Genomic DNA, 56,687 nt, shown 5'->3' with positions numbered 1-56,687 from the left:
ACGATGGTCGGGTTGTTCATCAACACGGTGCCGTTACGGGTGCGACTCGATCCCGCCGAGCGGGTCGGCGTGCAGTGCGTGGCCTTACAGCGCGACGCCGCCCTACTGCGCGACCACAGCTACCTCAGCCACGCTGAACTGCGGTCGCTGGCAGGCGTCGGGGAGATGTTCGACACCCTTCTGGTGTATGAGAACTTCCCGCCGGGCGGGCTTGTCGGCGGCGGCGAGTTCACCGCCAACGGCGCCACCTTTCGGCCCGCGGCGCTGGAAAGCCTGTCGCACTTCCCGGTGACCGTCGCCGCTCACCTCATCGATGGCCGGTTGGCCGTGCTGATCGAGGCGATCGACGGCGCGCTGGGCCTGATGACCCCGCAGTCGCTCGGCCGACGATTACTCACGACAATGCGGCGACTGATGCACGGCTGGGACGCCCCGCTCCGTGACATCAGCATCCTGCTCGACGATGACGACGGCGAAACAGCGGTCGCCGCGGCAGCGCCTGGCAGCGGCGGCGTGCACACGAGGTTCACCGAAATCGCGGCAACCAGACCAGCTTCCGTCGCGCTGACCTGGTCCGGCGGCCGGTACACCTACCGCGAATTGGACCAGGCCTCCGACCGGGTCGCTGCCGCGCTTGTCGCGCGCGGCGTCCGACCGGAGGCGCCGGTGGCGATCAACCTCACTCGTGGCCCCGAGTACGTCGCTGCGATGTTCGGCGTGTTGAAGGCCGGAGCCGTGATCGTTCCGCTCGACCCGGGGATGCCTGCCGAGCGCATCGCGGGCATCATCGCGCAGACCAACGCGACTGTCATCGACGACGGTTTCGGCACCGCGCAGCAAGCCCGGGATGTACCCGACTTCCGTGCCGCCACCGTCGATCCGGCACAGGCCGCCTACGTCGTCTTCACCTCCGGGACCACCGGAACGCCCAAAGGCGTGATCGGCACCCATCAGGCGCTGCTCGCCTACGCGGCCGATCATGCCCGAAATGTGTTGCGCCCCACTGCGGCACGGTTGTGCAGGCCGATTCGCGTCGCGCACGCATGGTCGTTCACCTTCGACGCCGCATGGCAACCGTTGGCCGCGCTGCTCGACGGGCACACCGTCCACATCGTCGACGACGACACCCTGCGCGACGCCGAGGCGTTGGTCGACACGATCGCGGGGGGCGGCATCGACATGATCGATACCACGCCGTCGATGTTCACCCAACTGCACGCGGTCGGCCTGTTGACCACTGTCCCGCTCGCCGTGCTGGCTCTCGGTGGTGAAGCCGTGGGAACTGCGGCGTGGAACCTCATCCACGACGAAACTGCGCGCACGGGCATGAAGGCGTACAACTGCTACGGCCCAACCGAATCCACCGTCGAGGCGACCGTCGCCGCGATCGCCGACCACGCGGCTCCCACGATCGGTGTACCGACAACGCCAAGCCGGGCGTATGTGCTCGACTCCTGGTTACGGCCGGTTCCTGTCGGCGTGCCCGGCGAGCTGTACCTCGCGGGCCGGCAATTGACCCGCGGCTACCTCGGGCGGCCCGCAGAGACGGCCTGCCGGTTCGTCGCAGATCCGTTCGTGGCAGGGGAGCGAATGTACCGGACGGGCGATGTGGTGCGCCGCCAACAGGATCGCGCACTGCAGTTCCTCGGCCGCTCCGACGCGCAGGTCAAGATCCGCGGGTTTCGCGTGGAGCCCGCCGAGATCTCGGCCGTGCTGCACGCGCATCCCGCGGTGCGGCACGCCCACGTCCTCGTGAAACGGCACGGCAACGCGGCACGGCTCACCGCGTACGTCGCTGCAGCACCGGCCCCGGACGTGGCCGAGCTCTGTGCGATGCTGTCAAAACGATTGCCGCGCTACATGGTTCCACACCACATCGTCGTCATCGACGAGATGCCGCTCACCCCGCACGGCAAGGTCGACGAGGCGGCGCTCGCGGCGTCGGCTGCGGCGGTCGACGTACCGACAGCGCGACCGGAAACGCCGACGGAGACCGCGCTGGCCGAGTTGACCGCCGAAATCCTGCAGACCGATCACATCGACGTCGCCGCGGACCTCGTCCGCCAAGGCCTCGACAGCATCGTCGCGCTCTCGGTGGTGCAGGCGGCGCGCCAGCGTGGAATCCCACTGCGGGCCCGGTTGCTGCTCGAGTGCGGCACCATCCGTGAACTCGCGGCGGCCGTCGACAGCGAGTCGGTGAGCGTGGGTCGCGTCGACGGCGGCGGCGGCCCGATCACCCTGCTGTCCAACGCGCGCTGGCTCTACGAGTTCGGCGATGCACGGCGGCTCGCGCAGACACACGCGATCCGGCTGCCCGACGGGATCACAGGGGGTCAGCTGAAGACGTTGCTGCAGAACGTCGTTGCCGGACATCGCGTGCTGCGGAGCCGACTGGACCGCGATTCCATTACCCTCGTCGAACACGACGTCACGGTCGCCATCACCGAGGTGGCGGCGGCGGGCGACCTGGTCGCGGCCGTCGCCGCCGAAACGAAGAAATCCGTCGACCGCATCGATCCCGAGAAAGGCGTGCTGATCGACGCGGTGTGGCTGCGGGAGGAGGGTGTGCTGGTGCTCACGGCGCACGTGTTGGCCATGGACCCGGCGTCGTGGCGGATCGTGCTCGGCGAACTCGACGCCGGGTGGCGGGCACTCGCCGACGGTCGCGCCCCCGCTGTGGCGCGCGAGCACACCAGCCATCGGCGCTGGTCGCAACTGCTCTGCGAGCGGGCCGGGCGCCTCGACAGCTGCGACTTCTGGGTGGCCCAACTCGAAGGTGACGACCCCGATCTCGGCGCGCGCCGGGTGCGCCCGGACACCGACCGTGTCGGTGACGTCACCGTCACGATGTGCGCCGCCGATCCGGAGGTGACCGCCCGCTTGTCGACCGCAGCGCAACCGATCACCCGTCTGTTGGTTTCGGCCGCGGCGCGCATGGTCGAGAACTGGCGGCGCCACCGCGGCCAGCAGCATGCAGTCCCGCTGCTGGCGATCGAGACGCACGGCAGAGCGGACGGCATCGCGGCCGATGCCGACACGTCGGACACGGTCGGCTTGCTGAGCGCGGTCTACCCGCTGCGCATACACGCCCCGACGGTGTTCGACGACATTCCCGGCGACGGGATCGACTACGGCCTGCTGCGCTACCTGCGGCCCGATACCGCCGAGCGGTTGCGTGCCCACCGCGAACCGCAACTGCTGCTGAACTTCCTGGGCCGGTTGAGTTTTGGTGTCGGTCGCGGCGGCATGCGGCTGGATCATGGCCTGCTCGCCGAGGTGTCGACGCTGCCAGAACCCCTGGTCGCGGTGCGCCATGAACTGACGATCATCGCCGCGATAGTCGGCGACGCCGACGCACCGGTGTTGGCGACGCAGTGGCGGACGCTGCCCGACATCCTGTCCGCCGACGACGTGGCCACGCTGCAGGCGATGTGGGAAGACGCATTGAGAGAGGTTGCGCAATGAGCACTCTCGGGATCGTCGGCGCCGGCGCCAAGGCGGTCGCCGTGGCCGCGAAGGCCGCCGAACTGCGCGGCATGGGCGTCGAGGCGCCCGATGTCATCGCCGTCGAACGCACCGGCGTCGCGGCCAACTGGCGGTCAGGCGGCGGATGGACCGACGGTGCGCACCGGTTGGGCACAAGTCCGGAGAAAGACGTCGGGTTTCCGTACCGCTCGTCGGTGGTGGCGCGCCGCAACGCCGAACTCGACGAGCGGATGACCCGGCACAGCTGGCAGTCGTACCTGATCAGCACCGGGCAGTTCGCCGAATGGGTGGACCGCGGCAGACCGGCGCCCAGTCACCGCACCTGGAGTCGGTACCTGCGCTGGGTCGCGGGCAACGTGGGAATGTCCGTCGTCAACGGCGACGTGCGCCGCATCGCGCTGGACGGCCGGCGCTGGGCGCTGCACACACCCGAGCGGACTGTGCACGCCGACGCCGTGATGATCACCGGACCGGGGCAGCCGCACCGCTCGATCCTGCCGGGCCATCCGCAGGTGCTGTCGATCGCACAGTTCTGGGAGCGGGCCGCCGCGCGCGAACTCCTCACCGCAGAGCGGGTGGCGGTGATCGGCGGCGGAGAGACCGCCGCCTCGATGCTCAATGAGCTTTTCCGGCACCGGGTTTCGGCAATCACCGTCATCTCGCCTCAGGTCACCCTGTTCACCCGAGGTGAGGGCTTCTTCGAGAACACGCTGTTCTCGGATCCGACGAACTGGTCGAGCCTGACCCTGGCGGAGCGGCGAGATGCGTTGGCGCGAACCGACCGGGGCGTCTTCTCTGCCCGGGTGCAGGACGCGCTGCTCGCCGACGACCGCATCCGCCATCTGCGCGGCCGCGTCGCACACGCTGTGGCCCAGGGCGAGCGAATTCGGTTGACGCTGAGCACGAATCGCGGTGCCGAAGCGTTGGATACCGTGCACGGGTTCGATCTGGTGATCGACGGGTCGGGCGCCGACGGGCTGTGGTTCGTGCCGCTGCTCGGCCAGGACGCGCTGGACCTGCTCGAGCTCGCGCTCGGCGGCCCGTTGACCGGCGACACGTTGCAGGCGGCCATCGGCCACGACCTCGCGGTCAGCGACGTCACGCCGAAGCTGTTCCTGCCGGGGCTGTCCGGGCTGACACAGGGCCCGGGATTCCCGAATCTCAGCTGCCTCGGGCTGCTGTCCGACCGGATCCTCGGTGCGGACTACCGCGTCCCGACCCCTTCGATCAGGAGAACTGATGAGCGTCAACCCATTCGATGACGACAATGGCGCCTTCTTCGTGTTGGTCAACGATGAGGACCAGCACAGCCTCTGGCCGACATTCGTCGACGTGCCCGCCGGCTGGCGGGTGGTGTTCGGTGCGGCCACCCGCGCCGACTGTCTGGCCTACGTCGAAGAGCGCTGGACCGACATCCGGCCGCGCAGTCTGCGCGAGGCGATGGCCGCCGACTAGTCACGCGCCGAGCGTGTATCCAGGCTGCCGAACTTCGGGTAACGGCATGCTGGAATACAGTTTCGGCGTGGTCACGAGCAACCGCGCGCAACTCATCCGGGTCGCCGCCGCCGTCTGGGTCGTCGCAGCCGTGGTGTATCTGGTGGTCGAGAAGATCGCCGCGGCCAACGTCAAAGGCCACTACAGCTATCTGCACCACTACATCAGCGTGCTCGGCGTCCCGGCTTGGGGACGGTTCGCGTGGCTGATGAACGGAGCCTTCTATCTGCAGGGCGCGCTGACGTTGGTCGGCGCAATTCTGGTGATACGCGCCTCCGGACGGCGCGGCGTGTTCTTCGGATTCTTCACCGCGGCCGCGTCCATCGGCTACTTCCTGGTCGCGACGGTGCACGGCGGGTCGCCGCTGGCTGAAGGCCAGGGAATGCAACTGCACATGATCGGCGCCCTGCTGGTGTTCATCGCGGGCAACCTCGCCATCGTGTTCGGGTCCAAGGTGGTCGCCCGCGCGGTCGACGCTCCCTGGTGGTACCGCGCCGTCTCACTGGTGTTCGCGGCGGCGGGCCTCATCGCGTGGCTGATGCTGGCCAACTACAACGTGTGGACCTACAGATATGCGCCCGTGGGCATCGTCGAGCGGGTGCCGGTCTACTCGATCCTGGCCTGGCAGCTGTTCAGCGCCGCGGTGCTGTCAGGTCTGCTGTGCAAGCGGCGTGTCCATGTCGAACACGCGGGCGTGTAGCACGGTTCTGTTCCGCAGCGCGGCCCGCACCGCGCGGTGCAGACCGTCCTCCAGGTAGACGATGCCCTTCCAGCGGACAGCGTGCGGAAACAGATCGCCGTAGAACGTCGAGTCCTCCGAGAGCAAGCGGTCCAGCGCCAGCACCGTGGTGGTCGTGACCAACTCGTCGAGGCGAAGTTGTCGCGGCGGAATCTGCGCCCATTGCCGTTGGGACAGACCGTGCTCGGGGTACGGCTTGCCCTCGCGCACTCCCTTGAAGATCATCGAAGTGATCCCTGAGCCGGCGGCCTCACATCGCAAAGGCTAGCCCGTCGGCAACGCGAACACCCGCTCGAGCGCTATCCGCCCAGTTGATGCCCGTAAAATGGGCGGTGACTCGTTGCGAAAGGGAGGTGACCAATTGGGCAGCGCCGAGGACCGCCGCTTCGAGGTGCTGCGCGCCATCGTCGCCGACTTCGTAGCCACCAAGGAGCCGATCGGGTCGAAAACGCTTGTCGAACGGCACAACCTGGGCGTCTCCAGCGCCACCGTCCGCAACGACATGGCCGTCCTCGAGGCCGAGGGCTACATCACCCAACCGCACACCAGCTCGGGCCGGGTGCCCACGGAGAAGGGCTACCGCGAGTTCGTCGACCGCCTCGACGATGTGAAGCCCCTGTCGACCTCCGAGCGGCGCGCGATCCTGACCTTCCTCGAATCGGGGGTCGACCTCGACGACGTGCTGCGCCGCGCCGTGCGGCTACTGTCGCAGCTCACCCGCCAGGTCGCGATCGTGCAGTACCCGACGTTGACCACGTCCAGCGTGCGGCGCCTCGAGGTGGTCGCGTTGACGCCAGCCAGGCTGCTGCTGGTGGTGATCACCGACTCCGGTCGCATCGACCAGCGCATCGTCGAACTCGGCGACGCCATCGACGACCACGAACTGTCCCAGCTGCGCGACCGGCTCGGCCAGGCCATGGAGGGCAAACCGTTGGCCGCCGCATCCATCGCGGTATCTGATCTGGCTTCACAGCTCAACGGCGGCCGGCTGGCCGATGCGGTCGGCAGGGCGGCGACCGTGCTGGTAGAGACGCTGGTCGAACACAGCGAGGAACGGCTGGTGCTCGGCGGCACCGCCAATCTGGCGCAGAACACCGCGGACTTCGGCGGCTCCCTGCGTTCGGTGATGGAGGCGCTGGAGGAGCAGGTCGTGGTGCTGCGGCTACTCGCGGCCCAGCAGGAAGCGGGCAAGGTCACCGTGCGGATCGGGCACGAGACCGAGGCCGAGCAGATGGCAGGCACGTCGGTGGTCTCCACCGCCTACGGCAGCTCGGGCAAGGTGTACGGCGGCATGGGCGTTCTCGGACCCACGCGGATGGACTATCCGGGAACTATCGCTAATGTCGCTGCGGTTGCTCTCTATATAGGCGAAGTCTTAGGTAGCCGATAACCCGGCATTGGAAAGGTCAGGCGTGGCACGCGATTACTACGGGCTGCTCGGGGTGAGCAGGGGGGCGAGCGATTCGGAGGTCAAGCGCGCCTATCGGAAGCTCGCCCGTGAACTGCATCCAGATGTCAATCCCGACGAAGAGGCCCAGGCACGCTTCAAGGAAATCAGCGTCGCCTACGAGGTGCTGAGCGATCCGGAGAAGCGGCGCATCGTCGATCTCGGCGGCGACCCGCTGGAGAACGCGGCCGCCGCGGGCAACGGTTTCGCCGGCTTCGGCGGCCTCGGCGATGTGTTCGAGGCGTTCTTCGGTGGCGGGACGACGTCGCGCGGCCCGATCGGCAGGGTGCGCCCGGGCTCGGACTCGCTGCTGCGGATGCGGCTCGACCTCGAGGAATGCGCGACCGGCGTGACAAAGCAGGTGACCGTCGACACCGCGGTCTTGTGCGACATGTGCCAGGGCAAGGGCACCAACGGCGACTCGAAGCCGGTCGCCTGCGACACGTGCGGAGGGCGCGGCGAGATCCAGACGGTGCAGCGCTCGCTGCTCGGTCAGGTGATGACATCGCGACCGTGCCCGGTGTGCGGCGGCGTCGGCGAGGTCATCCCCGATCCATGCCACCAGTGCGGCGGCGACGGCCGCGTGCGGGCGCGTCGCGAGATCAGCGTCAAGATTCCTGCGGGCGTTGGCGACGGGATGCGGGTACGTCTGGCCGCCCAGGGTGAGGTCGGCCCCGGCGGTGGACCCGCGGGCGACCTCTACGTCGAGGTGCACGAAAAGCCGCATGACGTCTTCGTTCGCGACGGCGACGACCTGCACTGCACGATTTCGGTGCCGATGGTCGACGCCGCACTGGGCACCACGGTCACCGTCGACGCGATCATCGACGGCCCGACCGAGCTCTCGATTGCGGCGGGCACGCAGCCCGGTTCGGTGACGACACTGCGCGGGCACGGCATGCCGCATCTGCGTTCAGGGGTGCGTGGCGACCTGCATGCCCACATCGAGGTGGTGGTGCCGTCCCGGCTCGACCACGAAGACATCGAACTGCTGCACAAACTCAAGGAGAAGCGCAGCCGCGACGTCGCCGAGGTGCGGTCAACGCAGAGCGAAGCGACGGGCGGCGGCTTCTTCAGCAGGCTGCGCGAAACCTTCACTGGCCGTTGATCATCCGTGCGCCCGCTGTTCTACGTCGACGCGCTGCCCTCAATCGGTGATCGCGCGGTCGTCGACGGCGACGAGGGCTTCCATGCCGCCAACGTCCGGCGGATCAGGCGCGGCGAGGAACTCGACCTCGGTGACGGCGCAGGCACCGTGGCGCATTGCGTCGTCGACGACGTCGGCAAGGGCCGACTGACGGCAAAAGTGCTCGACCGAACGACGGTTGACCCGGCGTCGCCGAGCGTGACCGTGGTCCAGGCGCTGCCCAAGTCGGACCGTTCCGAACTCGCGATCGAGTTGGCTACCGAGGCCGGTGCCGACGCCTTCGTCGCGTGGCAGGCGGCGCGATGCGTGGCGCGGTGGGAACCCGAGGCGAAGATCGACAAGGGGTTGCGCCGATGGCAGGCGGTGGCCAGGTCGGCGGCGCGGCAATCCCGGCGCCCATACATTCCGCCTGTCAGCGGCGTGGTGTCGACGGCGGAACTGGCGCAGCGAGTGGCTGACAGCGGTGTCACGGCGTTGGTGTTGCACGAGTCGGCTACCGCCAGACTCACCGATGTGCCGCTGGCACAGGAGGATTCGCTGCTACTGATGGTGGGGCCCGAGGGCGGTGTCTCCGACGAGGAGCTCGCTGTGCTTTCCGAAGCGGGTGCGACGGTGGTCCGACTGGGGCCGACGGTGCTGCGGACCTCGACCGCGGCGGCTGTGGCACTCGGGTCGCTGGGCGTGCTGACCACGCGGTGGCGGACGTGAAGTGGATCGTCGCGGCGGTCATCGCGGCGCTGCTGGGTGTCGTCGAATGGGCGACATGGATGGCCTCACGGGCGGTGCTGCCCGCGGGCGCCTCCGATGCCGGTCGCGTCGAGGTGGGCGAAACGATCCTGGTGTTGGGGTGCCCGCTTCGGCCACTGCATCGCTGGCGCGTTCGGATCGCAGTGCGCTCGACCGATCCCAGCGTCGCTCGGTTCGTGTTCTCCGGCGGTGCCGTGCGGACGAAGACGCCCGAGGCGCAGATGATGGCCGACTACGCGGTCCGTGTCCTGCACCTACCGCCCGGCAACGTGGTGGTGGAAGACGCCTCGACGACGACGGAAGAGAACATCGCGAACTCGGCGCCGTTCTTGGCCGACGCCCCCGCGATCAAGATCGCGTCGAACACCTTCCACGCCCTGCGCGCCCGGATCATCCTTCGGCAACAGTCGCCGGACCTAGCGAAGAAACTGGTGCGCGCGCGTGACTACCTGCCGTTCGAGTGGGGCCTGCTGCACGCGGTGCTGTTGGCCTACGACGGATACAGGTATGTCCGCGCCGGGTCTGCCCTGGTGAACCGTTGGGATGGGTCGGGGCCGGACGGTAAACTGGGTATTCGACAGCGAACCCCCAGGCCACAAACCAGAAAGCAGGCAGAAAACCCCACGTGACGCCCCGCGAGACGAACGCTGACTCGGACTCGCCCGTTCGTAGCAGCATCAATGTTCCGCCCGACCTCGTCGTGGGCCTGCTGGGTTCCGCTGACGAGAATCTGCGCGCCCTCGAGAACATCCTCGCCGCCGACATCCACGCGCGCGGCAACGCCCTGACCCTATCCGGCGAACCCGCCGACGTCGCGCTTGCCGAGCGGGTGATCTCCGAACTCGTCGCGATCGTGGCCAGCGGGCAACGGCTGACACCGGACGCGGTGAAACACTCTGTCGCGATGCTGACCGGCACCGGCGACGAATCGCCCGCCGAGGTGCTGACGCTCGACATTCTGTCGCGGCGCGGCAAGACCATCCGGCCCAAGACGTTGAACCAGAAGCGATACGTCGACGCCATCGACAACCACACCATCGTGTTCGGCATCGGGCCCGCGGGCACCGGCAAGACATATCTGGCAATGGCCAAGGCGGTCAATGCATTACAGACCAAACAGGTGAACAGGATCATCCTCACCCGCCCCGCGGTGGAGGCCGGTGAGCGGCTCGGCTTCCTGCCGGGCACGCTCAGCGAGAAGATCGACCCGTATCTGCGGCCGTTGTACGACGCCCTGTACGACATGATGGATCCCGAGTCGATCCCAAAGCTGATGAACGCCGGGATCATCGAGGTCGCCCCGCTGGCGTACATGCGCGGGAGGACGTTGAGCGATGCGTTCATCATCCTCGACGAGGCGCAGAACACCACCGGCGAGCAGATGAAGATGTTCCTGACCCGCCTCGGGTTCAACTCCAAAATCGTTGTGACAGGCGACATCACACAGGTTGACCTGCCGGGTGGCGCCGCCTCCGGGCTACGCGCGGCGATGCGGATTCTCGACGGTATCGACGACATCCACTTCGCCGAACTCACCAGCGCCGACGTCGTGCGACACCGACTGGTGTCCGACATCGTCGATGCCTACGCCAAGTCCGAAGAGCCCGCCCTGATGAACCGGGCGCAACGACGGGCTTCCGGAGCCGGACGACCGCGAAGGTGAGCGCGTGACCATCGAGGTGTCCAACGAGTCGGGCATCGACGTATCCGAAGACGAATTGATCAGCGTCGCACGGTTCGTCATCCGCAAGATGAAGGTGAACCCTGCCGCCGAGCTGTCGATGGTGCTGCTCGACACCGCGGCCATGGCCGACCTGCACATGCGCTGGATGGACCTGCCCGGACCCACCGACGTGATGAGCTTTCCGATGGACGAGCTCGAACCCGGCGGCAGACCTGACGCCCCAGAGCCGGGCCCGTCCATGCTCGGCGACATCGTGCTGTGCCCGGAGTTCGCGGCGCAGCAGGCCACGACGGCCGGTCACACGCTGGGCCAGGAGCTCGCGCTGTTGACCGTGCACGGCGTGCTGCACCTGCTCGGGTACGACCACGCCGAGCCGGACGAGGAAAAAGAGATGTTTGCGTTGCAGCGCCAACTGCTCGAGGAGTGGGTGGCCGACCAGGTCGAGGCTTACCACCAGGACCGCCAGTCCGAGAAGGACCGGCGACTGCTGGACAAGTCCCGATACTTCGACGATTTCATCCACGGCGACGAACCGTGACCGGCGTCGGCCCACTGATCGGCGCCATCGCGCTGATCGGTCTCGGCGGCCTGTTCGCGGCCATCGACGCCGCCGTCAGCACCGTGTCCGTGGCCCGGGTGGAGGAGCTGGTGCGCGACGAGCGACCCGGCGCCGTTCGGCTGGCCCGAGTCATGGTCGAACGACCGCGATACATCAACCTTGTTGTGCTGCTTCGTATCACATGCGAAGTGACGGCCACCGTATTGCTGGTCGCCTACCTGGACGGTCTGCTCGGAGTCGGCTGGGGATTGTTCACCGCCGCAGCCATCATGGTGGTGGTCAGCTTCGTGGTCATGGGGGTCGGCCCGCGAACCGTCGGGCGGCAGAACGCCTACAGCATCTCGCTGATGGCCGCGCTTCCGCTGCAGGCGATATCGGTGCTGCTCACCCCCATCAGCCGACTGCTGGTGTTGATCGGCAACGCGCTGACGCCCGGCCGAGGTCTTCGCAACGGCCCGTTCGCGTCGGAAATCGAACTGCGCGAGGTGGTCGACCTGGCCCAGCAGCGCGGCGTGGTGGCCGATGACGAACGGCGGATGATCCAGTCCGTCTTCGAACTCGGCGACACCCCCGCGCGCGAGGTGATGGTGCCTCGCACCGAGATGGTGTGGATCGAAAGCGACAAGACCGCGGGTCAGGCCACGTCGCTGGCGGTGCGCAGCGGCCACTCCCGGATACCGGTGATCGGCGAGAACGTCGACGACGTGGTCGGCGTGGTCTACCTCAAAGACCTCGTTCAGCGGACGTACTACTCGACCAACGGCGGCCGCGACACCAAGGTGTCCGACGTGATGCGGCCCGCGGTGTTCGTGCCCGATTCCAAGCCGCTCGACGCGCTACTCGACGAGATGCAGCGCGACCGCAACCACATGGCGTTACTGGTCGACGAGTACGGCGCGATCGCCGGTCTGGTCACCATCGAGGACGTGCTGGAGGAGATCGTCGGCGAGATCGCCGACGAGTACGACACCGATGAGGTGGCGCCCGTGGAAGATCTGGGCGACAACCACTTTCGAGTGTCGGCGCGGCTACCGATCGAAGACCTCGGCGAACTGTACGACATCGAGTTCGACGAGGACCTCGACGTCGACACCGTCGGCGGCCTTGTGGCGCTGGAACTGGGCCGCGTGCCGCTGCCCGGCGCGGAGGTGACGTGGGACGGGCTGCGGTTGCGCGCCGAAGGCGGCCCCGACCATCGCGGCAGGGTCAGGATCGGTACGGTCCTGGTCAGCCCGACCGAAACCGAGGAGGTGAGCGATGAGTGAGCTCGACGCCGAGGACGCCAAGCTGGTGACACTGGCCCGCGGCGCGATGGGCCGGGCCGAGGCGGCGAGCGGCGCGGCGGTCCGCGATGCCGACGGGCGCACCTATGCCGGCGCGCCTGTCGCACTCGGCGCTTTGCAGCTGACCGCGCTGCAGGCGGCCGTCGCCGCGGCGGTGTCCAGTGGCGCAACGGGTTTCGAGGCCGCTGTGTTGGTCGGCGGCTCGGCCGACGATGCCGGCGTGGCCGCGGTGCGCGAGCTCTCGACCGAGGCCACAGTCATCGTCACCGACCCCAGCGGGCGCCCAACGTGAAGCCACTGCGACAAATGGCCCGAATGCTCGCAGTGCATTCACACTCGGCGGAGGGGACGCCGCCGTGAGCGAGTTCCGGTCCGGCTTCGTCTGTTTCGTCGGCAGGCCGAACACCGGAAAGTCGACGCTGACCAACGCGCTGGTGGGCGCGAAAGTGGCGATCACGTCGAACCGGCCGCAGACCACCCGGCACACGATTCGCGGGATCGTCCATCGCGAGGATTTCCAGATCATTCTGGTCGACACTCCCGGGCTGCACCGGCCGCGCACGCTGCTGGGCCAGCGGCTCAACGATCTGGTGAAGGATACCTACTCGGAGGTCGACGTCATCGGGCTGTGTATCCCGGCCGACGAGAAGATCGGCCCGGGGGATCGATGGATCCTCGAGCAGATTCGCACGATCGCACCGAAAACCACGCTGGTGGCCGTCGTGACGAAGCTCGACAAGGTGGCCAAGGATCGGGTCGCCGCGCAGCTGATCGCGGTCAGCGAGCTCGTCGGGCCGACGGCAGAGATCGTCCCTGTGTCGGCGACGACGGGCGAGAACCTCGACGTGCTGACCGACGTGCTGGCCAACCAGCTGCCGCCCGGTCCGGCGTTCTACCCGGACGGCGAGCTGACCGACGAGCCCGAGGAGACGCTGATGGCCGAGCTGATCCGCGAGGCCGCGCTCGAAGGCGTCCGCGACGAGCTGCCGCACTCGCTGGCCGTCGTCATCGAAGAGGTCAGCCCGCGGGAAGGCCGCGACGACCTGATAGACGTGCATGCCAACCTGTTCGTCGAACGCGAGAGCCAGAAGGGCATCGTGATCGGCAAGGGTGGGGCGCGGCTGCGTGAGGTCGGCACCGCCGCGCGCACGCAGATCGAGAAGCTGCTGGGCACCAAGGTCTATCTCGACCTGCGCGTCAAGATCGCGAAGAACTGGCAGCGCGACCCCAAACAGCTTGGGCGACTCGGGTTTTAACCGCGAGGTTGCAGTTATCGTGCGGTCCACTCGCACTTCTTCGCAATGACTGCGATCTCGGTGCAGCGCGAGCCCAGACAGTGTCTTTGATGATGTGGCGATGCCGGTGCTATGGCCGAGATCGACATCCGGGTCGTTAATCTGGTCAGCAGCTGCATACCAACAGCCCTGGTGTCGAAATGGGCCATAGCAACTGTGACCGACTAAGCCGGCTGGCCGTACACCGCGACCACGACGGTGCGGTCCAGGCTGTTCACCGACCACACACCCATCTCAGAGTTGGCGCAGTTGGACATGATCGCCATGTAGTCGGGCCGGTAGTACCAGTTGTTGATGAGCTCGATGCCGCTGATCGCCAGTGCGGGGTTGATCGCGACGGTCTCCGCGACAGTTCCCACGTAGCCGGCATTGCGGGCGCGGTCCTGCGGTGTCGACCCGTCCGAACCGATGTCACCGTCCAACGCCCGGTTGTTCAGCACGTCATTGGCGTGCCACTCGGCGGCCAGCTGCAGCTTCAGGTTGATCTTCACGTCATTGGTGCAGCCGGCCTGATGCTGGATCGTGTAGACGTTGGCCACCACACCGTCGTTGAGCCGCTTGTTGTCGGCGTTCGCCGCAGGGACGGCTACAATCGCCGCCACCACCACCGCCGCCACGGGCAGCGCGCGCCGAATGAGTGCCACGTTCGGAGATTACGCGACCTCGTCGCGAACCGGCTCGTCAGCGACAAGATTGCCCAAACTGGGCTCGGGAACCAGCTGAGGTGTGGAGGCCGGTTGGCTGCCGTCCCACCACACGTCGGGCTGCCGCATCGCCCAGCCGTTGAGTGCCTCCAGTTCGGCTGCCAACGAGATCAGCAGCGGCTCACTGTTGGCGGGACCCATCAGCTGCACGCCGATCGGCAGGCCGCCGTAGGTGAACCCGGCGGGCACGTTGATCGACGGCCAGCCCAACAGGTTCCACGGCCAGGTCAGCGGGCATGCACGGATCATCGCGCGGTCGGTCGACAGGCCGCCGCGGTGGTCGAAGTCGGTGACCCTCGGCGGCGGTAGCGCGGTGGTCGGCGCCAGCACCACGTCGAACAGGTTGAACGTCCACCCGATCCGGCGCTGGGCCTTCGCCTCCCGGGCGCGGGCCTTTCGCAGGTTGTGCTGCGAGAGCAGCCAGCCGGTGCGGACATTGGCCAAGGTGCGCTTGTCCAGCTCTACGTTCGGGCCGATGCGATCCACCCAGTCGAGCAACCCCGCCGTCGACCTCGACAAGAAGCTCCACGACATCTGCAGGTTGTAGTCGGGGTCTGCCTCGGCAACGGTGTGCCCGAGCTGCTCGAGCTGACCGGCGACCGTCTCCATGGCGGCTCGGATCTCCGGGTGCAGCCTGGCCTTGAAGACCGTGTAGGGAAACTTCGTCGACATCGCGATCTTCAGCGGTCCCGGCGCCTGCGCGACGAAATCGGACACCCGCACCGGCGGGGGCCGGTGAAGGTCGCCGGGAGCGTTGCCGGACGCGGCGTCCAGCACCAGCGCCGCGTCCGTCACCGTCCGCGCCAACACCCCGTTCACGGTGATGCCGTTGAACGCCTCGGCCAGCGGCCAGGTCGAGATGCGGCCGCGCTGGGGTTTGATGCCGACCAGGTGGGTCCACGCCGCGGGGATCCGCACGCTGCCCGCGCCGTCCGAACCGATGGCCGCGGGCACCAACCCGGCCGCGACGGCCGCAGCGCTTCCGCCCGACGAACCGCCCGGGGTGTGTTCGCTCGACCACGGATTGCGGGTGTGCCCGAAGGCCGGTCCGCTGGTGAACGGCCACTGACCGAACTCGCAGGTGTTGGTCTTGCCGACGATGACCGCGCCCGCGGCCCGCAACCGACGCACCACCTCGGAGTCCCGCTCTGCCGCCCTGATGTCTCCCTGGGTGCCGAACCGGGTGGGCACGCCGGCGACGTCGACGTCGTCTTTGACCGCGATCGGGATGCCCAGCAACGGAAGTTCTTGTCCCGCTGCGCGTTTGAGGTCGGCGGCCGCGGCATCGGCCAGGGCGCTGTCATGCAACACCACCCGAAACGCGTTGAGCGTCGACTGGCTGGCGTCGATGGCGTCAAGTGATCGCCGTACCAGTTGATCCGACGTCACCTTGCCTGCGGCAAGCTGGTAAAGCTGGGTGGTGATAGTAGGAAATCGGGCGTGGCGTCCTGGAGATTCGACCATCACGTACAAGAATATCGGCGCTGCCAACCGGCATCTGTCAGAGCACGGTGAGAGACTTTCTTAATGCGGCTGTATCGGGACCGAGCGGTGGTGCTGCGCCAGCACAAGCTCGGCGAGGCCGACCGGATCGTCACGCTGCTCACCCGTGACAACGGGTTGGTGCGCGCGGTGGCCAAGGGGGTGCGGCGCACCCGCAGCAAGTTCGGGGCGCGGCTGGAGCCGTTCGCGCACATCGACGTTCAGTTGCATCCCGGTCGCAACCTCGACATCGTCACCCAGGTGCAGGCCATCGACGCGTTCGCCACCGACATCGTCAACGACTACGGCCGGTACACCTGCGCGTGTGCGGTGCTTGAGACCGCGGAGCGGCTGGCGGGGGAGGAGCGGGCCCCGGTGCCCGCGCTGCACCGACTCACCGTGGCCGCGCTGCGGGCGGTGGCCGACGGCAGCCGCCCCCGCGAACTGGTCCTCGATGCTTATCTGTTGCGCGCCATGGGAATTGCGGGCTGGGCGCCTGCGCTGACCGAATGCGCCCGCTGCGCCACACCCGGTCCGCATCGGGCGTTCCACGTCGCGGCCGGGGGCAGCGTGTGCGTGCACTGCAGGCCGTCGGGGTCGGCTACCCCACCGCAAGGCGTGCTCGACCTGATGGCTGCGCTCTACGACGGCGACTGGGAGCATGCGCAAGCGTCGACGCCGTCATACCGCAGCCAGGCCAGCGGGTTGGTGGCCGCGCATCTGCAATGGCATCTGGAACGTCAGTTGCGGACGTTGCCGCTGGTCGAACGGGGCTACCGGGTAGATCGCACACTCGCTGAGCATCGCGTATCGGTGTTCGGGCAGGATGTCAGCCATGGCGTTGAAGAGGGGCAAGGAGACCTACCCGCAGCTTCCCCCGGCGTCTGACGACTATCCGACGTTTCCCGACAAGTCGACGTGGCCGGTGGTGTTCCCGGATCTGCCGCCGCATACCAACGGCAGGTTCGCCCGGCCACCGCAGCACACCTCGAAGGCCGCCGCCCCTCAGATTCCCGCCGACCAGGTGCCCAACCACGTCGCCGTCGTGATGGACGGCAACGGGCGGTGGGCGACGCAACGCGGACTGCACCGCACCGAGGGGCACAAGATGGGTGAGGCGGTGCTCATCGACATCACCTGCGGAGCCATCGAGATCGGGATCAAGCACCTGACGGTGTACGCGTTCTCCACGGAGAACTGGAAGCGCAGCACCGAAGAGGTGCGGTTCCTGATGGGCTTCAATCGCGAGGTGGTCCGCAGGCGCCGCGAGAACCTCAACGACATGGGCGTCAACATGCGTTGGGTCGGCTCACGCCCGCGGATGTGGCGCAGCGTCATCAAGGAGTTCGACATCGCCGAGCAGATGACGGTCGGCAACGACGTCATCACCATCAATTACTGCGTGAATTACGGCGGGCGCACCGAAATCGTCGAGGCCGCCCGCGAGCTGGCCCAGGAAGCGGCCGACGGTAAGATCAACCCGAACCGGATCAGTGAGGCGATGTTTGCCAAGCATCTGCATCGCGACGACATCCCCGACGTCGACCTGTTCATCCGCACGTCGGGGGAGCAGCGCGCCAGCAACTTCCTGCTGTGGCAGGCCGCCTACGCCGAATACGTCTTCCAGGACAAGCTGTGGCCCGACTACGACCGCCGCGACCTGTGGGAGGCGTGCGAGGAGTACGTGAACCGCAACCGCAGATTCGGGCGGGCGTGATGGCGCTGCAGCAGCGGTTGGCGACCGTTCTGGACGACGTGCTGTCGATCCAGCAGGAGGACGACGGGGCCCTCACCGTCCGCCATGAGGACACCATCGCTTCGCTGCGTGTGGTGACGATCGCCGAGGGTCTGGACATGGTGTCGCTGACTCAGATCTTGGCGTGGGATCTGCCGGTGGACGCGAAGGTTCGCAACTCCGTCGCAAGGCATGCGCGCAACACGCTGCTCGGCACGGTGTCGCTGGTCGAGAAAAGCGCTGGCGCCAAAGGTAATTCGAAGAAGGCCGGCGATGTGCTGCTGCGCTACAACTTCCCGGGAGCCGGGTTGGCGGACGAGGCGCTGCGCACGCTGATCCTGTTGGTGCTTGCCACGGGCGTCGACATTCGCCGCGACCTAGTCGGATAGGTACGTTTCGCGACCTAGTCCGACAGCGCCGCGCGCAGATCTGTTGCCCCGGAGACGATGTCGTCGTCATCGGTGTACTCCGGCAATATCGTCAGCAGTCGCAGTAGCCCCGACCGCGCGGCCTCGTCTCCGCGCAGCAGGCGCACCGCCCCGTCGTTGGACAGCGCATTGACGATCAGGAAGACCCCGTTGTCCCACAGGTCGGGGCGCAGCCGGGTCAGCCATGGCAGGCTGCGGGTGAGGTAGTGCCGCAGCGCGGCGACCAGAAACCGGATGTCATCGCCGTTCGGCCGCAGGTGGCTGTTGTAGTTGGACAGCAGCAGCCGGGCCAGTTGTGGGTCGGTGGCGGGATCTTCGAAGACTTCCAGTGCGGCGGGCGATCCGCGCAATCGCGTCGCCACCGCAGTGAAACTCTTCGCGACGACGGTGTCGGCCTCCGACGCGGCGAGCGACTCCAGCAGCGGGCCCGCATCGCGGTCGTCGAGAGCGAGGAGTGCCTTGGCGGCGGCCAGTTTTCGCGCCCGCTCGGCACCGTCGAGGCTGCTGCGCAGCCGCCCGGCCAGGTCGGTACGGCGGGCTTGTCCGGCGGCATCGGCAAGCTCGGCGCTCAGCGGCCCACCCTGATGTGCGGCCTCGTCGAGATCGGTGTCGCTGACCACCACGCTGACGCCGGCGCTGTTGAACGCCTCGTAGATCACCGCGACGTGGCGGAGCAGGAACCGCAGATGCCGAAGATCTCGATGGTGTGGCTGACATCGGAGAAGCCGTGCTCGCGCGCCACTTCGCTCGCCCACGCCTCGACGTTGCCGCCCTGGATCTCGACCGTCGAACCGCAGGCACGGCAGACCAGGTGGTGATGGTGATCGTCGGAGCAGCGCCGGTAGACAGACTCGCCGGTGTCGGTGCGCAGCGTGTCGACCAGACCGTTGGCCGCCATCGACTGCAGCGTGCGGTAGACGGTGGTCAGGCCGATGCCTTCGCCGCGGCGGCGCAGTTCGTCGTGCAGTTCCTGAGCCGAACGGAAGTCGTCGAGTTTCTCCAACAGCGCGGAGATCGCCGCGCGCTGCCGGGTGGCCCGCAACCCGGTCGCACTCACTGGCTGCCCTCGGCCGCGTGCGTGACTGCGGCGACGACGATGTCGGCCAGATGGTGATCCGCCAGCCGATACATCACCTCTCGGCCAGACCGCTCGCCCGCCACCACACCTGCGGACTTCAGAATCCGCAGGTGCTGGCTGACCAGCGGTTGCGGCACTGCCAGCGCGTCGACCAGTTCGTGCACACAGCGCGCCGACTCACGCAGTTGCAGGACTATCGCAATCCGCACGGGCGCGGCCAAGGCCCGCAAGAGGTCGCCTGCGGTGTCGAGGACGTCGCGTGCGGGGAGGTCTGGCAGCGGTGCGCCGCCGTGGTCGTGCACCGCCGAACCGGTCAAAGTGGAAACGGTTTTCATTATGCCGTCAGAATACATGCGCGACCGCGCATGTCAACGAGGACGGACCGGTCGCTAAGGTTGTTGGCCGTGGCTCAGTCTTCGTCGATCATCGACACCATCGCCAACCTGGCCAAGCGTCGTGGCCTCGTCTACCAATCCGGCGAGATCTACGGCGGGACCAAGTCTGCTTGGGACTACGGCCCTTTGGGCGTCGAGCTCAAGGAGAACATCAAGCGCCAGTGGTGGCGGTCCGTGGTCACCGGCCGCGACGACGTCGTGGGCCTCGACAGCGCGATCATCCTGCCGCGCGAGGTGTGGGTGGCCTCCGGTCACGTCGAGGTGTTCAACGACCCGCTGGTCGAATGCCTGAACTGCCACAAGCGCCATCGGCAGGACCACATGCAGGAGGCCTACGCCGCGAAGAAGAACCTCGATGATCCGGAGTCGGTTCCGATGTCGGAGATCGTCTGCCCGGACTGCGGCACCAAGGGGCAGTGGACCGAGCCGCGCGACTTCAACATGATGCTGAAGACCTACCTCGGTCCGATCGAGACCGAAGAAGGTCTGCACTACCTGCGGCCCGAGACCGCGCAGGGCATCTTCGTCAACTTCGCCAATGTGGTCACCACTGCGCGGCGCAAGCCGCCGTTCGGCATCGGCCAGATCGGCAAGAGCTTCCGCAACGAAATCACCCCCGGCAATTTCATCTTCCGCACCCGCGAGTTCGAGCAGATGGAGATGGAGTTCTTCGTCGAACCGGACTCCGCGCCGGAATGGCATCAGTACTGGATCGACACCCGGCTGCAGTGGTACATCGACCTGGGCATCGACGCCGATAACCTGCGGTTGTACGAGCATCCGAAGGACAAGCTGTCGCATTACTCCGACCGCACGGTCGACATCGAGTACAAGTTCGGCTTCCAGGGCAACCCGTGGGGTGAACTCGAGGGCGTCGCCAACCGGACGAACTTCGACTTGTCAACGCACACAAAGCATTCCGGGGTGGATCTGTCGTTCTATGACCAGGCCACCGACACTCGCTACGTGCCCTACGTGATCGAGCCGGCGGCGGGGCTGACCCGATCGCTGATGGCATTCCTCGTCGACGCCTACGCAGAAGACGCGGCACCCAATGCCAAGGGCGGCGTTGACAAGCGCACGGTGCTCCGCCTTGACCCCCGACTGTCGCCGGTCAAGGCGGCGGTGCTTCCGCTGTCCCGGCACGCCGATCTGTCCCCGAAGGCGCGCGATCTCGCCGCCGAACTCCGCAAGTGCTGGAACGTCGAGTTCGACGACGCGGGGGCGATCGGAAGGCGCTACCGCCGTCAGGACGAGATCGGCACGCCGTTCTGCGTGACGGTCGACTTCGACACTCTCGAGGATCAGGCGGTGACGATTCGCGAGCGCGACGCCATGACGCAGGATCGCGTCGCCCTCGATGGGGTGAGCGACTACCTGGCTGCTCGGCTGAAGGGCTGCTAGATCGCGTAGCGGCAGTGGGCTAGCCGGTCGAGTCGGCTCAGCCCCGAGGAAAGGTCGTCGGCCAGCGGCAACTGATGCTCGGGATCACAGATCGACAGCAGGCGCCGGACTGCGGCACTGCCGACGATGATCCAATCCACATCGCCGCGCGCGCAGTAGACACTGATGTAGTACAACGCCGTGTAGGCCTGGGTGCCGAAGAAGTCGACGGCGCGCAGGTCGAGGACGAGTTGTTTGGACAAGTGGATCTGGCGCTCGATGTAGCGCCCGAGTTCGCGGGCGTTCACGGCGTCGACGTCTCCGAGCACGGCAACCGCCGCCCGGGTGGATGACGGATGGCGCACGGCGAAGGTCGCCCTGCCGCAGCGTTGTGCGTCGTCGATGGGTGCCGTCTTCGGACGGTGCGTGCGCAGGGCTGTGACTGTCATCACAGGCGAACCTAGTACGGATTCCGTAGCCGATTGTGAAGTTCAGAGAACTCTCATGAAGCCGTTACTAGCTGGACATTTAACGAATCTTCGCCGTTGGGCAGCGTTGCTGCGGACCCGGTGGATGTTGCTAGGCGACGAATTCAGTAGCGGCATATCCGGGGCTGTAGCCTGAGCACCTGCTCACGGGTGATAGCTAGATCGACGAGCCGTTTGCCGCCTCCCTATGGTCAAGGGGTGACGATCCCCTACGACGAAGCGCTGCGGCACCTGATCCGGGCACGCCTGACAGCACACGACCGGCGCACCGTGACCGACCCGACCAAGCGGCACGCGGCCGTCGCCATCGTCCTCGTCGATTCGGAGGTGGGTGAGGACCGGGTCGATCCGGTCGGAGCCGCCGACTTCATCGCGGATCTGCTCATGGAGGCGGGCCTCGACGGGCGGATGGTCGACGTGTCCGGCGGGGCGGCGTTCCTTCTGTGCCGTCGAGCGATTCGGCTCAACTCTCATTCCGCGCAGTGGGCGCTGCCGGGCGGTCGCGTGGACCCCGGCGAATCCGCGGTCGAAGCCGCGCTGCGGGAACTCGAGGAGGAGGTGGGTGTCGGGCTGCCCGAGTCGGCGGTGCTGGGCCTGCTCGACGACTACCCGACGCGGTCGGGCTATGTGATCACGCCGGTGGTGGTGTGGGGCGGCGGCCGACTCGACCTTCGGCCCGCCCCCGACGAGGTGGCGGCGGTCTACCGAGTGGGACTACACCAACTGCAGCGTGAGGACTCGCCGCGGTTCATCACGATTCCGGAGAGCACGCGGCCCGTCGTGCAGATCCCATTGGGAAATGACCTGATTCATGCGCCGACCGGTGCGGTGCTGCTGCAACTGCGATGGCTGTGTTTGGAAGGTCGCGACGATCCGGTCGCAGGCCTCGAACAACCCGTGTTCGCCTGGAAGTAGTCAGAAGCGCCCGCCCGCCGTGTAGCCGCCACCTGAGGACCCCGACGACCCGCCGAACGACGTCGAACTCCAGCCACCACCCATGCTGCCGCCGATGCCGCCGCGCAGCGCACCGGACAGGATGTTGCCGATGATGATGCCGCCGAGGACGGCGCCCATGTTCGAACCGCTGGTCTGGCCGTACTGCCCGGTGTAGGAGCGTTGCGCGGCACGCACATCGGCGTTGGCGAGGTCCTGCGCCTGCGCCGCGAGCACCGAGGCGCCGTTCGCGTTGGCGATGGCCTCATTCAGGTTGACGGACCTCTTGTCTTGGGCGGCCTGTAGTTGCCGCACCGCCTCGGCGAGCCGGGTACGTGCCTCGGGTCCGATGCTGCCGCGCCGGGTGTCGATGTAATCGGAGACCCCGCGGACCCGGGATTGCGCGATGAACAGCGCTTGGTCGAACGCGCGGCTGAGCCGCTCGGTGGCCTCGCGTTCCTCGGCGATGTTGGCCAGCAGGCGGTCCAGTTCGGCGTCGGCCTGTGTCAGCTTGGTGAACGCGCCCAACGGATCTGCGCCGCCCGTGCGCTGCGCCTCGGCGACCGCGGTGACCGCGGCATCGCGGGCAGCGCTCAGCTCGGCCGCATGTGTGGTCTTCTCCTGGACGAGGATCGTTCCCGCTTGGTCGATTCCGTTCTGGATGTCGGTGACGACAGCTGGGAGGTTGGCCACCGCGCGGGTGATATCGGTGCCCGCGCTGTCGATGGCATCGAGCAATGTGCGGGCCTGGCCCAGCGCCGACTCGGCCGCCCGGATGGAGTCGACGAGGCCGGTCTGCCGACCGACGGGACGCGCCACCAGCGTGCGGGCATTGGTGATGTTCTGGTCGGCGAATTCCAGCCGCTGCTTGGCGGTTTCGACATTTCCCGCCACCGACGCCAGCGCGGTATCGGAGAACTGGTTGTGCAGCGTTGCGAGTGCCTGCTCCGACGGGCCGATCCGGGCGGTCACGTCGACCATCTGCTGGGTCAGCGTGTCGAGCCGCGACGGCGCGTTGATCACCAGGTCGCGCAATTGCTCGAACGACTCGCGGCGGGCGTCGAGTTCACGGTCCGCCTTGGCCGCCGCGACGATGACCCGGGTCAACAGGTCGCGTCGCTGCTGCGCGGACTCGGGAACGGCATCGTCGAGAATCTGTCGCACGTTGAACGCCTGAGCCAGAGTGGTCTTGGCGTTGGTGACCGCGGTCTGGAAAGGTGCCGTCTCCGCGCGCCCGAATTCCTCGACTGCCAAACCCAATTCGTTGTCACTGGTGCGCACGGCGTTGTCGACGTCGACGACGATCGACTTGGACAGCTCGTCGAGGGCATCGAGTGGGACGGCGGCCAGGGCGCTCGGGTCGGTGGGATCGACCCGTCGCGCTGCGGCGAACTCGGCTTCTCGGCGCTTGCGTTTGCGACGCCGAAGCCACAGCCACACGACCACAACCGCAAGCGCCAACACCGCCAGTGCCACCAAAAAGCCGAACCAGGAGATGTCCGCCGACGCCGGGGGACCGAGACTCTGCGCCGCCGCAATCGCCGCAGCGCCCCAATCTCCCTGGCGCAGAGCGGGTTCGATCTGATTACGGCGCAGCTCGTCGGCCGTGCTGCGGCTGAAGCTGGACGGCACATGGAACGCATACGCACGGTCGACGGTCGCCACGGCGAGCACCGCGTCGTCGTCGGCGTTGATGCCGCTGGCGCGGATGGTGGCATCGGTCCAACTGACGGCGTCCTGCCCGGAGAACGCGTCGACGTAGACCACCCACAGCCGGATGCGCTTCTCGTTGTACAGCTTGTCGACCGCCTGTTGCACGTCGCTGAATTCCGAACCGCTGAGCGCATTCGCGCTGTCGTTCACATAACTGGGCAGCCGAAACGGCGGCTGACCGCTTGCCGTGGGCGCCAGCAAAGCGCCGAGGATCATGGCCGCGACGACGAGGCCGAGCAAACGGGCGATGCGCATGGTCGTCAATGTAGTACTGGCAGACTATCCGTCGGTGACTGCGAATGGAGATCCGTACGGCGAGTTCGACCGCGAGCGTCTGGTGGTCGAACCGCCGAAGGGTGCCGCGCTCCCCGGCACCGACGCCGAACACCGCACCGACTTCGCGCGCGACCGGGCCCGCGTGCTGCACAGCGCGGCGTTGCGTCGGCTGGCTGACAAGACCCAGGTCGTCGGGCCGAGGCAGAGCGAGACACCGCGTACCAGGTTGACCCACTCGCTGGAGGTGGCGCAGATCGGTCGCGGCATGGCCATCGGGCTCGGCTGCGACCCCGACCTCGTCGACATGGCCGGGCTGGCCCACGACATCGGCCATCCGCCCTACGGCCACAACGGCGAACGCGCCCTCGACGAACTCGCGGCCGAGCACGGCGGCTTCGAAGGCAATGCGCAGAACTTCCGCATCCTGACCCGGCTTGAGCCGAAAGTCCTTGACTCGCAAGGCCGCAGCGCTGGTCTGAACCTGACACGAGCCGGGCTCGATGCGGTGACCAAGTACCCGTGGCGCCGCGGCAACGACAAGGGCAAGTTCGGCTTCTACAGCGACGACGGCGCCGCGGCCGACTGGGTGCGGTCGGGGAGCCCCGAGGGCAGGCCATGCCTGGAAGCCCAGGTGATGGATTGGGCCGACGACGTGGCCTACTCGGTGCACGACGTGGAGGACGGCGTGGTTTCGGGCCGCATCGACATGAGGGTGCTGTCCGACGACGACGCGGCCGCGGTGCTTGGGCGTCTCGGCGAATCGCACGGGATGGGGGCGGGCCTGCGGGCCGAGGATCTGGTGGCCGCGGCCGAGCGACTGTCGGCGCTGCCGATCGTCTCGGTCGTCGGAAAATACGACGGCACGCTCGCGGCGTCGGTCGCCCTGAAACGGGTGACCAGCGAGCTCGTCGGCCGGTTCGCATCCGCCGCCATCGCCGCAACCCGTCGGGACTACGGGCCGGGTCCGTTGGTGCGCTACCAGGCCGAGTTGCGGGTGCCCGATCTGGTGCGCGCCGAGGTCACGGTGCTCAAGATCCTGGCCCTGCAGTTCATCATGTCCGATCCGCGCCACCTCGAATTGCAGGCCAGGCAGCGAGAGCGGATCCATCGCGTCGCGAGGTGGGTGCTTGCCGGCGCACCGGCCACGCTCGACCCGATCTTCGTGCCGGCCTTCAACGACGCCGACGACGACGGCGCGCGGCTGCGGGTGATCATCGACCAGGTCGCGTCGTTCACGGAAGGCCGATTGGAGCGCCTCGAGCCCGCTCTAGACTGAGCCGGTGGCCGGCCGGATTCCTGATCGCGATATCGCCGCCATTCGTGAACGCATCCGCATCGAGGACGTCGTGGGCGACTACGTGCAGTTGCGGCGCGCCGGCGCGGATTCGCTGAAAGGGCTGTGTCCGTTCCACGACGAGAAGTCGCCGTCGTTTCACGTCCGACCCAATCACGGGCACTTCCACTGCTTCGGCTGCGGCGAGGGGGGCGACGTCTACGCATTCGTCCAGAAGATCGAACACGTCAGCTTCGTGGAGGCCGTGGAACTGCTCGCCGACCGGGTCGGCTACACCGTCACCTACACGGGCGGATCGGCGACGAAGGTGCAGCGCGACCGCGGCAGCCGCAGCAGGCTGCTTGCCGCCAACGCCGCCGCGCAGGAGTTCTACGCCGAGGCGCTGCATTCCGACGAAGCCGCGCCCGCGCGGCAGTATCTGCTCGACCGCAACTTCGACATGCAGGCAGCGGTCCATTTCGGTTGTGGCTTCGCCCCGTCGGGCTGGGACTCGCTGACAAAACACCTGCTGCGCAAGGGATTCGAGTTCAAGGAACTCGAAGCTGCGGGGTTGTCGCGGGAAGGCCGGCGCGGGCCGATGGACCGCTTCCACCGTCGCCTGCTCTGGCCGATCAGGGCGAGCAGCAGTGAGGTCATCGGTTTCGGTGCGCGACGCATCTTCGACGACGACACGATGGAAGCCAAGTACATCAACACCCCGGAGACGGTGCTTTACAAGAAGTCGTCGGTGCTGTTCGGACTCGACCTGGCCAAACGTGACATTGCTAAAGGACATCAGGCCGTGGTGGTGGAGGGCTACACCGATGTGATGGCTATGCACCTGGCCGGGGTCACCACCGCGGTGGCTTCGTGCGGCACCGCGTTCGGCGACGAACACCTGTCGATGCTGCGCCGACTCATGATGGACGACAACTTCTTTCGCGGCGAACTGATCTACGTGTTCGACGGCGATGCCGCCGGGCGCGCCGCGGCGGTCAAGGCATTCGAGGGTGAACAAAACCTCGCCGGTCAGTCGTTCGTCGCGGTGGCCGACGACGGGATGGACCCGTGCGATCTGCGGTTGAAGTCCGGGGACGGCGCGCTTCGGGACCTGGTGGCGCGGCGGACGCCGTTGTTCGAGTTCGCGGTCCGCACCGCGCTCGCCGAACACGATCTCGACAGCGCCGAGGGTCGGGTCAACGCGTTGCGGCAATGCGTGCCGATGGTGGCGCGGATCAAAGACGGCATGCTGCGCGACGAGTACGCCCGCCGGTTGGCCGGATGGGTCGGCTGGGCGAACGAGGCTCAGGTGATCGGCCGAGTCCGCGAAGAGGCGCAGAAGCGCGGCATGCCTGCCAAGGGCAGGCGTCGCGCCGAGGTGTCGCAGCCGCGCGAGCCTCGCACCCAGAGCGCGGCCACCACGCGGCCGGATCCGGCCGATCCCACGCTGTGGCCACAGCGCGAGGCCCTCAAATCCGCGTTGCAATACCCCGCGATGGCGGGACCGGTCTTCGACTCGCTGACGGTGGACAGCTTCACCCATCCCGGCTACACGGCGGTCCGCACGGCCATCGAGGCGGCGGGCGGGGCCTCGGCGGGCCTGGCCGGCGCGCAGTGGATCGAGGCGGTGCGCGAGCAGACGGCGACGCCCGCGGGCGCGAGCCTGGTCAACGAGCTGGGCGTCGAGTCCATCAATGTGGATGACGACGAGAAACTGCCGCGGTATATCGGCGGGGTGCTGGCCCGGCTGCAGGAAGTGTGGGTCGGGCGTCAGATCGCCGAGGTCAAGTCCAAATTGCAGCGGATGTCGCCGGTCGAGCAGGGCGACGAGTACCACGCCCTGTTCGGTGATCTGGTCGCGATGGAGGCCTATCGGCGCAGCCTGCTCGAACAGGCCAGCGGCGACGACCTTACTGCGTGAACACGCTAAGCAGGTTATGGTGGATGGGCTGTCGGGGACTGTGTGGAGAGGATGGCTTGTGTCAAACCTTAACCGGCTGATCGCGGGTGCTTTCGTGGCCGCGGCGGTGGCCGTTCCGCTCTGTGCCGCGACAGTGACCTCCGAGAGCTCCGACAGCACGCAGGTCACCGCGTCCCCGCCCTGCCTGGCGTGGTTCGGCAACAAAGAGGACGGCAAGTGCCTGTCGTACTCCAACGGCCAGCCGGTTTTCGCCGGTACGCCGGACTGGGGGATTTACGGCCCGAACGCCGGAAGCAACCCTGGGGGGGGCATCGGGTTCAGCACAGGGCCGCTGCTGCCGTCGCAGACCTGGACGCAGCCGATCGGCTAGCTAGCCGTCCTTCTTGGCCATCGCCTCCGGCTGCAACACGTCGGTCTGGGAGTCGATGGGCGTCAGCTTGACCATTGTCGGATCGGGCGACACCCGGTACGCGATCTTTCGGCGTCCCGCGTCGATCACGGCCTTGGCGGCCGGGCTCTCGGTGACCGCTTTGTAGGTTCCGGTGATCTGCTCATAACGGCGACGGCCCGCTTTCGAACCCAATACATAGCCGACAGCCAATACGACGAGATACCGGATCACAGGGCCCCTCCCGGTCGACGGTGCATTGCGTCCATCCTGCCTCACTTGGCTGTGTATGGCCGGGCCGGGATCGTATTGGCGGCCCGACCCGCGGGTACGCTACAGTCTTGGTTCGCGGCGCAGTCCGCGCGAGGCACGCAGTCCCCTGTAGCTCAATTGGCAGAGCATTCGGCTGTTAACCGAAGGGTTGCTGGTTCGAGTCCAGCCGGGGGAGCCACGATTTCTCATTTGGCCGTCGTCGTCGGATCCCTACCTATATGCGACCACCGAAGCAGGGACTGATGTCGAACATGCCGTCGCAGACAAACCATTGGGTCGGGGCTGGCGGGTTGATCGACGGCCCCGATGGCACGTTAGGCGTCGACCCAGCAGGATGCGTCGATTCATTCGGCGGATGCGGTGGAGGGCACTGTCCGTCTTCACATTGATTCGGCCGCGCCGAGGCGATGCCGGCGGCCTCGACGGACGCGCCAGCGATGGCCCCGAATGCGGCCGTAGCGATGAGAATTGAAGGGACGGTGCGCCGCAACCGGCTCGAACCCGCGATACTGTTGGTCATTTCTTCTCCTGAGGTGTGATTGCGTCACCCGGGTTGGGCGGCTGGTAGTCGTCAATAGTCGCGATCGCACAGGTGGTTTCGTAATCCCCGGCAAGCCAGATTTCACTTCCGACGAGGAAGGATTTGCTACCCGCCGGGTTAGGGCGTGGCGCGATGTGCTTGCGTGGTCAACGGCGTCAATGCATTTGTGCCTGAATGCTTTCGTCGTTGATCATCGCGGGGCGATAATCGATGCGGCGGCGAACGGTTCGACTGATCCGGGTGCTGCACTTCGCGGTTCCCGAACCGGCCACGCGTGTCGCGGCCGACGTAATAGCACGCACAAAGGGGGAACTGAATGTCAGCGCAAGAAAACAAAGAACTCGTCCAGCGTGGTTACGATGCCTTTGCCGCAGGCGACATGCAAACGTTGATGGATCTGTTCGACGATGACATCGAGTGGGTGCAACCGGGCGACAGCACGGTCAGCGGCACCTTCCACGGCAAAACCGAAGTGATGGAGCACATGCAGCGGTTGGCCGAAAAGGCGCCGACCGTAACGGTCAAGAGGCTCATCGCCGAAGACGACGTCGTCGTAGCCATCACTGACGTAACGGCTGAGGGCCAATCCGGCGAGGACGCCGACGTGATGACAATCCGTGACGGCAAGACAGTCCGGATGGAAGTACACGGCGACACCGCGCTCCTGGAGCGGGTCTACGGCAAGAAGCAGCTCGCCACTGGATAACCGCGTCACGCAAGCTTTTTGGGCCGGCAGACAGCCGTCGCATGGCCCACCGTATGGTTGTGGCCATGCGACCCTCCCGGCTGATCGCCGTTTTCTTAGCCTGCCTGTTCATCGCCGGTTGTGGGGCCGACCAGCAGTCGTCGTCACCAACCACTACGCCCGGTTGCACTCCGGCCGACGGGCCCACCGACGATACGGTGTCGGCCGAGATCGCCAAGCTGCCCGCGGCGCCATGGATCGAGGTCGTCAGAGGGCACACCGACGACTGCAGCCTGCACTGGGTTGCCGTCACATCGGGCGATGCGTCAGACAGCCCCGGACAGGTGTTGTTCTTCGACCGCAAGACACCGCTGGGCACCGCGACCCCGGATCCGCGGCCCTACGTCACTATCAGCGCCTCGGATGGCGACATTGCGGCGGTGCAATACAAATGGCGGCAAGGCCAGGACCCCGCCTGCTGTCCGAGCGGTGCCGCCACGGTTCGCTTCAAGGTCCAAGACGGAAAACTCAAGGCGCTCGACCCGATTCCCGCTCAATAGCCACCCGCCACCGACATGTTTACGTGCCGGCGATGTTCTCGGGATGCAGCATCTCGGCGTAGCGCAACTGCTCGGGAATGCCGAAGCCGTCGACGAGCACTTCCGCGTACGGCCGCAGGGTGCGGCAGCGTTCGTTGATGCCGCGGGTGACAGCCTTCGCGCGTTCGGTCGACAGGAACTGGTGCTCGATGAACCAGGCCTTGTCGTCCTCGATCACCGACAAGGCATACAGGTCGCACACCATATCGAGGATCTTGCGGGCCTCTTCGTCCTCACATGATTCGATGCCTGCGACGAACGCCTCGAGGATGATCCGGTCGATGTGTGCCGATGCGGCGTGAAGGACGTGGTCCTGCACCGCGTTGAACGCGTCGAATTCGCTCATCTCCTTGGACTTGCCCCGAAGCCGGCGCGCGACCGTCGCGATCATGTACTCCTCGCGGTCTTCGAACATCTTGACCTGGGTGCCGCGGTTGAACAGGCTGCCTTCTTCCTCGTTGTCCTGCCGCGTGTCGAGGATTCGCTGCATGATCGTCTCTGCCGCAGTGCGTTTGAGCACCCGTTCGCCCGCGAAGTTGGCGGCGAAGCGGACCCACTCCACAGGGCTCATGCCCTTGATGTCGTCGGCGTAGGCGGTCAGCAGTTCCTTGGCCACCAACTGGGTGAGCACGTGGTTGTCGCCTTCGAACGTGGTGAACACATCAGAGTCGGCCTTGAGTGCGATGAGCCGGTTCTCGGCGAGATACCCTGCGCCGCCGCATGCTTCGCGGGCTTCCTGGATGGCCCGGGTGGCGTGCCAGGTGTTGGCGGCCTTCAACCCGGCGGCGCGTGACTCCAGTTCGCGTTGCTCCTCGCGATCGGGGTCGTCGGCGGTCTGCAATTCGTGCGTCTTGGCCACCAATTCGTTCTGCGCGAACTGCAGCGCGTACGACTTCGCGATGAGCGGGAACAGCCGGCGCTGATGCACGAGGTAGTCCATCAGCAGCACCTCGTTGTCATCGCCGGGTGCCTGGAACTGCCTGCGCTGCAACGCGTATCGGGTCGCGATGTCGAGCGCGACCCGCGCTGCCGCACCGGCGCTGCCACCGACCGTGACGCGGCCGCGGATCAGTGTGCCCAGCATCGTGAAGAAGCGGCGGTTGGGGTTCTCGATCGGTGAACTGTAGGTGCCGTCCTGCGCCACGTCGGCATACTTGTTCAGCAAATTCTCCCGAGGGATGCGCACGTGGTCGAACTGGATGCGGCCGTTGTCCACACCCGGCAACCCGCCCTTGTAGTGGCAGTCCCCGGTCGTCACACCCGGCAGGTCGTTGCCTTCCTCGTCGCGGATCGGCACCACGAAGCAGTGCACGCCGTGGCGTTCGCCGTCGGGCGTGATCAATTGCGCGAATACCGCTGCCACGGTTGCCGTCTCGGCGGCACCACCGATGTAATCCTTGCGTGCGGACGGGGTGGGGGAGTCGATGACGAACTCCTGCGTGGACGGGTCATAGGTGGCCGTCGTCTCCAGCGACTGCACATCGCTGCCGTGACCGGTCTCGGTCATGGCGAAGCAGCCGAGCAGGTCGAGGTTGATGATCCGCGGTACGTACGCCTCGTGGTGGCGCTCGGTGCCGAGGTTCTCGATGGCCCCGCCGAACAGGCCCCACTGCACGCCGGCCTTGACCATCAGCGACAGGTCCGACATCGCCAGCATCTCGATCCGGGTGACGGCGGCCGCGACGTCACCGTTGCCGCCGTGCTCCTTCTTGAATCCGTCTTCGGCGGCGCCGTGGGCCGCCATGATCTTCATCTGCTCCATCGCCTTGGTGCGCGCGATGACGGTGTTGGGTGTGTAGTGCGGTCGGAACACCTCGTTGGCGAGTTCTTCGCGCATTCTGTTCTTCACATCGCGCCAACGGCCGTCCAGCGTGTTGCGTAGATGCTCCGCAGTGGTGGTCATATTCAGACGGTAGCCCCTCGGGCCCCTGGGCAAACTGTGATGTGAGAAACCTAGGCAAACCTAGCTAGACCTGCGCAAACCTGGTGGCGTTGAATCGTTCCCATGACGGACTCCAACGAGGCGCCGGTATCGCCGACCGGCATGCCGCACGTTCCGCACCACCGACACTCGGATGTGTCGGGCGGGTGGTTGCGCGCCGCGACGTTCGGCGCGATGGACGGGCTGGTGAGCAACACCGCCCTGATCGCCGGTGTGGGCGCGGCGGCCGATGCGCACGCCGTGGTCATCAGTGGTTTCGCCGGCCTGGTCGCCGGCGCGTTCTCCATGGCACTTGGCGAGTACACCTCCGTCACCACCGCCAACGAGCAACTCGACGCCGAGGTACGGATGGAGCGTCGCGCGCTGAGCAAGCACCCAGAGGCCGAAGAGACCGAACTGGTCTGGATGCTCGTCGAGATGGGCATGAGTCCGGAAACCGCGGAGAAGGCGTCCGAGGAGATTCACCGCGACGAGACGCGCGCGTTGAACGTGCATGTGGCACAGGAACTGGGCGTCCACCCCGACGAAAAGCCGTCGCCATGGGTCGCGGCAGGCTCCAGTTTCGTCACGTTCGCGATCGGCGCCATCGTGCCGCTGATCCCGTACTTCCTCGGCTTCCAAGCACTGTGGCTCGGTCTGCTGTTCGGCGGCATCGGATTGCTGGTCGCCGGGGGCGTTGCGGCCCGGTTCACCAAGAAGGCGCTGTGGTTTGCGTCGTTGCGTCAGTTGGTGTTCGGCATGGTGGCGATCGCCGCGACGTACCTAGTCGGGCATCTCGTCGGAACGGTCGTCTGAGTCAGCTGTCGCTGCCGATCGTGATGGCCTCTGCCTGCTCGACCGTCTCGTCGATCTGCGACTCCTCGACGTCTATGCCTGCCAGGTGCCGTCGGGACGCGAACAGCACGCCCGCACCCACCAACACGGCTGCGGCGCCGACCCAGAACGGCAGATGCGCACTGACCCGCTCGCCGAGCACACCGGCCAGCCACGGCGCCAGTGCGGCGCCGGCGAACCGGACGAAACTGTAGGCGGCCGAAGCCACCCCGCGTTCGACCGGCGCTGCCTTCATCACGGTCTCGGTGATCAGCGTGTTGTTGATGCCGATGAACAGACCCGCGACCACCACACAGGTCGCCAGCACGGCCTTGTTGTCGGTGCCCACCGCCATCACGGCCAGTGTCGCGGTCATCGCGAGCAGGTTGACGACCAGCGTCGGCACAGTGCCGAAGCGATGTTGCAAGCGAGGCGCGACGACCACCGACGTGAACGCCAGTGCAAGACCCCAGCCGAAGAAGATCAGCCCGATCTCGTGCGCGCCCATGTCGAGCGGGAACGGCGTGAACGCCAGCAGCGTGAAGAAGCCGAAGTTGTACAGCAGCGCGGTGATTGCGACGCCGAGCAGGCCCCGATGCCGCAGTGCGCGGAACGGATCGGCCAGCGTGGTGGCGCGCTGCGCGCGCGGTGTGGACGGCAGCAGGAACGCGGTGACGATCAACGCGAGGGCCATCAACACCGATACCCCGAAGAACGGGCCGCGCCAGGAGATGGAGCCGAGGACGCCGCCGACCAACGGCCCCACCGCGATGCCGAGGCCGAGCGCGGCCTCGTAAAGGATGATCGCCTGAGCGACGGAGCCACGCGCGGATCCGACGATGGTGGCCAGCGCGGTGGCGATGAACAGCGCGTTGCCCAGGCCCCAAAGCGCACGCCAGCCAACGATTTCCAGCACGGTGTCGGACAGGCCTGCCAGCCCGGCGCCCGCGATGATGATCACCAGGCCGATCAGCAGCGTGTGTTTCGGGCCGATGCGGCTGGCCACCACCCCGGTGATGAGCATGGCGACGCCCATCACCGCCATGTAGCTGGTGAACAACAGCGACACCTGTGATGGCGAGGCGTTCAGGTTGTCGGCGATCGGCTTGAGGATGGGGTCGACCAGACCGATGCCCATGAACGCCACGACGGACGCGAAGGCAACGGCCCAAACAGCCTTGGGTTGGCGCCACATGAGGTGCAGCTACTCCTTTTCCGCTTTTCCGTTATTTCTTCGTTGGGGTCGGGGCGGCCGCATCCTCGAGTAGGCCACACATCACCCGCACAGCGTCGGTGAGCGTTTGCCGTTCGGCGGCATCGAGCCGCTCGAGGTACGGATCGATGGCCGCACCGCGGTCGAGACGTACCTGCCGGAGCGTGTCGACGCCCTTCGGCGTGATCCGGATGAGCACCGCCCGCGCATCGCCGGGATCGACGGTGCGCGAGACCAGGCCCGCGTCTTCGAGCCGGCGGACCTGGGTGGTCATCGTCGGCTGCGAGCAGTGGTCGAGCGCGGCCAGGTCCGATATCCGGGTCGCGCCCTGATCCTCGATCGTCGACAGCAGCCGCGCTTGGGCGTACCCCAGCGGGAGGCGAACCCGTTGGGTGGCCAGTCGGTTGATCCTGGCCACCACGGACAGCAGATCGGCTCCGAGCGTCGAGGACATGCCTTCGAGATTACATAGGTTTACTATGCGATTCAACGTTGCCGTCCGTGTCGCCGCTCACAGCGCCGGATTCAGGGGTCTGCGCGGGCGGCTGGCAGAATCGAGAAATGACCGTAACCGAGCCGAGTGCCCCGCGCCGGGCCGGCTCGCTTCAACCGGTCGAACTCGCGCAGGCCTCGGTGATGGCGGCGTTGTGCGCGGCCACCGCGATCATTGCCGTCGTCGTGCCATTCGCCGCCGGTGTGTCGTTGCTGGGCACCGTGCCGATGGGTTTGCTCGCATACCGGTACCGGCTGCGGGTTTTGATCGCGGCGACGGTCGCAGGCGCGGTCATCGCCTTTCTGATCGCAGGCATGGGCGGTTTCATGACCGTGGTGAACTGCGCCTACATCGGCGGGCTGACCGGCACGGTCAAGCGTCGCGGCCGGGGCCTGCTGACGGTGCTGGCCGCCGCTGTCGTCGCGGGCGCCCTGTTCGGCCTCGCGACGGTGACGGCGCTGGCGATCCTGTCTCGGCTGCGTCATCTGATGTTCGACGCGGTGACCGCCAATATCGACGGGCTCGCCGCGGTGATCACCCGCATCCCGAATATGGAACCCGCCGCCGAACGGCTCAAACACGACTTCGCCACCGCGCTGCACTACTGGCCGTTCCTGTTCTTCGGATCCTCGGTGCTGTCCATCGTGATGGTCACGTTCATCGGCTGGTGGGCGCTGTCGCGGGTGCTGGCCCGACTGCTCGGGATTCCGGATGTGCACAAGCTCGAGTCGTCCACCGACTCCGGCGCCATCGCGCCGGTGCCGGTCACACTGCACGACGTCCGGTTCCGTTATCCGAAGGCCGACCACGACGCGCTCGGTCCGGTGTCGCTGAGCGTCGAGCCGGGTGAACATGTCGCGGTGACCGGTGCCAACGGCTCGGGCAAGACCACCCTGATGCTGATGCTGGCCGGCCGCGAACCCACTGCGGGAACCGTCGACCGGGCCGGCGCCGTCGGCCTCGGCAAACTCGGCGGCACCGCGGTGGTCATGCAGCATCCGGAGAGCCAGGTGCTGGGCACCCGAGTCGCCGACGACGTGGTGTGGGGACTGCCGCCCGGTAAGACCATCGACGTGCATCAACTGCTGGCTGAGGTGGGCCTCGACGGGCTTGCTGAACGAGACACCGGCGGACTGTCCGGCGGCGAACTGCAGCGCCTGGCGGTGGCGGCGGGCCTGGCGCGGGAGCCGTCGCTACTGATCGCCGACGAAGTCACCAGCATGGTCGACCAGGACGGCCGCGAGGGGTTGATGTCGGTGCTGTCGGGTCTGACTCAGCATCACAGCATGTCGCTGGTGCACATCACGCACTACAACAGCGAAGCCGACGCCGCGGACCGGGTGATCAACCTGACCGGAAACGGTGGCGCCGCAGACAACACCGAGATGGTCGAGACGGCCTCCGCGCCGACCCCGACCGCGCCAGCGGCTGCCCGTTCCGACGAGACGGTGCTCGAGTTGGTTGGCGTCGGACACGAATACGCCAGCGGAACGCCTTGGGCCACAACGGCTCTGCGCGACATCAACTTCTCCGTACATGAGGGCGACGGGGTGCTGATCCACGGCTTGAACGGTTCGGGCAAATCGACGCTGGCCTGGATCATGGCGGGGTTGACGGTGCCGACGGTCGGCAGTTGTCTGCTCGACGGGGAGCCGGTGTCGGATCAGGTTGGCGGGGTGGCCATCTCGTTCCAGGCGGCCAGGCTGCAGCTGATGCGTAGCCGGGTGGACCTGGAGATCGCGTCGGCTGCCGGGTTCTCACACCATGACCATGGCCGGGTGGTCGACGCGTTGGGCAATGTGGGGCTGGATCCCGGGATGGCCAAGCGCCGTATCGATCAGCTCAGCGGCGGCCAGATGCGTCGCGTCGTGCTCGCGGGCTTGCTGGCTCGGTCGCCCCGAGCGCTGATCCTGGACGAGCCGTTGGCGGGGCTGGACGCCGCGAGTCAGCGCGGCCTGCTGCGGCTGCTGGAGGATCTGCGGCGTAACGCCGGTCTGACGGTTGTGGTCATCTCCCATGACTTTTCGGGCTTGGAAGAGCTGTGCCCTCGCACATTGCGGCTGCACAACGGTCAACTGGCGGCGCCGACAGCGGCGGGAGAACTGTCATGAGCGCGGCGACCAAGCAGCGGGCCCCCGTCGTGCTGTTGCGGCCGGTTCCGGGTGACACCGTCATTCATCGGCTGTGGGCGGGAACGAAACTCATCGCGGTGGCGGCCATAGGCGTGCTGTTGACGTTCTACCCGGGCTGGGTTCCGATCGGGCTGGTGGCGGCCCTGATCTTGACGGCGGCCGGGTTGGCGCACATCCAGCGTGGCGCGTTGCCCTCGATCCCGGGCTGGCTGTGGGTGCTGCTGCTCATCGGCGGTGCGACGGCGGCGTTCGCAGGAGGCAGCCCCGTCATCGACGTGGGCTCGGTGCACCTCGAGTTGGGTGGCGTGCTCACGTTCCTGCGTATCACGGCGGTGTCAATCGTGCTGCTGGGGCTCGGTGCGATGGTGTCGTGGACTACGAACGTCGCCGAGATTGCACCCGCAGTCGCGAAATTGGGCCGCCCGCTGCGGCCGCTGCGCATCCCCGTCGACGACTGGGCGGTGGCGCTGGCGTTGGCGCTGCGCGCTTTCCCGATGCTGATCGATGAGTTCCGGGTGCTCTACGCGGCCCGCAGATTGCGGCCGAAGCTCGTGCCGACGACGCGAAAGCAACGCCGCAAGCGGTGGGCACTGGAGGTGGTTGACATCCTGGCTGCCGGGATCACCGTCGCGTTGCGGCGCGCCGATGAAATGGGCGACGCGATCACCGCCCGCGGTGGCGCCGGGCAGATCTCGGCTGTGCCGTCAGGCCCGAAGCGCGCCGACTGGGTGGCACTGGCCATCGTGGCGGTGGTGTGCGCGGTCGCGTTGACGCTCGAATTGACGGTGCTCGGCACGGTTTCCACGCGTTGATTCTGCGGTGGAGGCGGCGCCGACTCGGCCGGTCGCCGTCAACGCTGCGCCGCGGTGTTCGCCGCCCGTTGTGCCGCGGCCAGACTGGTCGGCACATAGTTGCGGCCCAGAAACATCTCATCGAAGTACGGCTTGAGCGCATCGAACCCTGCCGCGAATCCCGCGCCGCCTGGCGCTGGAATGCGAGGCCCGTTCAGCACCGTGAAGAACGGGCTGACGTCGACGCCGCGCGACGCCCAGTACTTGTCGTATGCCGGTTGCGCGGCGAGCACGGCCGGGATCGCGGCACCCTTCGCGCCGACGAACTCGTTGCCGCGCTGACTGCCCATCCAGGCCAGCACCTGTCGCACCGCATCGGGATGCCGGGTAGCCGAATTGCCAGCGGCGGCAATGCCGTTCGTCACGCTGACGCGACCCTTGGGGCCGGCGGGCATCATCGCCACGCCCCACCGGAACGGCGCCTGGTCGGCGACGGCGGCCAAGTTGTAGGTGCCGGACTGGAACAACGCCATCCGGCCCTGCAGGAACTGATTGCGTGAAAAGTCGCCGTTGCCGTTGGTGTCCGACGCCGGGGGCGCGACGTGATCGGTGTTGATCAGTCGCACCAGATATTCGAACGCCTCGGCTGCCTGCGGGTTGTCGAACGCGAACCGGTCGCCGTCGGAAAACACCCCGCCCGCCGATCCGATGTAGTTGAGGTAGATGCCCTGCAGATCGTTGGCGGCGTTGTAGCCCCACTGGCGGATCCGCGTCGGATCGAACCCCGGTGTGCCTGCGGCCCGGCCGTCGGCATCGAATGTCAGCCGTGCCAGCAGCGGCCGCAGGGTGTCGTCGCCGTCGAGGGACCAGTGCAGCCCGGACAGCTCACGCAACGGCACGCCCGCCGCGTTCAGCAAGTCGGCGTTGTAGTACAGCGCGATCCCCGCGTCGGTCAGTTGCGGTACCGCCCATAGGGTTCCGTTGCGAGTGAACTGCTCGACCACCGAGGGGTCCCATCCCGTCGAGCCGTCGATGGCCATCAGCCTGCCGCTGTCGGCGTAGCCGGAGAAGTAGGCGTTGGACAGCCAGAAGATGTCGTCGGCACCGCCACCCGCCACGTCGGTGCGCAGCGTGTCGAAGTAGCTCGAGTAGGCCACCACATTGACACGCACCTCGATGTCGGGGTGCTCACGCGCGAACGCCGCGAACGACTCCCGGTAGGCGGTGGCGACCTGTTCGTCCCACAACCGCACTGTGACGACGGTCCGCCCGGCTGGCTCGTTGGACCGACCCAATAGCGCCGCGAACACCAGCAGCACCGCCAGCGCGAGCGCCGTCCCTGCGCCGACAAGCGTGGAAAACCTCGGCCGCCACGTCATTTCAGGCCCGTCACGACGATCGAACGGACGATGTGGCGGCCCAGCGCCACGAACAACACGATCAGCGGGACGATCGCCACCGTGGTCGCCGCCATCACAAGCGTCCACTGCGCGTTGTACCGCGACTGCAGGCCCGCGGTCGCGACCGTCAACACCTGCCACTTACTCCCGCTGGTGATGACCAGCGGCCACATGAAGTTGTTCCATTGACTCACAGTCGTGATCAGCGCCAGTGTCACCAGGATTGGTCGGCTGGTGGGCACCACGACATGGATGATGATATCCAAGGTGTGGGCACCGTCGACGCGAGCGGCGTTGATGAGATCTGTCGGAATTCCGCGAAAGTACTCGCGCAGCAGAAAGATCGCGTACGGCGAGCCGAACATGAACGGCAACACCAACGCCCAGAACGTGTTTCGCAGCCCCGCCTCGGCCATCATCAGATACAGCGGGACGACCGTCACCGTCGCGGGCACCATCAACGTGGCGATGTACACCCAGAACACGGCGTCACGACCGGGAAACTTCAGCTTCGCAAAGGCATACGCGGCGAACACCGAGAACGTCATCTGTCCCAGCAAGATGACCGCCGTCATCAACGCGGTGACCAGCAGTGCCCGGCCGAACCCGGCGTCGGCCAGGCCGGTGTAGTTCGCCAGTGTCGGCGGGTTCGGCCACGACAGCGGCGATGAGGTGTTGAACTGGCGTGCCGAGGTGAAAGACGTCAGTAGGCCCAACGCGAACGGCGCCAACGTGATTGCCGCGCCGATAGCCAGCACGGGGTAGATGACGGCGCCGGACAGCGCCCGGCTAGGTGAGGTCATAGGTGATCCGCCGCCGGAAATACATGTGCTGGACTATCGTCACGCCGACCAGCACCACGAACAACACCACCGCCATGACCGCGGCGCGCCCGACCGCTGCCGCGCCGAACGCCTCGGCGTAGATGCGGTGCGCCACCAGGTCGGTGCGACCCTGGGGGCCGCCGCCGGTCAGTGCGTACACGGTGTCGAAGACCTGCGCCGCGCTGATGACGCCGGTGACGGTGACGAAGAACAATGTCGGGCGCAGCATCGGCAACGTGATGCGGCGGAACCGCTGCCAGGCATTGGCGCCGTCGATGCGGGCCGCGTTGTGGATGTCCTCAGGAATGGCGAGGATTCCTGCCAGAAAGAACAGCGTCACGTAACCGACGTTGGTCCAGACGACGACGGCGGCCACCACGGGCAGCGCGAGGCCCGGGTCGGTCAGCCATTCGATCTGGTGACCGAGCAGGGTGCTGACGGCGCCGTCGGTTGGCGCGAGGATCCACCGCCACAGCACCGCGATCGCCAACGGCGCGCAGATCCACGGCAGCACGTACAGGGTCCGGAAGAACCCGGTGCCGGGAAGCCCGCGGGACAGCATAGCGGCGGCGATCAGCCCCAGCACGGTTTGCAGGGGCACGACCATCGCAATGAACGCGACGGTCACAATCAGCGACGTCGCGAACGACCGATCGGTCAGCACCGATTGCCAATTGTCCAGTCCGACAAACCGAATGGGGCCGAGCAGATCCCAGCGGTGCAGGCTCAGCCAGAGCACCACCAGCATGGGCAGCAGCAGGAAGGTGACCACCCCGAAGAGGCTGGGGGCGAGCAGCGCGTAACCCAGAGCCGTCGACCGGACGCGGTTGGCTGCCACCGAGCCATTAAAACGAAACTCTCGGTCTGCCACTACGGTGGTGGCGTGACAGCGCCGCACCGGGTCGACCCCGAATTCCTCGCGTTGCCGCGACATCAACTCGCCGACGCCGCCCTGACTGCCGCGGTCCAAGCCGGCGCCAGCTACGCCGACCTGCGTATTCACGGCATCACGACAGAGATCATGCAGTTGCGTGACGGCGAATTGGAAACCGCGGTCGTCGACCATGAGATCGGGCTTGCCGTGCGAGTGATCGTCGACGGCACCTGGGGCTTCGCCTCGCATGCGGAGCTGGACCAGGGGGTGGCCGCCGAGACGGCGCGACGCGCCGTGCGGGTGGCGAGGACGTTGGCCCCGCTCAACGCCGAGCGGATCGAGTTGGCCGCCGAGCCGGTCTACTCCGACGTGACGTGGGTGTCGGACTACCGGATCGACCCGTTCACGGTCGGCGTCGCCGACAAGATCGCCGTGCTGGGCGAGTATTCAGGCCGGCTGCTGGCCGCCGACGGGGTCGACCATGTGTCGGTCGGGCTGTACACGGCGAAGGAGCAGACGTTCTACGCCGACACATTCGGCTCGTCGATCACCCAGCAGCGGGTGCGGGTGCAGCCGTCGGTGGAGGCCGTCACGGTTGACGCCGCGGAGGGCACGTTCGAGTCGATGCGCACGCTGGCGCCGCCGACCGCGCGGGGTTGGGAGTACGTCATCGACGACGCGGCGTGGAACTGGACCGACGAGCTGGCGCAGCTACCGTCGCTGCTCGCCGAGAAGGTCAAGGCACCGTCGGTGGCCGCCGGGCCGACCGACCTGGTGATCGACCCGTCCAACCTATGGCTGACCATTCACGAATCGATCGGCCACGCCACCGAATACGACAGGGCGATCGGCTACGAGGCCGCCTATGCGGGCACGTCGTTTGCGACACCGGACAAGCTCGGCACCATGCGCTACGGCTCGCCGGTGATGAATGTCACCGCAGACCGCACCGTCGAATACGGTCTGGCAACAATCGGTTTCGACGACGAAGGGGTGCGGACGCAGAGCTGGGACTTGGTGCGCCACGGCATCTTCGTCGGCTATCAGCTGGATCGGGTGTTCGCGCCACGCCTGGGGCTGCCACGATCCAACGGCTGCTCGTATGCCGATTCGCCGCACCACGTCCCGATCCAGCGGATGGCCAACGTGTCGCTGCGGCCGTCGGTCGACGACGTCACCACCGACGATCTGATCGCCCGCGTGGAGGACGGCATCTACATCGTCGGCGACAAGAGTTGGTCAATCGACATGCAGCGCTACAACTTTCAATTCACCGGACAGCGGTTCTTCCGGATTCGCGACGGCAGGCTGGACGGTCAGGTGCGCGACGTCGCGTATCAGGCGACCACCACTGACTTCTGGGGTGCGATGGAAGCCGTTGGCGGACCGTCGACCTGGCGGCTGGGCGGTGCCTTCAACTGCGGCAAGGCGCAACCCGGTCAGGTGGCGGCGGTCAGTCACGGCTGCCCGTCGGCGCTGTTCCGTGGGGTCAACGTGCTTCACACGGTGTCGGAGGCCGGACGATGATCGGCGCCCAGCAGGTCATCGACGCGGCGCTGGCCGAGGCGGCGCGACTGGGTAGGGCCGACGAGACGATCGTCGTTGTCACCGACCGCGCCGACGCAGCGCTGCGCTGGGCGAACAATTCGATGACCACCAACGGTGAATCGGTGAGCCGGACCACCACGGTCATTTCGGTTGTGCGCCGGGGTGATACGGCACATGTCGGGTCGATGCGATCCAGTGCCGTAGACCCGGACGTGATCGCTGACCTGGTTGCGGCCTCGCAGCAGACGGCGGCTTCTGCGCCCGAGGCGAGCGACGGCGCGCCGCCGCTGCCGGGCGGCGATGAACCCGCGGACTGGGACGCGCCGGTACCGGGTACGGGGGCGCATGTGTTCTCGGGGATCGCGGGGCCTCTGGCGCAGGCGTTTCGGAGCGCGGACCGGTTGTACGGGTATGCCCGCCACATCGTCGAGACGACGTTCGTCGCCACGTCGAGCGGGTTGCGGAGGCGCTACACGCAGCCCACAGGTTCGGTGGAGATCAACGCCAAACGTGACGGCGCCAGCACCTGGGCCGGAGTCGGCGCACCGGATTTTATTGACGTGCCGATTGATTCGCTACTCGAACGGCTGTCCACCCAATTGGGCTGGGCGAAGCGCACCGTCGAGTTACCGGCGGGGCGGTACGAGACGATCATGCCACCGTCGACGGTGGCGGACATGATGATCTACCTGACCTGGTCGATGGATGGCCGCGGTGCGCAGGAGGGCCGCACGGCGTTGTCGGCGCCCGGTGGTGGAACGCGGGTAGGGGAGAAGCTCACCGACCTGCCGTTGACGTTGTACTCCGACCCCGCCGCGCCGGGTCTGGAGTGCACGCCGTTCGTGGTGGCGCCGAGTTCGTCGGAGCGGGTGTCGGTGTTCGACAACGGCATGGACATCGGGCGGGTGGACTGGGTGCGCGATGGGTCGATCAACGCGCTGGCATATCCGCGCGCGTCGGCGTCGGAGTTCGGGGTGCCGGTGACGGTGCCCGCCAACAATCTGCTGATGACGGGCGGTTCAGCAGGCCTGGCCGACATGGTCGCGGCGACCGAGAGGGGCCTGCTGCTGACCACGCTGTGGTACATCCGCACGGTGGACCCGACCGTGTTGCTGCTGACGGGCCTGACTCGTGACGGGGTGTACCTGATCGAGGACGGTGAGGTGAGCGCGGCGGTGAATAATTTCCGGTTCAACGAGAGCCCGCTGGACCTGCTGCGGCGCGCCACGGAGGCGGGTGTCAGCGAGATGACGCTGCCACGGGAGTGGGGCGATTGGGCGACGCGGGCGGCGATGCCGTCGCTGCGGATCCCTGACTTTCACATGTCATCGGTGAGCCAGGCGCAATAATCCTTGGGTGGCTGACGAAGCACTGCCCTCACGCCTGGCCGGACTGGTCGCGATGTCCTCGGGCGATCCGCGGCTTGACACTTTGATCCGGCTGACATGCGGCAGGGCGCTATTGCTGCCGCCGCTGCCGACGGAGGTCGACCTGATCGATGGCGCGTCCGACCGCGACGCGGTGGTGGCGGCGTTCGCTGAACAGTTCGCGGTCGACGTAGCCGGTATCGGGCAGAACCAGCGTGCGCGATTCGTTGACGCATTGGGCGAGAATGCTTTTCGCACGGTGGTGGCCATCTTCATCGCCGACTTCGTGCCCCGGGTATGGGCGGGATTCGAGGCGATCGGGATGGGCAAGCCGGGCAACGGCGGGACACCGGACTGGGATCACGACCGCGACCCCATCGGTGTGTTGCTCAACGATTTCGTGCCCGCGGTGGCGCGTCTGAGGGCGCTGGACCCGGTGACGACGGAGTTGGTGCGGCTGCGAGGGGCGGCGCAGCACAACTGCCGGTTGTGCAAGTCGCGGCGCGAGGGCGGTGCGCTGGACGCCGGGGGGTCGGAGTCGCTGTACGCCGACATCGAGGACTACCGGGCGTCGGCGCAGCTCTCGGAGCGGCACAAGGCGGCGCTGCTGTACGTGGACGCGTTGATCTGGACGCCGTCGCGGATTGACCGGGACGTGGTGGCCGGGGTGCGGGAACACTTCACCGAGGAAGAGGCGTTCGAGTTGACGCTCGACGTGATGCGCAACGCGTGCAACAAGATCATGGTGGCGCTGGGCGCGGACGCGGCGCAGGTCTCGGAGGGAACGGAGCTGTTCCGGGTGGACGCCGACGGGCAGACGGTGGTCGGGGCCTGATCGGAGAGCCAGGGCCCGCCGAAGTGGCTCATCGGCGGACGGCTTGGATTGCAGGGCTGCCTACAACGAATCCGTTCCCGGACTTTACTTTCACGGGTGGGCGACAGCGTCCCAAGGGCCTACTGACCCGAGGGTCGGAGCTCCGGTGCCGCTTCTGTGACCACCGATGCCTGATCCGAAATCGCGCTGGGTACTGCGGCTGCCTGTTCCGTAGCTTCGGCAGCCGCGGTTTCCGGTGCCGCTTTGGCCGCAGCGTGCACCAACCGTCTGCGCTTGACCCATATCCAAATCGCCGCCCCGATCGCACCGACAGCAAACAATATGGCGCCGATCAAGACCGACCAACCTTGACGCATGTTGTGCCTCCTCCCGGACTGGCAAAGCGCACGGTATCTTCCGGTCGCGGTACCGCTGGGCTACCCCGATGGCGGTCGAATTAACCGTCTCGTTGATTTCCCGTGACGGTTGGGGTAGCCAACCGCGAGCGAGATGCTGCGGGAACAGCCGTCGCCGCGCTGGAACCGGGTGATGTACTGTCGACGAATAACGTCCTCCTGCAGCGCAATTCGCTTGCTTTCGCACGAGTGAAGACGTTCCGGCCCGTTGCCAGGCCGCGACCAACTGCGGGGAACGGCGGGCCCATTAGCACGTGCTCTGTCGAGTGAACTGCGGTGCCCGACGCCGCCGTCCTAGGCGTATGCGACCATGATTGCCGCGAAACTGTGAACAGGGGCGGTAGCTCAGTCGGTTAGAGCCGCGGACTCATAATCCGTTGGTCGCGGGTTCGAGCCCCGCCCGCCCCACTTAAGAGCCTATTTTTCAAGATCATTTTTTCGGGCTCATCGGTTTTTCATCGTTTATGCGGACGGTGCGGTCCAGCAGGTCGGCTACCTGGGTGTGGATTCGTCCGCGGGTCATATAGCGGTCTTGGGTCATGCTGACGTGGCTATGGCCGAGGTGGTCGGCGCTGATTCTGGCCGAGAGTCCTTCGTCGTCGATGAGGGTGGCGACGGTCTTGCGGAAGCTGTGAGTGGTTGCGTCCGGGACGCCGAGCTCCTCCCGCGCAGTCCGCCATAGCTTGAGGAAATTGTTCGGGTCGCGAAGGGTCCCGGCCGTGGACGGGAAGATCACGGTCTGCTCGCCGAGGAAGGGGAGATGCCGGCGTCTCTGGAGCATCGCGACGGCGAACTGGGGTAGCGGAATCATCCGGCGGCCGGCTGCCGATTTGGTTTCGTCGACGCGCAGTAGGCCCTCGCCGGGCACGCGGATTACCTTTCCGGCGACAGTGAGCATGGTGGTCTTCTCGTCGAAGTCTGACCAGCGTAGGGCTAGCAGTTCTGATCGCCGGATACCGGTGGCGATGAGGAGGGTGACCGGATGGACCAAGTCGTGCTTTTCGCAGAACTCGGACGTCTGCAGATTGACGAGAAGATCGCGCAGTTGGTCAGCTGTGAGTGCCACAGCTCCTTTTGGCTGGTTCTTGGATCGGACCGGCTGCACATCGCGCACCGGGTTGGCGTTGAGGACGCTGGCCATCACCGCAAGCTGAAGGGCGCCGCGGAGGATCGACTTGGATTGACGTGCCATGGTCGCGCCGTGGGCATTTCGCATTGATCGCAATGCGGCGTCCATGCGTGCAGGCGTCGCCTCGTACACCCGCAAGCCGCCGACGAATTTCTTCAGCTTCGTGTTTGTGAAGCGGTACGTCGACATCGTGACAGGGGAGCGGCCGTCCTCGGCAAGCCGCGCCAGGTGCTGCTCAACGAGATCGGCCACCTTGGTGTCCGGCCCGATCTCGCCATGAATTGCAGCGCTTTTCCGTTCAGCCAAGACTGCGATGAGTGCATCCTCGCCCAATTTGCCGTGCTTGTCGTATTCGTCTGCGGGACCAAGCTTCTGGACGAGACGGGTAACACCGTCGGTGTCGCGATACCGGCATCGGGCAAGCCATACGCCCCCACCCTGGTAGATGCGTTTGATCTTGCCGTGGGTGCCGATTCGTAGTTGTGGTCTGCCGGCCATCGTCGTTAACTACTAGTGAGGTCGGTGGTTTAGGTCCGTACGCATAGGTGCGTGTCCCGGCGAAAAGCCTTCATTTGAAGTGATTCCAACGTCATGAGTCGAGCTCCGTTCTCAGAGCGTATCCCTCGCAACCGACAAGAGGGCTGCTATGCGGAGTCGCGACTGTGTTCGTCGAGTTGCTTTGCCTCCCAGGCGACCACATCGCGCAATCGATACCGGACGTGACGTCCAAACTTCGCATACGGCGGTCCCGTACCCTTCGAAGCCCATTCGGCCGGCGTCTTAACGGGCACGCCGTATCGATCAGCGAGTTCCTGGCGGGTGATCCACCTGTCGTCAGTGATCTCCTCCATCGCGCCTTCTTCCCTCTGCCAGCTATAGGATGGCTTGGCCTCTGACCATCCTCCGACGCCAACGAGACTTGTGCGACGCTCAAGGCTTACCGGTTCGCGACGCAGTCGAACCGCCGACCACCGGTGTGTGTAAATCTATATCGGTACGTCTATTGTGAATCCCGCCGTTTGAGTGTGTTGCAGAGATCGTGTACGGCACAACAGGTTTAACCCGTCTCCGTAACGTCTCGCATCGGCCCGTATCGTCGTGTCTAGGCCCATTCTCGGCCTAGCGGGAGGTCGGTTCGTCCGTGTGTTCGACCTGATCGGGATCGCTGTCATGCGTGGCCACGTCGCCTTGTGCGTCGTCGCGAGGTTCGTCGGCGGTGTCCGACGCCCCGTTCCGGGCGTTCATGTACTTGGCGTGCCGTATCGGCGGGACGAGATAAGGCGAGAACACCGACCGCCCTCGGAACACTCGGGGCATTGCGGCGTGCAGCCATATCATCGTGATCACCAGCGGAGCGTCTGTTTCGAGATAGGCCCAACCCGAATAGTCGTTCTTGACGGTCTTCGAACCGTCCTCCTTGTTAGTGCCGATTTGGAAGCCCATCGGGTTGTCGGGTCGTAGGTAGAGCCAGACACCCTTCCCGAGGACACAGATGGCATCGAGCGGAGGCTGCGGCGTGTCCCCCCAGTCGTGCTCGCCCATCGACTTACCGACCGGCGGCGGGATCAGGTCCGCCTCGCGAAGGCGATCACCGATCGTATTGATGGCGACCTTGTTGTCGAACGCAATCAGAAAGTACGGCGGCACCATGCCGATCTGCTGCATGTACGCCTGCTCTTTGGTCGTCATGAGGCGATCCGACTCGTTGACCGTCATCCGCAACTGTTTGAAGGCCGTGCCCTTCTTGATGCTGTCGCTGAGCGCGGTCACGTCGAGACAGGACTTGACCTCCCCGGCGGCAGCCACACCGTCCACGACGTAGGTTCCCGATTTGCCCTCGGGGAACGACAGCGGGTGATCGGGGTTCGTGATCACGACATCGGTCTGGCGTGAGCCGTCGCCGAACGCGTCGTAGACGATGCCCTTGCCGACGCCGTACCCCGAGGGCAGATAGTTGCGCAGCGTATTGCGCACTGCCTCCTCGGCTCCGTCTCCGATCGTGGTGCCGTGATCGGATTCCAGGCGAGCCTTCGCCAGGGCGGTCTGGAGTTCTTGCTCAACGGTCGCGAGTATCTTGTGAAACCGCAGATCAATGCCGTAGCTGCCCTCTTGCGTCTGCTGATCGGTCATGAGCGAAGTATGCCTCCGCACCCCGACATCGGCAGGCGACAGCAAACTGCCAAAGTTATCCACAGGCATCCCCGTGGTTGTCGGTGCATCGACGTACGATCAGCGGCGGCAGCTTCACACGATCTGCCGCAGAGACGCCGAGGCCCTGCCGGAGCGGACTCCGACAGGGCTCGAACGTGTATTGGCGAATACCACCGACAGCCTAAAGGGTGAACGACCCGGCGTAGTAGGGGTTCGGCCACATCGGGGTCGATCAGGTCTGGTCGCAGCGACGCACCAGGAGGTCGAGCCTTGCCTGACGAACCGCCGTCACGCCGCTCCGTCCGTGACTTCTGCAAGCACTACGGGCTCAGCCGGAACCAATACCTCGTCGCCCGATCCAAGGCCAACGTCAGGCCCAAGGACTGGGGCACGCTGCTGTCGGCCAACGATGAGAAGGCCCTGCTGCAGCACGTGAGCGCGGAGAGGCGCAGCGATCAGGTGTTCCGGCGCATCCGCGAACAGCCGACGGTGACCAAGCAGTTCGCCCCGCCACCCAAGCCGCCGATCGACTACTACGCCGAGATCGGGCGTATGGAGGACTCACTGGCCAAGTGGCGCAAGGTGCTGGTCGAGTTAGCCGAGGGCCATGTCGCCGACGACCGCAACGGGCGATGTAAATGCTGCCGCGAGGAAGCCCCGTGTCGCACCCGGCGGGTGTTGAACCGGCTACACAACGAGTTGGTCGAGCAGGTCGCCATCGCCGACTCCGGCAACCCCGCCGACGGATTCGACGCGGCGGATCAGCCTGCGCCCGAGGTGCAGTCCGAGCGGACGCTCAGCCAGCTGTACGAGGCTCGCAACCGTTGGAGGAGGGCGCTCACCGAATTGACGATGGACCACATGATCGAAGACGCCAAGGGCCGGTGTGCGCAGTGCCCGGATGACGTTCCATGCGATATCGGCAAGGTCGTGACTCGGATCAACAAAGGCATCGCCCGCCAGATCGAGAAGTACGCGTGCATGGACGACGGCCAGCGCGAACTGGCGCTCGGTGAAAGGCCAATCACTCGTTACTACGATGACGACCGAGAGTCGGGGTCGTAGAACGCACTCACGACCCGGCGAACCGGCGCGCCTCGGCGGTCGGCTCGCGAACTACGTAGATTCCATCGTCACCCGGCTGGCTCTTCTCGAAGTACTTGGCGATGGCTGGTAGCAACTTCAGCAGCACTATCTCAGGTTCCGCGCCGATCCTCGCGGCAACGGCCTGATAGTCAGCGCCGCCGCCGGTCTCGTCGCATATCTGCACCGCCGCCGTGAGGCAATTTCGTCGGGCGTCGTCATGCCCGCCAGTATGCGTCGAGGCACCGACAACACGGGCCTAGCCCTGAGCTAACGACGGTTGTCGTACCCCAGGCTTACGCTGACCGTCACCGCAAGTCGAAGAGGACCGCGATGAATAAGGCCGAGCGTCTGTGGAATTTGAGGGACGGTGTGCTGGCGTGGCTCTACGAGCTGCGGGTCAACGCGGCCACCATCGCTGAGGCGAAGCCTGCGGCTTTCATGGAAGCGACTTCCTGGTCCGACGCCGAGGTCACCCGTGACGAGTTGAACGACGCTGTCGAGTGGCTGAAAGACGAGGGATACGTCGAGGGCATCGGCACCGCTCAGGGAATCGTCGTCCGCCCGCACCTGAGCACCTATGGCGAGAAGTATGCGGCCTCCGGCAAGTCGGTGCGAGATCTCCCCGGCGTGGCCGAGGTGCCGAGCCCCTACCTTCACATCGAGGGCAGCAGCGGTGTCGCCGTCGCGTTCCACAGTCCCGGCGCCACTCAGACCGTGAACGTCCAGCAGAAAGTCGAGCAGGCGCGAGCCCTGGCTGATGCGATTGAACGGGCGCTGCCCGCAGTAACCGACGATCAGGCCCACGCAAACGCCGAGGAGTTGGTGTCGGCTATCCGGGCCGAGTCGAGCTCGGAGACTCCAGCGCCAGGTCGGCTCAAGATGTTGGCCACCGTAGCCATGACGTCGATCGCCACCGCGGCAGGGACGGACCTCGGGAAGGCCATCGTCGAGGCGGCGCTTCCGCTGCTTTCCTGACGCCGCCTCGCCCGGATCCACTCCGAACGGGGTGCACAAGACCTACGGAGCGTGCTGTCTCGCTTGAATCTGATCGGCGGCGCCGACGCGTCGGCCGTGCACCGCGGCACCGCCTACGCCGAGCAAGAAGGCGCCAACACGGCTGCGCTGGGCCTCGGCGGCGGACTCGCCGGCGGAGCCCCCCGACAGCGCCGGCCGTCGCCTTGTCTCGGCCCCCTCGATTCCGATCGCCCGGTCGGCGTCACCCCCACTGACGGCAAGACGATCGCCGCTCTTATCCACAGTGGTCCTGGCCATCACACGCTGCGGGCTGCCGCGGATCAAGCCCGACGCCACGCCGCCGAATTGCGCGATATCAGCGCGGAATTGGGGGCCGCGGAGGACCGGATGGAACAGGCGCGGCAGTCATCTGCTGGAGATGCCGTCCTCGGCCGTCCGTGAACCCCGTACCGGTCTCAGCATTGGCCTCATCGCAGTCCGCGCCTATCTCGCGTTCATAGCGTGAGTTCGCACCGAATTCCCTTATATTCTTGCTGAATCCGTAACCGCCATCCCAAAGTCACTACTCCACACAGCAATTCGTCTAACTCACCCGCTTTACCTATGGCACATTTGCACAAGGTGTGCGAGGTTTGATGGCAGCACACATTCGTGTGCCGCCATAGGTGCTGTGCGCCAGGGCTTCTCGCTTACGTGGGTGGGTGGTCGGATGTTGACGATCGCGAAGCTGTCGCGCTGGTCGATCAACTACTACAACGACACCGCCAACGCCGTCGGCCAAGCCGCCAGGGATGCCCGGAAAGCTGGTGGTGGGCTGGGGGAGTACTACACCGAACACGACACCCGCACCCCAGTCTGGTTGTGCGCCGGTGACACCCACACCGCCGCTGAACTCGTTGGGTTAACGGACATCCAACGGGCGGGCGGCGAGGCCGATACTGAGGTGGTGGCGCGCTGGTTCGACGACGGAATAGCGCCCAACGGGGAGTGCGGTCGCGCGTTTCGAACCCGCGGTGTGCACGGGTTCGATCTGACGTTCTGCGCCCCCAAAACCGTGTCGTTGATTCGCGCTTTGAAGGCTGATGATGTCGAGGACAAAGCGATCCTTGACGCCCACACCACCGCGATCAGTGAGGCAGTGGAATACCTTGCCGCCCATGCCGGATACACCCGTATCCACAACCCCGTGACGCGAGAGAAGGATCTGGTGAAGCTGCCCGGCTTGGTGGCCATCACCTACCAGCACGAGACCAGCCGGGCGGGTGATCCGCACCTGCACACCCATGTGATCGTCCCCAACCGCCAGGCCCGCCACGACGGGCAGATGGTGTCAATTGATGGCACGTCGCTGTATCACGAAGCCCGCGCCGCCGGGGTCATCTATCAAGCCACCTTGCGCCGTGAACTACACCGCTCGCTGGGGGTGGAATGGAATCCGCCAGACCCCGCCACCGGCATGGCCGAGGTCGCCGGCATCACGCCCGACACCATCACCGCCTGGTCGCAGCGCTCCACCCAACTACGCGAAAGGGCGACCGGAAACCTGGCGGTGGCGGACGCCCGCCACCTGACGCCAGCCCAACTCGCCGCCGCCCAAAAAGCGACCCGACCAGCCAAACCCGAGGAGGTTGCCTGGGTGGAATTGCAGCGCCAATGGCGCACCGATGAGCGGGGTCTGGTCATTGATGGCGCAGCGTGGCGCCAGGCCCGCCAGGCGCGGCGAAACCAGTCGCGGACACCGCGGGATCGCGAGCAGTTGATGGCCGCCGCCGAGCGGATCGAGAAGGCCGCGTTCACCCGCGCCGACCTCATCGAAATCCTCGGCGCACAGCTGCCCATCGACACCGAACACAGTCCCCGCGCCATGGCGGAGGCTGCCGTGGATCAGATCGGGGTGCGGCTGACCGCGCCGCGTCTGTCCCATCAGCGGGAGGGTCACGAACGCTTCACCCTCGACGCCATTTTGGCTGAGGAAGGCGCGCTGCTCGACCTCGTCGACGCCCACGATGTGCGGGCGAGTCTTTGGGTCAAAGACACTGAAACCGCGGGTCTGTCACCGGATCAAAGAAAGGCTGTCGAAAACATCGCGAAGTCACCGTGGCTGGTGCAACCGCTGAGCGCCCCGGCGGGGGCGGGCAAGACCACTTCGATGCGCGCGCTGGCGGCCGTAGCGCGCCGCCGCCATGGTCGCGTTCTGGTACTTGCGCCGACCGGGAAGGCCGTCGATGTCGCGGTGCGCGAAGGTGCCGGCGACACCGGCTACACCATCGCCAAAGCACTGCACGAATTGCAGAAGGGCACTCTGAAACTCGGCCATCTGGACCTGGTGATCGTCGATGAAGCCGGCATGGTCGGCACCCACGACCTACACCAACTACTCAGAGCGACAACGAAAGCCAACGCCAAGACCGTGCTCGTGGGTGACGGTCACCAGCTTGCCCCCGTTAAGGCCCGCGGCGGCATGTTCGCCCAACTCTGTGACGACCTGCCGTGGACCCAAAACTGTCCGAAGTCTGGCGCATGCACGACCGCGAAGAACGCGCCGCCTCCCTCGCACTACGAGACGGTGGGCCCGCCCCGCTACGTCGCGCCATCGACTGGTACCGCACCCACGACCGGCTGCACACCGGCGACCAGATCGCCATGGCCACCGACGCACTGGCCTCCTATCAGGCCGACAGCGCCGCCGGTAAGGACGCACTCCTGCTGTGCGACACAAACGAAATGGCCGACGCTCTCAACACCCGGATTCACCGCGACACCATCGACTCGGCGGCACACACGATAGGTGTGGCGCGCGGACAGCGCGTAGCGGTCGACGACGTGATCATAAGTCGCCACAACGACACCACCATCCCCGTCCTTGATGCCACCCGCAGCGCACCCGCGGCCGACCCCGTACGCAACGGAAACCGTTGGCGCGTCTACGCCGTAGACCCCGAGCACAACCGCATCGCCGCCCGCCGGCTCGACGACGACGCCCGCGCTGTCTTCGCCGACGACTATCTATCCGAGCACATCGCCTATGGCTACGCGGTCACCGTGCACTCCGCGCAAGGCGTAACAGCCGACACCACCCACGCCGTGCTCGGCGAAAACTCCACCCGCGCACTGCTGTACGTCGCAATGACACGCGGCCGCGAATCCAACGCGGCCTACCTTTACCAGCGTGCGGCTGGGGAGGCTGATCACCAGCACCGTGAGGGCGAAGACATCCACGTGGCGCGTCGCGGCAGCAGCCGCGACGCCGCCCACCTGATTCGCGACATCGTCGGTACTCACGACGACCGCCCCCGTACAGCTCACGATGTCAGCGTCACCACCGGACGCGGCCATCTTCCCGACCCAGTTGGCTCGTTTCTCGACAGCCGCGCCACGGCAACTGAACGCCGGCGCAAGAACTATGTGAAATGGCAGGAGCAGACGCAGGACGCCATGTCAGGTAAAGAGCGGTCGAGCGAGCACTACGTCGCGCGAAGCCCGAATCCAGACTGCGGTATCCAGCTGTGACCCCTGCCGCGGGGCTGGATCGTTCTTCGTTTGAAGGGCATCTGCCTTGTGAGAACTTTCTTTACTGCTATCAAGATTGCCGACGGCCGCATGGAGATCTTCGCGACCTTCGCCGACGGCAGCCTGCATCACCGCTGGCAAGTCGCGCCCAACAACTACTTCGCGGACTGGCAGCCAATGGACGGCCGCGGGCGGCGGCCCCGCATCGACGCCAACGCGGACGGGCGCTTGGAACTGTTTCTGATCCGCAGCGACGGCCAGGTGTTACATCGCTGGCAGACCGCACCCAACGCGTACTTCAGCTGCTGGTCTTCGATGGGCAATAACGTCACAGACATGACGGTGGCCCACAACGCCGACGGGCGCATGGAGGTCTTCGCAATCTCCAATGGCAGCCAGGTTGTACACAGCTGGCAGACTGGACCAAACGCGTACTTCAGTGACTGGTCCCCGATGGGCGGGACGTTCACGAGCATCGCCGGCGTCGTCGGTGGAGACGGCCGCATCGAGTTGTTCACCCTCGCTGTCGACGGCGGTGTGTGGCGCAACGTGCAATCCGTCGTTTAACGGTGCCTTCGTCGGTTGGGAGTCACTCGGTTCCAAGACCCGGTCGCTGTTCGCCACTACCGCGCGCGATGGCCGCGCCATCACCCTTGCGATCCAGAAAGACGGACACCTCTGGCTCAAGCGGCAGCCGCGAATCGGCTCGTGGCTGGCCGATTAGACAACGGGCGCAGACATCTCCGCTCGACGGCCGCTTCAATGACCGCCCCGATTGCCGACTTCCACACCGCTGGCACTTTCAGGAATCCGGTACCGCTGGGATGGCGAAGGTGGCTAACACTTTTCGCACAGTTGCGCCGGATCTGGCTAATGTGGCTAAAGGTGGCCGTTGTTACCAGGTAGGCGGCTGTGGCTGTGGCTAAGGGTGGCTAAGGTTGGCCCTCTTTGAGATCGGTTGCAGCGCAATACCTATCCTCCCCGAGTCCCCTATTGTTGGCACACGACGCCGACTTTGTTAGGTAGATAGTGGCCGGACATGAAGCCTCCGACTCCGTAATGATTGTTCCTGCAAAATTCGTTGGCTGCACGTGCGGCTTGTGCCCAGGGACCCGGGAGCCAATCGATGTGGTAGGTGGGCAGCGGCCATCCCGTATCTGTGATCTGTTGATCAGTGGCATCTATGTACTGTGCTCCGCCACGGTAACAAAAGACACCGCGCATGCCGTCGCGTTCCTGACCGTTAAATTGGCCAGCCACAAAACCCATGTTCTTGTTGACGCATACAGCCATCGCCGCGCGTGCCGCTTGGCGCCAGTCGACGGTATTGATGTTGGTGAAGCCCTGATTAGTCGCGTCCAGCTCTTGCTGGTTGACATCGAACCAGACTGTGTCACCGCCTGAGCAGTGCACGATCTTCGCCTGAGCATCCTGGTGTCCAACGAGGTGACCGCCCACGGCTCCTCGGTTGACGCAGACAGCGGCAGCTGCTCGCGCCGCTTGCGCCCACCCGACACTGTCAAGGTCACCGACTGGTCGACCCACACCGTCAAGCTCCGCAGTGCGGATTGGCAACTGGTAAGCGGTGGTGGAGGGCGCCTCCCACGTTGAGGTCAGCACCGCGGCGATCCAATCGTGGACTGCTGGGATTCCCACATCATATGAAGATTGGTTTTTGGCGGTGGCGGGGTTACACCCGCCTCCACCGCTGTGGATGCCTACGAGGTAGGGCGTCGGGTCGGGCGGATTGAAGATGAATGTCCCTCCACCGCTGTCGCCGCGGATAGAAATTTGGGTGCGGCTGGGTGCGAACTTCAGCGAGAATAAACGACCACCTGGAACCGCAACCGGGTTTCCCTGACCAGTCCATTGACTGGTTCTGTGCCCAGGGTCTTCAAGCCCCACTGTGTTTATCTGTGCTGTACCCGCTCTGTATACGCCGGCACCGGTCAGCAAATTATCTGAGCAGGGATTTCCGCCGGGAGGTGGCGCCGTGCGGGTGTTGTTGCCCTGTCCGTAGATGCTGACGGTTCTCACACCTTGCGCTAGCTGCGCCATAGTGCCCGTCCAAAATGGCCTCTGCAGACCGGCGGTGCTTCCATGCACCAGGAGCGGTCTCTGCAAATGGATCAGCGACAAGTCGGGCCCGACCTCGTCGGAGAAGCCGCCAAATAGATAAATCGCATCGGCAACCGTTGGGTTAGGATCGCTGGCGATCTGGACATTAAGACCGTTCGGGGTGCGCCCCATGTCGGACGCGCAATGCCCTGCGCTTAATAGCCAATCGTTGGCTATAAGCACTCCGGAGCATGAAAGTACGGGCAAAACGAACAGCGGGTTGGCGGGGTTGAATGGCTGCTGCCACGACAGCGTGACACTGCCAGTATCTTCCTGCTCAGCCATCCCGATCCCTGCGACCGGAAGGCCATCTTGAATTGCTGCAGCTTCTCCCGACCCAACAGCAACAAGCGCCATACTCGCGACAACAGCAAATAGCCACCTAAAGCTTGTGCTCAATGCCCCCATGTTCACTCCTCCGCAATAACTTGGCGACACAACAGTGCCACCGAGTCGGGTGTCGCGCTTCGTAACGGAAACAATCGCTCTGAGGCAGCGCGAAAATGGCCGGTGTCTATGCGCCGCAGCGTCAGCGGGTGGACGTGAAGGTGACCACCGACGCGGTGGCGACCCCGCCGAGGGCCGACTGAGCCCAGTGCGTTGACAAGATGTTTACGTGACCAACCGACTCGACGCCCGGCACCGTGCTGAGCAGGCCGCGCGCATGCAAGGGACCGGCGCCCAGTGGCAAGAGATAGCCGCTCTTTATCGATGAGGTTAGACAGTGCACTCATCGAACCGACCACACCATCGAAGTGCTGAACGCATTCGACTCCGCTCGTCAAGCCTTCGTCGATTCGTGCGGAGAGGCACAAGCTGCATCGCGAGTCTTGCGCGATTACACGCCAGATACCGCCGTAGGTGCTACACGCGAGCGGAGTGATCAAACGCGACCTCATTTTGAATTTCCGGCTC

The 56,687-nt window shown here is 66.1% G+C and carries 53 protein-coding genes, 2 tRNA genes and 3 pseudogenes (1 of these 58 only partly in view); 38 read left to right on the top strand and 20 right to left on the bottom strand.

Going from position 1 to position 56,687, the window contains the following annotated elements; genetic code table 11:
- The 4 genes from ACGFK1_RS16815 to ACGFK1_RS16800 all read left to right on the top strand — a co-directional run.
- Positions 1 to 3,465, top strand: partial view of an amino acid adenylation domain-containing protein gene (locus ACGFK1_RS16815; protein ID WP_393431267.1) — the 3' portion only. Its footprint begins 816 nt before the window's first position; the window shows 3,465 of its 4,281 coding nt (coding positions 817-4,281); the start codon falls outside the window, past its left edge; its stop codon occupies positions 3,463 to 3,465.
- A complete protein-coding gene (gene mbtG / locus ACGFK1_RS16810; protein WP_393431125.1) occupies positions 3,462 to 4,748 on the top strand; it encodes an NADPH-dependent L-lysine N(6)-monooxygenase MbtG in 1,287 nt (428 codons plus the stop codon). Before ACGFK1_RS16815 ends, mbtG begins: the two co-directional genes overlap by 4 nt.
- A complete protein-coding gene (locus ACGFK1_RS16805) occupies positions 4,726 to 4,941 on the top strand; it encodes an MbtH family protein (protein ID WP_393431122.1) in 216 nt (71 codons plus the stop codon). The genes mbtG and ACGFK1_RS16805 overlap by 23 nt, the downstream gene beginning before the upstream one ends.
- 67 nt (positions 4,942 to 5,008) lie before the next feature.
- A complete protein-coding gene (locus tag ACGFK1_RS16800; protein ID WP_393431119.1) occupies positions 5,009 to 5,680 on the top strand; it encodes a DUF998 domain-containing protein in 672 nt (223 codons plus the stop codon).
- Here the strand turns inward: ACGFK1_RS16800 and ACGFK1_RS16795 are convergent.
- Positions 5,630 to 5,944: a type II toxin-antitoxin system VapB family antitoxin gene (locus tag ACGFK1_RS16795; protein ID WP_393431116.1), complete on the bottom strand. Its 315-nt coding sequence runs from the start codon at positions 5,942 to 5,944 to the stop codon at positions 5,630 to 5,632. The two genes, ACGFK1_RS16800 and ACGFK1_RS16795, sit on opposite strands and share 51 nt — an antisense overlap.
- Positions 5,945 to 6,080: 136 nt before the next feature.
- Between ACGFK1_RS16795 and hrcA the strand changes: the two genes are divergently transcribed.
- The 9 genes from hrcA (at position 6,081) to era (ending at position 13,842) form a co-directional block, all read left to right on the top strand.
- Positions 6,081 to 7,109 carry a heat-inducible transcriptional repressor HrcA gene (gene hrcA, locus ACGFK1_RS16790; protein ID WP_393431113.1) on the top strand — a complete coding sequence of 343 codons (1,029 nt, stop codon included), beginning with the start codon at positions 6,081 to 6,083 and terminating at the stop codon, positions 7,107 to 7,109.
- 22 nt (positions 7,110 to 7,131) lie between these two features.
- On the top strand, positions 7,132 to 8,274 hold the full coding sequence (dnaJ, locus tag ACGFK1_RS16785) for a molecular chaperone DnaJ (protein ID WP_393431109.1): 1,143 nt from the start codon (positions 7,132 to 7,134) through the stop codon (positions 8,272 to 8,274).
- Positions 8,275 to 8,280: 6 nt separating this feature from the next.
- On the top strand, positions 8,281 to 9,021 hold the full coding sequence (locus tag ACGFK1_RS16780; RefSeq protein ID WP_393431106.1) for a 16S rRNA (uracil(1498)-N(3))-methyltransferase: 741 nt from the start codon (positions 8,281 to 8,283) through the stop codon (positions 9,019 to 9,021).
- Entirely contained in the window at positions 9,018 to 9,689 is a 672-nt protein-coding gene (locus tag ACGFK1_RS16775; RefSeq protein WP_393431103.1) for a YdcF family protein, read from the top strand. The genes ACGFK1_RS16780 and ACGFK1_RS16775 overlap by 4 nt, the downstream gene beginning before the upstream one ends.
- Positions 9,686 to 10,723 (top strand): PhoH family protein, encoded by a 1,038-nt coding sequence (locus tag ACGFK1_RS16770; protein ID WP_393431100.1) that lies wholly within the window; start codon positions 9,686 to 9,688, stop codon positions 10,721 to 10,723. The genes ACGFK1_RS16775 and ACGFK1_RS16770 overlap by 4 nt, the downstream gene beginning before the upstream one ends.
- A gap of 4 nt (positions 10,724 to 10,727) precedes the next feature.
- Entirely contained in the window at positions 10,728 to 11,282 is a 555-nt protein-coding gene (gene ybeY / locus ACGFK1_RS16765) for an rRNA maturation RNase YbeY (RefSeq protein WP_393431097.1), read from the top strand.
- Complete coding sequence (locus tag ACGFK1_RS16760; protein ID WP_393431094.1) at positions 11,279 to 12,568, top strand: hemolysin family protein; 1,290 nt, start codon at positions 11,279 to 11,281, stop codon at positions 12,566 to 12,568. The genes ybeY and ACGFK1_RS16760 overlap by 4 nt, the downstream gene beginning before the upstream one ends.
- Positions 12,561 to 12,878: a cytidine deaminase gene (locus ACGFK1_RS16755; RefSeq protein ID WP_393431091.1), complete on the top strand. Its 318-nt coding sequence runs from the start codon at positions 12,561 to 12,563 to the stop codon at positions 12,876 to 12,878. Before ACGFK1_RS16760 ends, ACGFK1_RS16755 begins: the two co-directional genes overlap by 8 nt.
- A 64-nt stretch (positions 12,879 to 12,942) precedes the next feature.
- The gene (gene era, locus ACGFK1_RS16750; protein WP_393431089.1) at positions 12,943 to 13,842 is read left to right on the top strand and encodes a GTPase Era; all 900 of its coding nucleotides are present in this window, start codon (positions 12,943 to 12,945) and stop codon (positions 13,840 to 13,842) included.
- A gap of 209 nt (positions 13,843 to 14,051) precedes the next feature.
- Here the strand turns inward: era and ACGFK1_RS16745 are convergent.
- Both ACGFK1_RS16745 and ACGFK1_RS16740 read right to left on the bottom strand, forming a co-directional pair.
- Positions 14,052 to 14,525, bottom strand: a pseudogene (locus ACGFK1_RS16745) (CAP domain-containing protein); the annotation flags it as partial.
- 9 nt (positions 14,526 to 14,534) lie between these two features.
- A complete protein-coding gene (locus ACGFK1_RS16740; protein WP_393431087.1) occupies positions 14,535 to 16,049 on the bottom strand; it encodes an amidase in 1,515 nt (504 codons plus the stop codon).
- 63 nt (positions 16,050 to 16,112) lie between these two features.
- Between ACGFK1_RS16740 and recO the strand changes: the two genes are divergently transcribed.
- The 3 genes from recO to ACGFK1_RS16725 are packed head-to-tail and all read left to right on the top strand — an operon-like array spanning position 16,113 to position 18,191.
- Positions 16,113 to 16,955 (top strand): DNA repair protein RecO, encoded by an 843-nt coding sequence (recO, locus tag ACGFK1_RS16735; protein WP_393431084.1) that lies wholly within the window; start codon positions 16,113 to 16,115, stop codon positions 16,953 to 16,955.
- A complete protein-coding gene (locus tag ACGFK1_RS16730; RefSeq protein WP_393431081.1) occupies positions 16,894 to 17,784 on the top strand; it encodes a decaprenyl diphosphate synthase in 891 nt (296 codons plus the stop codon). The genes recO and ACGFK1_RS16730 overlap by 62 nt, the downstream gene beginning before the upstream one ends.
- Positions 17,784 to 18,191: a hypothetical protein gene (locus tag ACGFK1_RS16725; RefSeq protein ID WP_393431079.1), complete on the top strand. Its 408-nt coding sequence runs from the start codon at positions 17,784 to 17,786 to the stop codon at positions 18,189 to 18,191. Before ACGFK1_RS16730 ends, ACGFK1_RS16725 begins: the two co-directional genes overlap by 1 nt.
- 14 nt (positions 18,192 to 18,205) lie before the next feature.
- Here the strand turns inward: ACGFK1_RS16725 and ACGFK1_RS16720 are convergent, their stop codons facing one another.
- The 3 genes from ACGFK1_RS16720 to ACGFK1_RS16710 are packed head-to-tail and all read right to left on the bottom strand — an operon-like array spanning position 18,206 to position 19,643.
- The gene (locus tag ACGFK1_RS16720; RefSeq protein ID WP_393431076.1) at positions 18,206 to 18,889 is read right to left on the bottom strand and encodes a hypothetical protein; all 684 of its coding nucleotides are present in this window, start codon (positions 18,887 to 18,889) and stop codon (positions 18,206 to 18,208) included.
- Positions 18,886 to 19,287 carry a Fur family transcriptional regulator gene (locus tag ACGFK1_RS16715; protein ID WP_393431073.1) on the bottom strand — a complete coding sequence of 134 codons (402 nt, stop codon included), beginning with the start codon at positions 19,285 to 19,287 and terminating at the stop codon, positions 18,886 to 18,888. Before ACGFK1_RS16715 ends, ACGFK1_RS16720 begins: the two co-directional genes overlap by 4 nt.
- On the bottom strand, positions 19,284 to 19,643 hold the full coding sequence (locus ACGFK1_RS16710) for an ArsR/SmtB family transcription factor (RefSeq protein ID WP_393431070.1): 360 nt from the start codon (positions 19,641 to 19,643) through the stop codon (positions 19,284 to 19,286). The genes ACGFK1_RS16715 and ACGFK1_RS16710 overlap by 4 nt, the downstream gene beginning before the upstream one ends.
- Before the next feature lie 30 nt (positions 19,644 to 19,673).
- On the opposite strand from ACGFK1_RS16710, the gene ACGFK1_RS16705 reads away from it, so the two are divergent.
- On the top strand, positions 19,674 to 21,107 hold the full coding sequence (locus tag ACGFK1_RS16705; RefSeq protein ID WP_393431067.1) for a glycine--tRNA ligase: 1,434 nt from the start codon (positions 19,674 to 19,676) through the stop codon (positions 21,105 to 21,107).
- On the opposite strand, the gene ACGFK1_RS16700 is transcribed toward ACGFK1_RS16705, so the two are convergent.
- Positions 21,104 to 21,535 (bottom strand): STAS domain-containing protein, encoded by a 432-nt coding sequence (locus tag ACGFK1_RS16700; RefSeq protein ID WP_393431064.1) that lies wholly within the window; start codon positions 21,533 to 21,535, stop codon positions 21,104 to 21,106. The genes ACGFK1_RS16705 and ACGFK1_RS16700 overlap by 4 nt on opposite strands.
- A 237-nt stretch (positions 21,536 to 21,772) precedes the next feature.
- Between ACGFK1_RS16700 and ACGFK1_RS16695 the strand changes: the two genes are divergently transcribed.
- Positions 21,773 to 22,489, top strand: a complete 717-nt coding sequence (locus ACGFK1_RS16695) for an NUDIX hydrolase (RefSeq protein WP_393431061.1) — start codon at positions 21,773 to 21,775, stop codon at positions 22,487 to 22,489.
- Here the strand turns inward: ACGFK1_RS16695 and ACGFK1_RS16690 are convergent, their stop codons facing one another.
- Positions 22,490 to 24,475: a TPM domain-containing protein gene (locus ACGFK1_RS16690; RefSeq protein WP_393431058.1), complete on the bottom strand. Its 1,986-nt coding sequence runs from the start codon at positions 24,473 to 24,475 to the stop codon at positions 22,490 to 22,492. It lies immediately after the preceding gene.
- On the opposite strand from ACGFK1_RS16690, the gene ACGFK1_RS16685 reads away from it, so the two are divergent.
- The 3 genes from ACGFK1_RS16685 to ACGFK1_RS16675 are packed head-to-tail and all read left to right on the top strand — an operon-like array spanning position 24,474 to position 28,060.
- Positions 24,474 to 25,772, top strand: a complete 1,299-nt coding sequence (locus ACGFK1_RS16685) for a deoxyguanosinetriphosphate triphosphohydrolase (RefSeq protein WP_393431055.1) — start codon at positions 24,474 to 24,476, stop codon at positions 25,770 to 25,772. The genes ACGFK1_RS16690 and ACGFK1_RS16685 overlap by 2 nt on opposite strands.
- 4 nt (positions 25,773 to 25,776) lie before the next feature.
- Positions 25,777 to 27,690, top strand: a complete 1,914-nt coding sequence (gene dnaG, locus ACGFK1_RS16680) for a DNA primase (RefSeq protein ID WP_393431052.1) — start codon at positions 25,777 to 25,779, stop codon at positions 27,688 to 27,690.
- 16 nt (positions 27,691 to 27,706) lie between these two features.
- Positions 27,707 to 28,060: a hypothetical protein gene (locus tag ACGFK1_RS16675; protein ID WP_393431049.1), complete on the top strand. Its 354-nt coding sequence runs from the start codon at positions 27,707 to 27,709 to the stop codon at positions 28,058 to 28,060.
- Here the strand turns inward: ACGFK1_RS16675 and ACGFK1_RS16670 are convergent, their stop codons facing one another.
- Positions 28,061 to 28,312 (bottom strand): hypothetical protein, encoded by a 252-nt coding sequence (locus ACGFK1_RS16670; protein ID WP_393431046.1) that lies wholly within the window; start codon positions 28,310 to 28,312, stop codon positions 28,061 to 28,063. It abuts the gene before it with no gap.
- A gap of 141 nt (positions 28,313 to 28,453) precedes the next feature.
- Between ACGFK1_RS16670 and ACGFK1_RS16665 the strand changes: the two genes are divergently transcribed.
- From ACGFK1_RS16665 to ACGFK1_RS16655, 3 genes are all read left to right on the top strand, one after another.
- Positions 28,454 to 28,529: transfer RNA gene (locus ACGFK1_RS16665), tRNA-Asn, on the top strand.
- A gap of 679 nt (positions 28,530 to 29,208) precedes the next feature.
- Complete coding sequence (locus ACGFK1_RS16660) at positions 29,209 to 29,598, top strand: nuclear transport factor 2 family protein (protein ID WP_393431043.1); 390 nt, start codon at positions 29,209 to 29,211, stop codon at positions 29,596 to 29,598.
- Between the two features lie 65 nt (positions 29,599 to 29,663).
- Positions 29,664 to 30,137: an LppP/LprE family lipoprotein gene (locus tag ACGFK1_RS16655; RefSeq protein WP_393431040.1), complete on the top strand. Its 474-nt coding sequence runs from the start codon at positions 29,664 to 29,666 to the stop codon at positions 30,135 to 30,137.
- Between the two features lie 19 nt (positions 30,138 to 30,156).
- Here the strand turns inward: ACGFK1_RS16655 and ACGFK1_RS16650 are convergent, their stop codons facing one another.
- Complete coding sequence (locus ACGFK1_RS16650) at positions 30,157 to 32,079, bottom strand: acyl-CoA dehydrogenase (protein WP_393431037.1); 1,923 nt, start codon at positions 32,077 to 32,079, stop codon at positions 30,157 to 30,159.
- Between the two features lie 102 nt (positions 32,080 to 32,181).
- On the opposite strand from ACGFK1_RS16650, the gene ACGFK1_RS16645 reads away from it, so the two are divergent.
- A complete protein-coding gene (locus tag ACGFK1_RS16645) occupies positions 32,182 to 32,913 on the top strand; it encodes a VIT1/CCC1 transporter family protein (RefSeq protein WP_393431035.1) in 732 nt (243 codons plus the stop codon).
- Between the two features lies 1 nt (position 32,914).
- Here ACGFK1_RS16645 and ACGFK1_RS16640 read toward each other — a convergent pair whose 3' ends face one another.
- Both ACGFK1_RS16640 and ACGFK1_RS16635 read right to left on the bottom strand, forming a co-directional pair.
- Positions 32,915 to 34,126, bottom strand: coding sequence for an MFS transporter (locus ACGFK1_RS16640; protein ID WP_393431033.1), 1,212 nt, complete (start codon positions 34,124 to 34,126; stop codon positions 32,915 to 32,917).
- 31 nt (positions 34,127 to 34,157) lie between these two features.
- Positions 34,158 to 34,598 (bottom strand): MarR family winged helix-turn-helix transcriptional regulator, encoded by a 441-nt coding sequence (locus ACGFK1_RS16635; protein WP_393431030.1) that lies wholly within the window; start codon positions 34,596 to 34,598, stop codon positions 34,158 to 34,160.
- Between the two features lie 107 nt (positions 34,599 to 34,705).
- Between ACGFK1_RS16635 and ACGFK1_RS16630 the strand changes: the two genes are divergently transcribed.
- On the top strand, positions 34,706 to 36,748 hold the full coding sequence (locus ACGFK1_RS16630) for a DUF2232 domain-containing protein (protein ID WP_393431028.1): 2,043 nt from the start codon (positions 34,706 to 34,708) through the stop codon (positions 36,746 to 36,748).
- On the top strand, positions 36,745 to 37,581 hold the full coding sequence (locus ACGFK1_RS16625; protein ID WP_393431025.1) for a CbiQ family ECF transporter T component: 837 nt from the start codon (positions 36,745 to 36,747) through the stop codon (positions 37,579 to 37,581). Before ACGFK1_RS16630 ends, ACGFK1_RS16625 begins: the two co-directional genes overlap by 4 nt.
- A gap of 38 nt (positions 37,582 to 37,619) precedes the next feature.
- On the opposite strand, the gene ACGFK1_RS16620 is transcribed toward ACGFK1_RS16625, so the two are convergent.
- Genes ACGFK1_RS16620 through ACGFK1_RS16610 form a run of 3 tightly spaced genes read right to left on the bottom strand, consistent with a single transcriptional unit; the run spans position 37,620 to position 40,622 of the window.
- Positions 37,620 to 38,939 (bottom strand): ABC transporter substrate-binding protein, encoded by a 1,320-nt coding sequence (locus tag ACGFK1_RS16620; RefSeq protein WP_393431022.1) that lies wholly within the window; start codon positions 38,937 to 38,939, stop codon positions 37,620 to 37,622.
- A complete protein-coding gene (locus ACGFK1_RS16615; RefSeq protein ID WP_393431019.1) occupies positions 38,936 to 39,763 on the bottom strand; it encodes a carbohydrate ABC transporter permease in 828 nt (275 codons plus the stop codon). Before ACGFK1_RS16615 ends, ACGFK1_RS16620 begins: the two co-directional genes overlap by 4 nt.
- Positions 39,750 to 40,622: a carbohydrate ABC transporter permease gene (locus ACGFK1_RS16610; protein ID WP_393431017.1), complete on the bottom strand. Its 873-nt coding sequence runs from the start codon at positions 40,620 to 40,622 to the stop codon at positions 39,750 to 39,752. The genes ACGFK1_RS16615 and ACGFK1_RS16610 overlap by 14 nt, the downstream gene beginning before the upstream one ends.
- A gap of 45 nt (positions 40,623 to 40,667) precedes the next feature.
- On the opposite strand from ACGFK1_RS16610, the gene ACGFK1_RS16605 reads away from it, so the two are divergent.
- From ACGFK1_RS16605 to ACGFK1_RS16590, 4 genes are all read left to right on the top strand, one after another.
- Positions 40,668 to 42,185, top strand: coding sequence for a TldD/PmbA family protein (locus ACGFK1_RS16605; protein ID WP_393431014.1), 1,518 nt, complete (start codon positions 40,668 to 40,670; stop codon positions 42,183 to 42,185).
- Entirely contained in the window at positions 42,182 to 43,555 is a 1,374-nt protein-coding gene (locus tag ACGFK1_RS16600; RefSeq protein ID WP_393431011.1) for a metallopeptidase TldD-related protein, read from the top strand. Before ACGFK1_RS16605 ends, ACGFK1_RS16600 begins: the two co-directional genes overlap by 4 nt.
- A gap of 7 nt (positions 43,556 to 43,562) precedes the next feature.
- Positions 43,563 to 44,408 (top strand): carboxymuconolactone decarboxylase family protein, encoded by an 846-nt coding sequence (locus tag ACGFK1_RS16595; RefSeq protein WP_393431008.1) that lies wholly within the window; start codon positions 43,563 to 43,565, stop codon positions 44,406 to 44,408.
- Positions 44,409 to 45,137: 729 nt separating this feature from the next.
- Positions 45,138 to 45,211 (top strand) — tRNA-Ile (locus ACGFK1_RS16590).
- 22 nt (positions 45,212 to 45,233) lie between these two features.
- Here the strand turns inward: ACGFK1_RS16590 and ACGFK1_RS16585 are convergent.
- The 3 genes from ACGFK1_RS16585 to ACGFK1_RS16575 form a co-directional block, all read right to left on the bottom strand.
- Positions 45,234 to 46,430, bottom strand: a complete 1,197-nt coding sequence (locus tag ACGFK1_RS16585) for a tyrosine-type recombinase/integrase (RefSeq protein ID WP_393431004.1) — start codon at positions 46,428 to 46,430, stop codon at positions 45,234 to 45,236.
- A gap of 146 nt (positions 46,431 to 46,576) precedes the next feature.
- Positions 46,577 to 46,783 carry a helix-turn-helix transcriptional regulator gene (locus ACGFK1_RS16580; protein ID WP_393431001.1) on the bottom strand — a complete coding sequence of 69 codons (207 nt, stop codon included), beginning with the start codon at positions 46,781 to 46,783 and terminating at the stop codon, positions 46,577 to 46,579.
- Positions 46,784 to 47,051: 268 nt separating this feature from the next.
- Complete coding sequence (locus tag ACGFK1_RS16575; RefSeq protein WP_393430999.1) at positions 47,052 to 48,062, bottom strand: DUF6602 domain-containing protein; 1,011 nt, start codon at positions 48,060 to 48,062, stop codon at positions 47,052 to 47,054.
- A 291-nt stretch (positions 48,063 to 48,353) separates the two neighbouring features.
- Between ACGFK1_RS16575 and ACGFK1_RS16570 the strand changes: the two genes are divergently transcribed.
- Positions 48,354 to 49,148, top strand: coding sequence for a hypothetical protein (locus ACGFK1_RS16570; RefSeq protein ID WP_393430996.1), 795 nt, complete (start codon positions 48,354 to 48,356; stop codon positions 49,146 to 49,148).
- Between the two features lie 7 nt (positions 49,149 to 49,155).
- On the opposite strand, the gene ACGFK1_RS16565 is transcribed toward ACGFK1_RS16570, so the two are convergent.
- On the bottom strand, positions 49,156 to 49,353 hold the full coding sequence (locus ACGFK1_RS16565) for a hypothetical protein (protein ID WP_393430993.1): 198 nt from the start codon (positions 49,351 to 49,353) through the stop codon (positions 49,156 to 49,158).
- A 146-nt stretch (positions 49,354 to 49,499) separates the two neighbouring features.
- Here ACGFK1_RS16565 and ACGFK1_RS16560 point away from each other — a divergent pair, with 146 nt between their 5' ends.
- The 6 genes and pseudogenes from ACGFK1_RS16560 to ACGFK1_RS16535 all read left to right on the top strand — a co-directional run bounded on the left by ACGFK1_RS16560 (position 49,500) and on the right by ACGFK1_RS16535 (position 54,221).
- Complete coding sequence (locus ACGFK1_RS16560; protein ID WP_393430990.1) at positions 49,500 to 50,144, top strand: hypothetical protein; 645 nt, start codon at positions 49,500 to 49,502, stop codon at positions 50,142 to 50,144.
- 51 nt (positions 50,145 to 50,195) lie between these two features.
- Positions 50,196 to 50,585: a hypothetical protein gene (locus tag ACGFK1_RS16555; RefSeq protein WP_393430987.1), complete on the top strand. Its 390-nt coding sequence runs from the start codon at positions 50,196 to 50,198 to the stop codon at positions 50,583 to 50,585.
- 268 nt (positions 50,586 to 50,853) lie between these two features.
- Positions 50,854 to 52,572, top strand: a pseudogene (gene mobF / locus ACGFK1_RS16550) (MobF family relaxase); the annotation flags it as partial.
- 92 nt (positions 52,573 to 52,664) lie between these two features.
- A pseudogene (locus ACGFK1_RS16545) lies at positions 52,665 to 52,718 on the top strand (hypothetical protein); the annotation flags it as partial.
- A 150-nt stretch (positions 52,719 to 52,868) separates the two neighbouring features.
- A complete protein-coding gene (locus ACGFK1_RS16540) occupies positions 52,869 to 53,654 on the top strand; it encodes a hypothetical protein (protein ID WP_393431278.1) in 786 nt (261 codons plus the stop codon).
- A gap of 30 nt (positions 53,655 to 53,684) precedes the next feature.
- Positions 53,685 to 54,221, top strand: coding sequence for a hypothetical protein (locus ACGFK1_RS16535; protein ID WP_393430984.1), 537 nt, complete (start codon positions 53,685 to 53,687; stop codon positions 54,219 to 54,221).
- A 423-nt stretch (positions 54,222 to 54,644) separates the two neighbouring features.
- Here the strand turns inward: ACGFK1_RS16535 and ACGFK1_RS16530 are convergent, their stop codons facing one another.
- Entirely contained in the window at positions 54,645 to 56,180 is a 1,536-nt protein-coding gene (locus tag ACGFK1_RS16530; protein ID WP_393430981.1) for a trypsin-like serine protease, read from the bottom strand.
- Positions 56,181 to 56,687 lie beyond the last annotated feature (507 nt).

Origin of the sequence: Mycobacterium sp. NPDC048908 (genome assembly GCF_043197955.1) — a bacterium.
Taxonomy (GTDB): domain Bacteria; phylum Actinomycetota; class Actinomycetes; order Mycobacteriales; family Mycobacteriaceae; genus Mycobacterium.
This window is presented reverse-complemented; position numbering and strand designations above follow the sequence as displayed.

Excerpts from the sequence above, each read along its gene's own strand:
- mbtG (WP_393431125.1), top strand. The coding sequence starts at position 3,462 with ATGAGCACTCTCGGGATCGTCGGCGCCGGCGCCAAGGCGGTCGCCGTG.
- ACGFK1_RS16805 (WP_393431122.1), top strand. The coding sequence starts at position 4,726 with ATGAGCGTCAACCCATTCGATGACGACAATGGCGCCTTCTTCGTGTTG.
- ACGFK1_RS16795 (WP_393431116.1), bottom strand. The coding sequence starts at position 5,944 with ATGATCTTCAAGGGAGTGCGCGAGGGCAAGCCGTACCCCGAGCACGGT.
- ACGFK1_RS16755 (WP_393431091.1), top strand. The coding sequence starts at position 12,561 with ATGAGTGAGCTCGACGCCGAGGACGCCAAGCTGGTGACACTGGCCCGC.
- ACGFK1_RS16740 (WP_393431087.1), bottom strand. The coding sequence starts at position 16,049 with ATGGTCGAATCTCCAGGACGCCACGCCCGATTTCCTACTATCACCACC.
- recO (WP_393431084.1), top strand. The coding sequence starts at position 16,113 with ATGCGGCTGTATCGGGACCGAGCGGTGGTGCTGCGCCAGCACAAGCTC.
- ACGFK1_RS16730 (WP_393431081.1), top strand. The coding sequence starts at position 16,894 with ATGTCAGCCATGGCGTTGAAGAGGGGCAAGGAGACCTACCCGCAGCTT.
- ACGFK1_RS16725 (WP_393431079.1), top strand. The coding sequence starts at position 17,784 with ATGGCGCTGCAGCAGCGGTTGGCGACCGTTCTGGACGACGTGCTGTCG.
- ACGFK1_RS16710 (WP_393431070.1), bottom strand. The coding sequence starts at position 19,643 with ATGAAAACCGTTTCCACTTTGACCGGTTCGGCGGTGCACGACCACGGC.
- ACGFK1_RS16705 (WP_393431067.1), top strand. The coding sequence starts at position 19,674 with ATGTCAACGAGGACGGACCGGTCGCTAAGGTTGTTGGCCGTGGCTCAG.
- ACGFK1_RS16700 (WP_393431064.1), bottom strand. The coding sequence starts at position 21,535 with ATGACAGTCACAGCCCTGCGCACGCACCGTCCGAAGACGGCACCCATC.
- ACGFK1_RS16685 (WP_393431055.1), top strand. The coding sequence starts at position 24,474 with ATGGTCGTCAATGTAGTACTGGCAGACTATCCGTCGGTGACTGCGAAT.
- ACGFK1_RS16690 (WP_393431058.1), bottom strand. The coding sequence starts at position 24,475 with ATGCGCATCGCCCGTTTGCTCGGCCTCGTCGTCGCGGCCATGATCCTC.
- ACGFK1_RS16675 (WP_393431049.1), top strand. The coding sequence starts at position 27,707 with ATGGTGGATGGGCTGTCGGGGACTGTGTGGAGAGGATGGCTTGTGTCA.
- ACGFK1_RS16660 (WP_393431043.1), top strand. The coding sequence starts at position 29,209 with ATGTCAGCGCAAGAAAACAAAGAACTCGTCCAGCGTGGTTACGATGCC.
- ACGFK1_RS16655 (WP_393431040.1), top strand. The coding sequence starts at position 29,664 with ATGCGACCCTCCCGGCTGATCGCCGTTTTCTTAGCCTGCCTGTTCATC.
- ACGFK1_RS16650 (WP_393431037.1), bottom strand. The coding sequence starts at position 32,079 with ATGACCACCACTGCGGAGCATCTACGCAACACGCTGGACGGCCGTTGG.
- ACGFK1_RS16645 (WP_393431035.1), top strand. The coding sequence starts at position 32,182 with ATGACGGACTCCAACGAGGCGCCGGTATCGCCGACCGGCATGCCGCAC.
- ACGFK1_RS16640 (WP_393431033.1), bottom strand. The coding sequence starts at position 34,126 with ATGTGGCGCCAACCCAAGGCTGTTTGGGCCGTTGCCTTCGCGTCCGTC.
- ACGFK1_RS16635 (WP_393431030.1), bottom strand. The coding sequence starts at position 34,598 with ATGTCCTCGACGCTCGGAGCCGATCTGCTGTCCGTGGTGGCCAGGATC.
- ACGFK1_RS16630 (WP_393431028.1), top strand. The coding sequence starts at position 34,706 with ATGACCGTAACCGAGCCGAGTGCCCCGCGCCGGGCCGGCTCGCTTCAA.
- ACGFK1_RS16625 (WP_393431025.1), top strand. The coding sequence starts at position 36,745 with ATGAGCGCGGCGACCAAGCAGCGGGCCCCCGTCGTGCTGTTGCGGCCG.
- ACGFK1_RS16620 (WP_393431022.1), bottom strand. The coding sequence starts at position 38,939 with ATGACGTGGCGGCCGAGGTTTTCCACGCTTGTCGGCGCAGGGACGGCG.
- ACGFK1_RS16615 (WP_393431019.1), bottom strand. The coding sequence starts at position 39,763 with ATGACCTCACCTAGCCGGGCGCTGTCCGGCGCCGTCATCTACCCCGTG.
- ACGFK1_RS16600 (WP_393431011.1), top strand. The coding sequence starts at position 42,182 with ATGATCGGCGCCCAGCAGGTCATCGACGCGGCGCTGGCCGAGGCGGCG.
- ACGFK1_RS16585 (WP_393431004.1), bottom strand. The coding sequence starts at position 46,430 with ATGGCCGGCAGACCACAACTACGAATCGGCACCCACGGCAAGATCAAA.
- ACGFK1_RS16580 (WP_393431001.1), bottom strand. The coding sequence starts at position 46,783 with ATGGAGGAGATCACTGACGACAGGTGGATCACCCGCCAGGAACTCGCT.
- ACGFK1_RS16575 (WP_393430999.1), bottom strand. The coding sequence starts at position 48,062 with ATGACCGATCAGCAGACGCAAGAGGGCAGCTACGGCATTGATCTGCGG.
- ACGFK1_RS16560 (WP_393430990.1), top strand. The coding sequence starts at position 49,500 with ATGAATAAGGCCGAGCGTCTGTGGAATTTGAGGGACGGTGTGCTGGCG.
- ACGFK1_RS16540 (WP_393431278.1), top strand. The coding sequence starts at position 52,869 with ATGGCCGACGCTCTCAACACCCGGATTCACCGCGACACCATCGACTCG.
- ACGFK1_RS16530 (WP_393430981.1), bottom strand. The coding sequence starts at position 56,180 with ATGGGGGCATTGAGCACAAGCTTTAGGTGGCTATTTGCTGTTGTCGCG.